Genomic DNA, 53,669 nt, shown 5'->3' with positions numbered 1-53,669 from the left:
CTGTCGCGCACCGTACCGGTCCACAGGCTATGACAGACTATATTGTTGCAAGCGGCCGATGGAAAACCGTTCGTTGAGCATTTGTGGCAGACATCGTTTGCTAGAGCAACATGCCGAACCCAGTCCACTCCATAGGAGAGCTTGTGGCAACACTACTGTTATTCCACATCTGCTTGGATAAGACAAATGGCCCCTCAACGGGGCCATTACTCACTTCTCGGTCTCATCCACAGCAAGAACGGACATGGCCGATCACGCTGCGCGACGAAAGCAGCTGATCACTATGCCGCTGCGGCACCTGCGCGCAGCCTGCGCCTGCGCGACAGCGCCATTCCCGCCAACGAGGCGCCGAGCAGGGACAGCGAAGCAGGCTCCGGAACGGTGAACTCATCCATCGCCCATTGCGTGCCACTGCTGTTGTAGATCAGCAGGGTATCGATGCCCGACCAGTCCAGGCCGATCCACAGCGGCGTGGCGGTATCGATCACATACGACGCGGGACTGGCATACACCAGCACCCCGTCGCGCCACCCCTCGAAGGCAAGTTCCTGCTCCAGCCAGGCAGAAGTGAAAAACGCACCGACGAAGTCGAATCCGCCCGCCCTGGAAATCGCGGCGGTGCCACCGTCGAGGTTGAACGCCGCGTTCGCAAACGATACCGTACCGGCAGCATAGCCGCTGCCGGGATAGGCATCGGCCCGGATCGCGCCCAGCCCGTTCCAGTCGAAGCCCGCATAGCCGTTGGCGATCGGCTCGGTTTCAATGCCAGGCAGGTCATCGAAGCCGATCACGCCGGCAGAGGCGCCCGCCGAGGCAAGCAGCAGCGAAAGGGAAAACACCAAGTTCTTCATGTTCGTATCCTGTAGTCGTCGTTTGATCAGCGGGCGAGGGCATACACTTCGGCGTCGCTCAGGGCCGTGCCATAGATCCGCAGCTCGTCCATGGAACCCTTGTAGGGCGTATCCCACCAGTTCACACCGAGGGCGAAGACGCCGCTCGTGGTGGTGAACACGTTGGGGAAGTTGCTGCCACTGAAGCGCCTGACCCCATCCACGTAGACGTTGACGGCGCCATTGCGCACCGTGAACGCCAGGTGCGACCAGCGGCCCACCGGGATGTTCATGCCCAGTCCCGCGTCATACCAGGCGGTCCCGGACCACAGCATCGAGGCGCCGCCGACGAAGTCATGCCCCTTCGGCAGCAGGCTGACCCAGGACTCGAGCGTCCGTGCGCCGAAGAAGGTGGTCGTGAACGCCGTCAGCTGCGCGGGCTTGAGCCAGAGCGACACCGTGTAGTTGTTGCTCGAGATGAGACCGTTCGGCAGGCGGATGCCGCTGGCGCCGTTGAAGACGGCGGCATTGCCCTTGACGCCCGCCTCAAAAGCGATGCTGCCGCCGGCGCTGTCGATGCGGCTGCCGACCACCGCGCCCGGCCCCGACAGGCCGCTGCTGTCGAGCAGGTTACCGTCGAAGGCGTAATGGGCCAGCAGGCCGCCGGCCTTGCGCACCGTGACGGTGAAGGTCTTGGTGGCGCTGGCCGTGCCCTTGCTGATGCGCGCGCTCAGGGTCAGGGTCACGTCGTTGGCGGCCGGGGTGACAACGCCGGTGTTACTGACGACGGCCGGGTTCGACGAGGTCCAGCTGATGACGGCGCCGCGCGTCGCCGAGGTCGGCAGGTTCAGGTTGGCGCCCACCGCCGCGGTGTTGCCCAGGCTGAGCTCCGCCTGGATCGCGGCGACCACCTGCGCATCGGTGCGCGGGACCAGGCGGCTGCCGAACACCGCCACCCCTTCGCGCGACAGGGCCGAGAAGGTCATGGCATAGCTCTGCGACGTTTCGTTCCACTGGTTCAGGAAGACGCCCTTGTATGGCGACGCGGCGCCCGTCACGAACAGCTCGACGTTGTTGGCCCCGTAGAGCCTCCAGGTCCCGCTCACCGCCCCCGTGATCCTGCCGTCATTGCCCAGCGTGATCGATTGCGACTTCTTGACCGCGGCCGAGATGTCCTTGCCGTGGTTGACGTACAGGTAGTCGCCGACGACGAACTCGCGGCGCACGGCCGCCGCCTTTTCCTTCGCATAGCGGTAGGGCGCGACGACCGGCCAGCCGTCGGCATTCATGAACATCTGGTGCACGCGGATCTCGTGCTGTTCGCCGCGCTCGGGGAAGCGCGTATGGAAGATCAGGAAGTACTGGCCGGTGGCGGCGTCGTAGTAAGCCGAATTGTGGCCGGGGGAGACATAGCCGGTACCGATGCCGGCGCCCGGCTCGCCCAGCTTGCGGTCGAACAGGAAGTTCCCCATCAGCTTGACGCCGTGCGGTGCGATCGAGGCGTCGTCGAACAGCGGCTTGGCCGGATCCGATTTGACCTCGGCCATGTCCTTGCCCTGGGCGTCGAGGTAGGGGCCATCCGGCCTGAGCGAACGCGCCACACGCATGTTGTAGCCACCGCTGGCGTCCAGGCCGCCGAAGGAGGTGAACAGGTAATAGTGGGAGGTGGCCGGGCTGTACATCACGTAGGCGCCTTCGATGCGGCTGTGGTTGCCGCCCATCAGGCGCTTGCCGTAGCCCTGGCCGGGCAGGGGCATGCCATTGCTGGGGTTCATTTGCATGATGAAAATGCCGCCCGAATAGGAGCCGTAGATCATCCACAGGCGTCCGGCATTGTCGGAGAACACGTGCGGGTCGACCGTGTTCGGATGCTTCATCGCATCGTAGACCGTGCCGTCGTGGCTGGCCTGGCCCCACATGCCGGAGCGCAGGATGATGCCCTTGTCGACATAGGGGCCCTCGACGCGGTCGGCCACCGCGATCCCGAGTGCCGAGCGGGGAGAGTCGCCCTTGCAGGCGTTGTAGTACATGTAGAACCTGCCGTCGGCAAGCTGCTTTACGTCTGCCGCCCACAAGGTGTCCGACTGGGCCCAGCTGAAGGTCTCGGCCAGTTCGGTGAGGACGTTCGCCGAGCCGCGCAGGAACAGGGGATTGGTGGCGCTGACGCCGCTGGCGATCTGCTGCCAGTTCATCAGGTCGGCGCTTTTGGCGGCGGCGAGGTGGGAGCCGAACACGTACCAGCCATCGTTCGTCCTGATCACGGAAGGATCATGGACCGAGGCGTTCTTGAAGGTGATCGGGGTGAATCCGGCCTGGGCGGCGGCATCCTGGGATAGCAGGGACGAGGCCATGAGCGCTCCCAGTCCCCATCGTGCGAGGGTGTTTTTCATTGCATGTCTCCGTAGTTGTAATGACCGTGGCGCGGAACATGGTCCGGCTGGCGTATGGACGGCATGCACAGGTTGAAGAGTTTCTTGTGTTTTTTCCAATCACATATAAGTCTCGGCCGATATCGGTAACGGTATCGGCAGGCATCCGGTACTGATGTGCAAAACGATATCGGAATGCCCAAAAAATTGATTGGATTGATCTCGGTCCAGCGCCTACTATCAAGATCAAAAATGTATAAAAGCAAGCACAGGAGACGTATGACAAGCCCCCCATCCGGCCGCGCCTTGGCGCAGCACACCCAAAAACTCTCCACCCTCGAAAAAGCGGGCTTCGGCGCAGGCGACATGGCGCTCAATGTGGTGATCTCGTCGATGATGCTGATCATCACCTTCTTCTACACCGATATCTACGGCATTCACACCGCCGACCTGGCGGCCCTGTTCGTGGCCGTCAAGGTGGTCGGCGCCGTCGCCGACCTGGCGATGGGGCAGGTGACCGACGCCGTCCTGACGCGCTGGGGACGCTACCGGCCCTGGCTGCTGCTGCTCGCCGTGCCCTACGGCCTGAGCGTCTTCCTGGTCTTCACCACGCCCGACTGGGGCTATGACGCCAAGCTGCTCTGGGCCTACTCGACCTATATCCTGATGACCCTGATGACGGCGGGCGTCGGCATCCCCTACATCTCCCTGATCAGCGGCCTGACCTCCGATCCGCAGGAACGCCTGTCGGCCAACGGCTACCGCCTGTTCTTCGCCAAGATCGGCGCCTTCATGGTCACCATCATCGTCCCGCTGCTGGCCAGCTGGTGGGACGCGGGCAATCCGGCCACCGGCTACCAGGCCGCGATGGCGGTGATGGCCGCGATGGGCGTGCTGCTGTTCCTGCTGTGCTTCTTCACCACCACCGAGCGCGTCATCCACAAGGTCGAGAAACAGCCGCTGATGGACCAGGTGCGCGTCCTGATGAAGAACGACCAGTGGCTGATCCTGTGCGCCGTGTGCGTGACCGGCACCATCGGCTACGTGATCCGCGGATCGGTCGCGATCTACTACGCCAAGTATTACCTTGGCGGCGACACCGCCACCGTCTCGGCCTTCCTGTCCACCGGGGTGGCGGCGGCGATCCTGGCGATGGTGGTGTCCACCTGGACCACCAAGTTCTACTGCAAGGTCAAGCTGTTCCGTAATTCGCAGATCCTGGTCGCCGTCATCAGCCTGATGATCTACTTCCTGGTGCAGCCGGGCGACATGGTGCTGGCCTTCGTCCTGTACTTCATCCTGTCCCTGGTGGTGGACCTGCACGCCCCGGTGTTCTGGTCGGCGATCGCCGAAACCATCGACTACGGCCAGGTCAAGACCGGCAAGCGGGTCTCGGGCTTTGCCTTCGGCGGCATTTCGGTCTGCCAGAAGGCCGGCATGGCGATCGCGGGCGGCATGGTCGGCATCCTGCTGGACTACTTCCACTACCAGCCCAACCAGGAGCAATCGGCGCTGGCGCTGCAGGGCATCGCCCTGATGCTGTCGGTGATCCCGGGCTTCTTCCACTTCCTGATGGGCGTCCTGATGTTCAAGTACCGCATCAGCGACACCTATTACGACAGCGTCAAGGCCGACATGGCGACCCGCGGCTACGCCGCCGGATGAGAAGGAACATGATGACGTAGGGTGGACGGCTTCGCCGTCCGCGCGTTCAACCACACCATGAATCATCGAACAAGCATGCAAGAGACCATCCTCCACCCTCTGATCGAGCAACGCGCCGATCCCTACATCCACAAGCACACCGACGGCTACTACTACTTCACGGCCTCGGTGCCGCAATACGACCGCATCGAACTGCGCCGCGCCACGACCATCGCAGGGCTGGCCGGCGCAGAGACCGTCGACGTCTGGACCAAGCCCGACACCGGCCCCTATTGCGAACTGGTGTGGGCGCCCGAGATCCACTTCAACGAGGGCGCCTGGCATATCTACTTCGCCGCCGCCCCGAGCCGCGAGATCAAGGACAAGCTGTTCCAGCACCGCATGTACGCGATCCGCAACCAGAACGCCAATCCCCTCGAAGGGGAATGGGAGTTCATGGGCCAGGTCGATACCGGCATCGACAGCTTCTGCCTCGACGCCACCACCTTCACCCACAAGGGCCGGCTGTACTACCTGTGGGCGCAGAAAGACCGCGACATCGAAGGCAATTCGAACCTCTACATCGCCCCCATGAAGACCCCATGGCAGATCGAGGGCAGGCCGGTCATGCTGAGCAAGCCCGAATTCGACTGGGAGACGCGCGGCTTCTGGGTCAACGAAGGCCCGTCCGTCGTGCGCCGCGACGGCAGGATTTTCATCAGCTATTCGGCCAGCGCCACCGACGAGAACTACGCGATGGGCCTGCTGTGGGCCGACGAGGACGCAGACCTGCTCGACCCGGCCTCGTGGACCAAGTCGCGCGAACCGGTCTTCCGTACCTGCTACGACCACGGCATCTACGGCCCGGGCCACAACAGCTTCACCTATGCCGAAGACGGCGAGACCGTCATGCTGGTGTATCACGCACGCACCTACACCGAGATCGTCGGCGACCCGCTCTGGAATCCCGACCGCCATACCTTCGTCAAGCCCCTGCGCTGGGACGAGCAGGGCATGCCGGTGTTCGGCCGGCCATCCACCCTCTGAGGAACACGGTGCCAAATCCCATCACGCAAGCACCCTTCGGCCTTCTGGAAGACGGCACGCCCATCACCCAGTTCACCTTGCGCAATGCGAACGGCCTGGTGGCGAAGATCATCGACTTCGGCGGCATCATCACCGAGCTCCATGCCCCCGACCGCGAAGGCCGCCTGGCCGACGTGGTGCTGGGCTTCGACACCCTGGACGCCTACGAGGGCGACAGCCCCTATTTCGGCGCCCTGATCGGCCGCTACGGCAACCGCATCGCGGGCAGCCGCTTCACGCTCGACGGCCGGGAATACGTGCTGCCCGCGAACGACGGAGAGAATCACCTGCATGGCGGGGCAGGGGGCTTCCACAAGGTGAAGTGGCAGGCCACGGTGGAAGGCGACAGCCTGGTGCTGGCCTACCGCAGCGCCGACGGCGAACAGGGCTACCCCGGCAACCTCGATGTGGTGGCCAGCTATTCGCTGGGCGACGACAACGCGCTGGTCATGCGCCTGCGCGCCGTCACCGACAAGCCGACGCCGGTCAACCTCACCCAGCACAGCTACTTCAACCTGTGCGGCGAAGGGGACATCCTGGACCACCTGCTCACCATCGACGCCGACACCTTCGTGCCGATCGACGCGGGGTCGATCCCGCTGGGGATGCTGTCGCCGGTGACCGGCACGCCCTTCGACTTCCGCACGCCGCGTCCCATCGGCGAGCGCGTCGGCCAGCCGGACAAGCAGCTGCGCCACGGCCGCGGATACGACCACAACTTCGTGCTCAACAAGCCCGACGGCAAGGCAATGACGCGCGCTGCCCACGTGCTCGATCCCGGCTCCGGGCGGGTGCTCGAGCTGTTCACCGAGGAACCCGGCCTGCAGTTCTACAGCGGGAACTTCCTCGACGGTTCGCTGGCCGGCAAGGGCCGCAGCTATGGCCACCGCAGCGGCTTCTGCCTGGAGCCGCAGCACTTTCCGGATTCGCCGAACCGGCCGCGCTTCCCCAATGTGATCTTGCGCCCCGGCCAGGTCTACGAGACCGAATCGCGCTTCCGCTTCTCGGTGCAGCCGGAGGCGTGAACGGATGATGCAAGCCTTCCTCGACAACCGGCACGAGCTGGGAGAATGCGTGCTGTGGTGCGAGCGCACGGAGCGCCTGCTGTGGACCGATATCCCGGCATGCCAGTTATGGTCGTATTCGCCATCGACCGGCCGCAGCATGTACTGGCCGATGCCGGAGCGGCTTTGTTCCTTCGCGCTGACCACAAGCGACGACTGCCTGCTGCTGGGACTGGCCTCGGGCCTGGCCTTCTTCCATTTTTCGAGCGGTGCGATGGAACGCATCGCCGACGTCGAGCCCGGAATTCCCTCCACGCGGCTCAACGACGGACGCTGCGACCGCCAGGGCCGCTTCGTGTTCGGCATGTTCAACCAGGAAGACGCGCCGAAGCGGTCGCTGGGCGGCTTCTACCGCCTGGACACCGACCTGCGTCTCGAACGCCTGCCCATCGGGAACGCGGCAATCGCCAACAGCATCTGCTTCAGCCCGGACGGGCGGCGCATGTACTATGCCGATTCAAGCACGCGCGCGATCCATTGCTGCGACTATGGCCCGGATGGTCAGCTTGGGGCCTCGCGCGTCTTCGTCGCCGCCGATGCGGCCCCGGGCGAGCCGGACGGCTCCTGCATCGATGCGGAAGGCTATCTGTGGAGCACGCGCTGGGGCGCGGGACAGATCATGCGCTTCGCACCCGACGGCCAGCTAGACCGCGTCCTGGCGCTCGATGCACCGCAACCGAGCTGCCCCGCTTTCGGCGGGACCGGCCTGTCCACTCTGTATGCGACCAGCGCCTTCCTCGGCATGGATACGGGCGACCGCGCTCGCGCGCCCTTGTCGGGGGCGATGTTCCACCACGCCCTGGACGTGCGCGGCCTGCCTGAATCGCGTTTTCCGCTCCCGTGATTCGATAACAAATCCGATATCAATATCGCGAAATAATTGATTGGAAAGTTATCTGACAGCATCTTAGACTGGCCTCATTGCTGAACAACAAAACGCTGCGCGACACACTCGAGAGAAGGCCGATAGCCTTCCGCGGCGGAGCCAACGAGACGAGGAGAATGCATGTCCGAGACGAAAAAAAAGACCACGCTGCGCTCGGCGGCGTGGTTCGGGACCCAGGACAAGAACGGCTTCATGTACCGGAGCTGGATGAAGAACCAGGGCATTCCCGACCATGAATTCCAGGGCAAGCCGATCATCGGCATCTGCAACACCTGGTCCGAACTGACCCCCTGCAATGCCCACTTCCGCAAGCTGGCCGAACACGTCAAGCGCGGCATCCTCGAAGCGGGCGGGTTCCCGGTCGAGTTCCCGGTGTTCTCGAACGGCGAATCGAACCTGCGTCCGACTGCCATGCTGACCCGTAACCTGGCGAGCATGGACGTCGAAGAATCCATCCGCGGCAATCCGATGGACGCCGTCGTGCTGCTGGTGGGCTGCGACAAGACCACGCCGGCCCTCCTGATGGGCGCGGCCAGCGTCGACCTGCCGACCATCGTCGTCACCGGCGGCCCCATGCTCAACGGTAAGCTGAACGGCAAAGACATCGGCTCCGGCACCGCCGTCTGGCAGCTGCACGAGCAGGCCAAGGCAGGCCAGATCACCATGCACGATTTCCTGTCCGCCGAAGCCGGCCATTCGCGCTCCGCCGGCACCTGCAACACCATGGGCACCGCGTCGACCATGGCCTGCATGGCCGAGTCGCTGGGCACCTCGCTGCCGCACAATGCCGCGATTCCGGCGGTGGATGCGCGCCGCTACGTGCTGGCCCACATGTCGGGCATCCGCATCGTCGAGATGGTGCACGAAGACCTGCGTCTCTCGAAGATCCTCACACGCGAGAACTTCGAGAACGCGATCCGCGTGAACGCGGCCATCGGCGGCTCGACCAATGCCGTGATCCACCTGAAGGCAATCGCCGGCCGCGTCGGCGTGCCGCTGGAGCTGGAAGACTGGACCGCCATCGGCAAGGGCACCCCGACCATCGTCGACCTGCTCCCCTCGGGTAAATACCTGATGGAGGAGTTCTACTATGCCGGCGGCCTGCCGGGCGTGATCCGCCGCCTGGGCGAGGGCGGCCTGCTGAAGCACAAGGACGCGCTCACCGTCAACGGCAAGACCCTGTGGGAGAACTGCCAGGACGCGCCGATCTACAACGACGAGGTGATCCGCAAGCTGGACACCCCGCTGATCGAGGACGGCGGCATCCGCATCCTGCGCGGCAACCTGGCGCCGCGCGGCGCCGTGCTCAAGCCGTCGGCCGCTTCCCCGCACCTGATGCAGCACCGCGGCCGCGCCGTCGTGTTCGAGGACTTCGACCACTACAAGCAGCGCATTGTCGACCCCGACCTGGACGTAGACGCGAACTCCATCCTGGTGATGAAGAACTGCGGCCCGAAAGGCTACCCGGGCATGGCGGAAGTGGGCAATATGGGCCTGCCGCCCAAGCTGCTGGCCCAGGGCATCACCGACATGGTGCGTATCTCGGATGCGCGCATGAGCGGCACCGCCTACGGCACCGTCGTGCTGCACGTGGCGCCGGAAGCGATGGCCGGCGGCCCGCTCGGCATCGTGCGGGACGGCGACTGGATCCAGCTGGACTGCGCCGGCGGTGGCCTGAACATCGAACTGTCGGACGAAGAGATCCGCCAGCGCCTGGCGGATCGGGCCGAGAACAACAAGCCGGTTCAGCACAGCGGTTACCAGCGGCTCTACCTCGACCACGTGCTGCAGGCGGACGAGGGCTGCGACTTCGACTTCCTGGTCGGCTGCCGTGGTTCCGCCGTGCCCAAGCATTCTCATTGATCCAACGTGAGTTGAACGACGTAGGGTGGGCGGTCCTCCACCCACGCGTTCAACCGCTGCTCGAATCCTTGCACCGCTATTCGAATATTCATAATTGGGAGACCGGGCCATGCTGCTCGTACAATTCATCACCGAATCCCAGGAACGCCGCATCGGCATCCTGCACGACAACACCATCCGCGTCGTCGGCGGCTACGCCACGACCCTCGCGCTGGCGCGCGCCGCCATCGCTGCCGGAACCAGCCTCGCGCAACTGGCCGACAGCGCCGCGACCAGCGAGCACCACCAGTACGACGAGGTGGCGCGCGCAGGCCGCATCCTGGCGCCGCTCGACCATCCGGACGCCGCCCACTGCTACGTCACCGGCACCGGCCTGACCCACCTCGGCAGCGCCGACACCCGCGACGCCATGCACAAGAAGATCGGCGGCGACGTCGACACGCTGAGCGATTCGATGAAGATGTTCCGCATGGGCGTCGAAGGCGGCAAGCCGGCGCCGGGCACCCCAGGGGTGCAGCCGGAATGGTTCTACAAGGGCGACGGCTCGATCGTGCGCGCCACCGGCCAGGACATCGACATGCCGGACTTCGCGCTCGACGGCGGCGAAGAGCCGGAGATCGCGGGCCTCTACCTGATCGGCGACGACGGCCAGCCTTACCGCCTCGGTTTCGCCATCGGCAACGAGTTCTCCGACCACGTCACCGAACGCCAGAACTACCTCTACCTGGCCCACTCGAAGCTGCGCAACTGCGGCGTGGGCCCCGCGCTGCTGGTGGGCGAGCTGCCGGAGCACGTGTCCGGAGTTTCGCGCATCCTCGACAAGAACGGCCAGGTCCGCTGGGAGAAGGCGTTCGTGAGCGGCGAGCAGAACATGTCGCACACCATCGGCAACCTCGAGTACCACCACTTCAAGTACGGCCTGTTCAACCGTCCGGGCGACGTGCACATCCACTTCTTCGGCACCGCCACCCTGAGCTTCGCCGACAGCATCCAGGTCGCGCCCGGCGAGACCTTCGAGGTGGAGTCGCCGCAGTTCGGCCCGGCCCTGCGCAACCGCCTGGCCGTGCTTGAAACCAGTTTTGCGAAGGTGAAGGCGCTATGAACATCAGCGGCGAAGCCATCATCGGCGGCGCGCACGAGCGCGGCACCGCAGGGTCGTTCAAGGCCTGGGACCCGACGGGGCGCGACTACCTGGAACCCAGCTTCCACATGGTGGACGCGGACCAGATCGACCGCGCCTGCCGGCTGGCGGGCGAGGCCTTCGACGTCTTCCGCGCCACCACCGACGAGCAGCGCGCACGCTTCCTCGATACGGTGGCAGAACAGATCATGCAGCTGGGCGACGCGCTGATCGAACGCGCGATGCTGGAGACCGGCCTGCCGCGCGTGCGCCTGGAAGGCGAGCGCGGACGCACCTGCAAGCAGCTAGCCATGTTCGGCGAACTGCTGCGCGAGGGTTCGTGGCGTGATGCGCGCCTGGACACCCCACTGCCCGAGCGCACGCCGCCGCGTCCCGATCTGCGCTACCACCTGATCGGCGTCGGTCCGGTCGCCGTGTTCGCCGCATCGAACTTCCCGCTGGCCTTCTCGGTGGCGGGCGGCGATACCGCATCCGCCTTTGCGGCCGGCTGCCCGGTGGTGCTGAAAGCGCATTCCTCGCACCCCGGCACCTCGGAGCTGGTGGCGCGCGCCGTCACCCGCGCCGTGCAGCAGTGCGAACTGCCGGCCGGCGTGTTCTCGCTCCTGACCGGCACCGGCAGCCGCATCGGCCAGGCCCTGGTCGGCCACCCGGCGATCCAGGCGGTCGGCTTCACCGGCTCGCGTGGCGGTGGCACGGCCTTGATGGCGGTCGCCGCAGCGCGCAAGCAGCCGATTCCCGTCTATGCCGAGATGAGCAGCATTAACCCGGTATGCCTGATGCCGCACGCGCTGGAGCACCGTGCCGAAGAGATCGGCAAGGGCTTTGCCGCCTCGCTGGTGCTGGGCGTGGGCCAGTTCTGCACCAATCCCGGACTGGTGCTGGCGATCGACGGCCCTGGCCTCGCGACCTTCTGCAAGGCCGCGTCAAGCGCCCTGGGCGCGACCGAGGCGGCCGTGATGCTGAACCAGAACATCGCGGAGAGCTACCGCAAGGGCGTCGACGCCCTGGCCGGCAATGCGGCCGTGGGTACCCTGGCGCGCCTCGGCCATGACGAGGGCAGGGGCGCGGCCGCCCTGTTCCGCGTGAGCGCGGACGAGTTCCTGCAGCGCCACGAACTGCACGAGGAAGTCTTCGGCCCCGCGTCGCTCGTGGTGGTGTGCCGCGACGCCGCCCAGATGCGCGCGGTCGTCGATGCGCTGGAAGGCCAGCTCACCGCGACCCTGCAGATGGATCCGGAAGACTACGCCGAAGCAGGCGCCTTGTTGCCGCTGCTGGAGCGCAAGGTCGGCCGCATCCTGGCCAACGGCTTCCCGACCGGCGTCGAGGTTTCGACCGCGATGGTCCATGGCGGACCGTTCCCGGCCACCGCCGACGGGCGCAGCACCTCGGTGGGCACCGGGGCCATCGCACGCTTCCTGCGGCCGGTGTGCTACCAGAACCTGCCCCAGGAACTGCTGCCCGAGCAGCTTCGCGACGGGAACCCGGGAGGGATCTGGCGGCGCAGGGACGGCGCATTGACCAAAGCGCATTGACCAAAAAATATGCGGGCATCACAATAAGAACGGATGGAGACAAGCATGAAGAAGTTGGCAAGCTACCCCAGCCTGCAGGGCAGGCGGGTATTCGTGACAGGCGGCGGCACCGGCATCGGCGAAGCGATCGTGAAGGCCTTCGTGGAGCAGGGCGCCGTGGTGGCCTTCGTCGACATTGCGAAGGAAGCCAGCGAGACCCTGTGCGCCAAGTTGGCGGACGCCGGACACCGTGCACCGGTGTTCCGCTACTGTGACATCACCGACATCCCCGCGCTGCAGCGTACGATGCTTGAGTTGGCCGAACAGCTGGGCGACTTCGAGGTGCTGGTCAATAACGCGGCCAACGACCAGCGCCATGACATCGAGAAGGTCTCGCTCGACTACTGGAACGAGCGCATCGCCATCAACCAGCGCCCCATGTTCTTCACCGCGCAGGCCGTCCTGCCGGGCATGAAGAAGATGGGCGGCGGCTCCATCATCAATTTCTCTTCCATGTCCTGGCACGCCAAGGGCGCCGGCTATCCGGTCTACGCCACCACCAAGGCGGCGGTCATTGGGCTCACGCGCAGCCTGGCGCGCGACCTCGGCCCCTTCGGCGTGCGCGTCAACACCGTCACCCCGGGTTGGGTCATGACCCAGCGCCAGATCGACCTGTGGGTCGACGAGGCCGCCGAGCTCGAAATCAAGAAGGCCCAGTGCCTGCCCGGCAAGCTGATGCCGGACGATATCGCCGCCATGGTGCTCTTCCTCGGCGCCGACGACAGCAGGATGTGCACGGCGCAGGACTTCGTCGTCGACGCAGGCTGGACGTAAGCAGTAGCGGCCGATCGCCGTCACGTTCACGTCCACCGTTACCCCATGATCCGTCGCCCCGGCGCAGGCCGGGGCCCAAGTTCGCTCAGATCCAAGCCACTTGGGTACCGGCCTGCGCCGGTACGACGGGCTCACTTTCACGCAACTACCCCACAATAATCAGGAGACCCTGTGAAAGCCTTCCGCCCCACCATCCTCGCCCTGAGCATCCTGGCCGCACCGGCCTTCGCCCAGGTGAACGTCAGCATCGACGCCACCAAACCCGGCCCGGTCATCAACAAGAACGTCTACGGCCAGTTCGCCGAGCACCTCGGCACCGGCATCTACGAGGGCCTGTGGGTCGGCCCGGATTCGAAGATCCCGAACACCCGTGGCTGGCGCAAGGACGTGGTCGGCGCGCTGAAGGAGCTGAAGGTGCCGCTGGTGCGCTGGCCGGGCGGCTGCTTCGCCGACGAGTACCACTGGCGCGACGGCATCGGCCCGCGCAACAAGCGACCGGTGAAAGTCAACACCCACTGGGGCGGCGTGGCCGAGGACAATGCGGTCGGCACCCACGAGTTCTTCGACCTGGTCGAGATCCTCGGCACCGAAGCCTACGTCAACGGCAACCTCGGCTCCGGCACCCCGCAGGAGATGGCCGAGTGGCTGGAATACATGACCTCGGACACCAAGTCGACCCTGGCCGAGCAGCGCCGCAAGAACGGCCGCAAGGAGCCGTACAAGGTGGCCTACTTCGGCATCGGCAACGAAGCCTGGGGCTGCGGTGGCAACATGAAGCCGGAATACTACGCCAACCTGTACAACCATTACGCCACCTTCCTCAAGACCCCGCCGAACGCGCGTCCGAAGATGATCGCCAGCGGCGGCAACGACGACGACACCCGCTGGACCGAGGTGCTGAGCAAGGAAGCCGCCCGGGGCACCGACGGCATCAGCTTCCACTTCTACACGCTGCCGACCGGTGTCTGGGAAAAGAAGGGCGCCGCCACCGGCTTCGCGGAAAGCGAATGGTTCTCGACCATGCAGCAGACCCTGCGCATGGACGGCCACATCCGCCGCAACGTCGCCATCCTCGACAAGAACGATCCGGAGAAGAAGATCGGCTTCTATGTGGACGAATGGGGCACCTGGTACGACGTCGAACCGGGCACCAATCCGGGCTTCCTGTTCCAGCGTAACACCCTGCGCGACGCCGTCGTGGCGGCGCTCAACTTCAACATCTTCCATGCCCATGCCGAGCGCGTGCGCATGACGATGATCGCGCAGATGGTCAACGTGCTGCAGGCGATGATCATCACCGACAAGGAGAAGATGCTCTTGACTCCGACCTACCACACCTACAAGATGTACATCCCGTTCCAGGACGCGACCTCGCTGCCGACGGCCGTGAACAACGACGTGGCCTATTCGGTGGACAACAAGAGCGTCCCGGGCATCAGCGCATCGAGCGCGCGCGGCAAGGACGGCAAGATCTACGTGGCCCTGGTGAACACGAATCCGCGCCAGGCCAGCGACGTCAGCATCGACCTGAAGGGCCAGGCCGTGTCGAGCGCGACGGGGCAGGTGCTGACAGCCGAGGCGATGGACGCGCACAACACCTTCGACAAGCCGCAGGCGATCAAGCCGGCGCCGTACAGCGCGAAAGCGGTGAACGGCAAGCTGACCTTGAAGGTGCCGGCCAAGTCGGTGGTCGTCGTCGCAGTCGAAGCATAGTACGTAGGGTGGACGGCTCTGCCGTCCGCGCGTTCAAATCACGGCTCCGGGCCACGCGCATCTTTTGGCCCCGCACACGATAGTTGAACGCGCGGACGGGGGACCCGTCCACCCCACGGGTGACTATTCAGGAGTCCATCATGTCTCTACTCTCCCGCCTCCCCGCCAGCATACTGACCCTCGCCACCGCGCTGCCCGCCTTCGCCGCCCAGGTCGAAGTCCACGACCCCGTGATGGCGAAAGAGGGCAGCAAATACTACCTCTTCAGCACCGGCCCCGGCATCACCTTCTACAGCTCGAGCGACATGAAGTCCTGGAAGCCCGAGGGCCGCGTGTTCGCCGGCCAGCCCACCTGGGCAAAGAAGGCTGCGCCGACCTTCAACGACCACATCTGGGCGCCGGACATCCAGCACCACAAGGGAAAATACTACCTGTACTACTCGGTATCCGGCTTCGGCAAGAACACCTCCGGCATCGGCGTGACCACCAACACCACGCTCGACCCGCGCTCGCCGAACTACAAATGGGAAGACCAGGGCATGGTCCTGCAGTCCATCCCCGGCCGCGACCTGTGGAACGCGATCGACTCGCACGTGATCGACGACGAGCAGGGCACACCGTGGATGTCCTTCGGCTCCTTCTGGTCCGGCCTGAAGCTCGTCAAGCTCGACGCCAGCCGCACCAGGCTGGCCGAGCCGCAGGAGTGGCACACCATCGCACGCCGCGACCGTTCGGCCTTCGAAGCCGACATCGAACCGGGCTCCGGCCATATCGAGGCTCCCTTCATTTTCAGGAAGAACGGCTGGTACTACCTGTTCGCCTCCTGGGACCTGTGCTGCAAGGGCAAGGACAGCACCTACAAGGTGGTGGTGGGCCGCGCGAAGTCCGTGACTGGTCCCTACCTCGACCGCCAGGGCGTGGACATGGCCAAGGGCGGCGGCTCGATCGTAATCCAGGGCGACCGTGACTGGAAAGGCCTCGGCCACAACAGCGCCTACACCTTCGACGGCAAGGATGTCATGGTGCTGCATGCCTACGAAAGCGCCGACCGCTACAAGCAGAAGCTGAAGGTGCTGGAAATGAAGTGGGATGCGGAAGGCTGGCCGGTCCTTGACCAGGCTGACCTTAACCGCTACCAGAGCGTCCAGCTGCCATGAAGCACCAGCTCGCCGCACTTGCGCTGCTACTGACGTCGGCCTGGGCGCAGGCGGCCGAGCTCTTCCCCCTGGCCGACGTGCGCCTGACGCCCGGCCCCTTCCTCGATGCCCAGACCACCGACCTGAACTACATGATGGCGATGGCGCCGGACCGGCTGCTCGCGCCATTCCTGCGCGAAGCCGGCCTGGCGCCGCGCCAGCCGGGCTACGGCAACTGGGAGTCCACGGGACTGGACGGGCACATGGGCGGCCACTACCTGTCGGCGCTGGCGCTGATGTATGCGGCGACCGGCGATGCCGAGGTGCTACGCCGCCTGAACTACTTCGTGGCGGAGCTCAAGCGCGCGCAGGAGGCGAACGGCGACGGCTACCTGGGCGGCATTCCCGGCGGCCGCCAGGCCTGGCGCGACATCGCGGCCGGCAAGCTGGAGGCCGATAACTTCTCGGTCAACGGCAAGTGGGTGCCCTGGTACAACCTGCACAAGGTCTATGCGGGCCTGCGCGATGCCCACCGCTATGCCAGCAACCCTGACGCGCGCGCCATGCTGGTCGCGCTGTCGGATTGGGCGCTGCGCTTGAGTACCCGGTTAAGCGAGGAGCAGATGCAGCAGATGCTGCGCGCCGAGCATGGCGGCATGAACGAAATCTTCGCCGACGTGGCGGAGATGACGGGCGATCGCAAATACCTCGACCTGGCGCTGCGCTTCTCGCACCAGGCGATCCTGCAGCCGCTGGCGCAGGGGCAGGACCACTTGAGCGGCCTGCACGCCAATACCCAGATTCCGAAGGTGATCGGCTTCAAGCGCATCTCCGACATGACCGGGCGGCAGGACCTGAACAAAGCCGCGGAGTTCTTCTGGCAGACCGTGGTCGACCGCCGCTCGGTGGCCATCGGCGGCAACAGCGTCAAGGAGCACTTCCACGACGAAAAAGACTTCGGCCCGATGATCGGCGAGGTCGAGGGGCCGGAGACCTGCAACACCTATAACATGCTCAAGCTGACCCACATGCTGTTCCAGACGGAGCAGAAGGGCAGCTACGGCGACTACTACGAGCGCGCGCTCTACAACCATATCCTGTCCTCGCAGCGCCCAGGCGGCGGCTTCGTCTACTTCACGCCGATGCGGCCGAACCACTACCGGGTGTACTCGCAGGCGGACAAGGGCATGTGGTGCTGCGTCGGCTCCGGCATCGAGAGCCACGCCAAGTATGGGGAATTCATCTACGCGCACGAGGGCGATACGCTGTTCGTGAACCTGTTCATTCCCTCGACGCTGCACTGGCGCGAGAAGGAAGTGCGGATCACCCAGTCCACGCGCTTCCCGGACGAAGGCAGCACGCGGCTGACCGTCGGTGCGCCGGGCGAGTTCACCATGAAGATCCGCTATCCGGCCTGGGTCGCGGCGGGCAAGATGGTGGTGAAGGTCAACGGCAGGGAGGTCAAGCTAGATGCGGCGCCGGGCGGCTACGTGAGCGTGGCGCGCGCGTGGAAGAAGGGCGACCGGGTCGATGTGCAGCTGCCGATGACCACACGCCTGGAGCAGATGCCGGACAAGTCCAACTACTACGCCGTGCTGCACGGCCCGATCGTGCTGGCCGCGAAGACGCGGCTGTTCGGCGACGAGAAGGTGAACTTCCTGGCCGACGAGTCGCGCATGGGGCATATCGCCGGCGGGCCGGTGTGCCCGCTGGAGTCGGCGCCGATGCTGGTGAGCGATTCGCTTGCCTCCCTGCGCCGCTTCAAGCCGGTCAAGGGCAAGCCGCTGACCTTCACGGCGCCTGGGCTGGTCCATGGCGCCGCAGGCAGCGCGACCGAGTTCATTCCCTTCTTCCGCCTGCACGAGTCGCGCTACATGATGTACTGGCAGCATGCGACGTCGGCCAATTTCGAGCGCATGCGGGCAGAGAACGCGGCCCGCGAAGCGGACCGGCTGGCGCTGGACGCCCGCACCATTGACCAGGTGGCGCCGGGGCAGCAGCAGCCGGAATCGGATCACTTCTTCAGGGGTGAGGGGATCGAGGCCGGCGTGAATGGCGGGCGGCACTGGCGCCATGCCACCAAGTGGTTCAGCTATGAGCTGAAGGACCCGAAAGGGAAGGCGAAGCTGCTGCAGCTGACGTTTGCCAGGGCCGACGCCGGGCGACGCTTCGATATCGAGGTCAACGGCGTGCTGGTGGCCGAGGTGGCGCTCACCGGCGATGCCGGCCAGGAGTTCTACACCGTCGACTATCCCCTGCCGGCTACCATCCTGAAGGCAGAGCCGCAAGCGCTGTCGGTCCGCTTCGTGGCCAAACCAGGCTCGATCGCCGGCGGACTATACGGATTACGCCTACTGCGCTGAATCGTGAGAAAAGTGATACCGAATCAGATATCCGATCAGACAGAAATATGATTGGATCAGCATCGCACTTTGTCTTACGATTGCGATACAACAATACCGGAGACAAGGTAATGACTATCACCCGCAGAGCCCTCCTGGGTACCGCCGCCGCTTGTGCAATCGCTGTCGCGATGCCTGCCTTTGCCCAGAAACCCCTCACCATCGGCTTCTCCCAGGTCGGCGCTGAAAGCGAATGGCGCACCGCCAATACCGCCTCGATCAAGAGCGCCGCCAAGGCGGCCGGCGTCAACCTGAAGTTCGCCGACGCCCAGCAGCGTCAGGAAAACCAGGTCAAGGGGATCCGCTCCTTCATCGCCCAGCGCGTCGACGTGATCGCCTTCTCGCCGGTCGTCGAATCCGGCTGGGACACCGTGCTGCGCGAAGCGAAAGCAGCCAAGATCCCGGTCATCCTGACCGACCGTTCCGTCAAGGTCAGCGACCCTTCGCTGTACGTGAGCTTCATCGGTTCCGACTTCGTGGAAGAAGGCCGCCGCGCCGCGCGCTGGCTCGTGGAGCACCAGAAGAAGAACCCGAACCGCAGCTACAACATCGTCGAGCTGCAGGGCACCGTCGGCTCGGCGCCGGCGATCGACCGCAAGGCGGGCTTCGCGGAGGTCATCAAGGACAACCCGAAGCTGAAGATCATCCGCTCCCAGACCGGCGACTTCACCCGCGCCAAAGGCAAGGAAGTGATGGAAGCCTTCCTGAAGTCCGAAGGCAAGAACATCAACGTGCTCTATGCGCACAACGACGACATGGCCATCGGCGCGATCCAGGCCATCGAGGAAGCGGGCCTGAAGCCCGGCAAGGACATCCTGGTTGTGTCGATCGATGGCGTGCGCGGGGCGTTCGAGGCCATGTTGCAGGGTAAGCTCAACGTCACCGTCGAGTGCAACCCGCTGCTCGGTCCGCAGCTGATCCAGACCGCCCAGATGGTCAAGGCGGGCAAGCCGGTGCCGAAGCGTATTACCGTGAACGAGGGTGTGTTCCCAGCTGAAGTCGCGGCCAAGGAATTCCCGAACCGTAAGTACTGAGGCGGCTATGCTTGCCTCGACCACCGTGGCGCCGGTCCTGGAAGTGACCGGCATCCACAAGCAATTCCCGGGCGTGAAGGCGCTGTCGGACGCGGGCCTGCGCCTGTTCCCCGGCGAAGTCCACACGCTGATGGGCCAGAACGGCGCCGGCAAATCGACCCTCATCAAGGTCCTCACCGGCGTCTACCAGCCCGAGCGCGGCAGCATCGTCCTCGACGGGACGGCGATCGCGCCCACTTCCACCCAGGACGCGCAGGAACTCGGCATCAGCACGGTCTACCAGGAGGTGAACCTGTGCCCGAACCTGTCGGTCGCCGAGAACATCTTCATCGGACGCTATCCGCGCCGCTTTGGCATGATCGACTGGCGTGGCATGCGGAGCCAGGCGGCCGAACTGCTCAAGCGCCTGCAGATCGACGTCGACGTCGCCAAGCCCCTGGCAAGCTATCCGCTCGCCATCCAGCAGATGGTGGCGATCGCGCGCGCCCTGAACATCTCGAGCAAGGTCCTGATCCTCGACGAGCCCACCTCCAGCCTGGACGAGAACGAAGTCCAGCTGCTGTTTTCGGTGCTGCGCGGCTTGCGCGAGCAGGGCATGGCGATCCTGTTCGTCACCCACTTCCTCGACCAGACCTATGCGATCTCGGACCGCATCACCGTGATGCGCAACGGCGAGCGCGAAGGCGAGTACCTGTGCAGCGAGCTGTCGCGCCTGGCCCTCGTCAACAAGATGATCGGCGCGCCGGCCGAAGCGCAGGAGGAGCTTGGTGCCGCCTGCGCCGAGGCGGGCACGCACAGCGAAACCTTCCTGCGCACGAAGGCATTGGCGCGCAAGGGCGTCTTGAGTCCGATCGACCTCGAGATTCGCAAGGGCGAGCTGCTCGGCCTGGCTGGCCTGCTCGGTTCCGGCCGCACCGAGACCGCGCGCCTGCTGTTCGGCGCGGATAAAGCCGACAGCGGCGCCATCGAAATCGACGGCCGCAGCCGCGTGTTCTCCACGCCCCGCGATGCCATTCAACAGGGCATCGGCTTCTGCTCGGAAGACCGCAAGCACGAAGGGGCCATCCTGGCGCTGTCGGTGCGCGAGAACCTGATCCTGGCGCTGCAGGCGCGCCAGGGGCTGCTGCGCGCGATCCCGATGCGGCGCCAGCAGGAGCTCGCGGCCCACTATGTCAAACAACTGGGGATCAAGACGGCGAGCATCGAGGCGCCGATCGGCACGCTCTCCGGCGGCAACCAGCAGAAGGTTTTGCTGGCGCGCTGGCTGGCCACCGAGCCGAAGCTGATGATCCTCGACGAACCGACGCGCGGCATCGACGTGCGCGCCAAGCAGGAAATCATGGATTACGTTACCACCCTGTGCCGCAAGGGCATGTCGATCCTGTTCATCTCGTCCGAGCTGCCCGAGGTGCTGCGCGTGAGCGACCGCATCGTCGTCATGCGCGACCGCAAGGCCTGCGGCGAGTACGGCCGCGGTGAGCTGGACGAGAGCACCGTGCTGCACGTGATCGCCGGGGAGGGCTGCGCATGAACGCCGCGGTCAAGGAAACGGTGCTGCAGACCGCCAGGTCGGCCAGGCCCTCGGTCTTCCAGCATCCGCTGTTCCGTCCCCTGGCGGCGCTGAGCCTGCTGCTGCTGATCGACTTCCTCCTGATTCCCGGGTTCTTCCGCCTGGAGATCAAGGACGGCCACCTGTACGGCAGCCTGGTCGACATCGTCAACCGCGCCGCGCCGCTGATGCTGGCGGCGATCGGCATGACCCTCGTCATTGCCACCCGCGGCATCGACATCTCGGTGGGCGCCGTCGTGGCCCTGTCGGGCACGGTGGCCTCCATGCTCATCGGCGGCACCATGGTGATCAACAACGGCGTGCCCGAATACGTGGCGCAGACGCCGATGGGGCTGGCGCTGCTGGCGGCCATCGGCGTCGCCCTGCTGTGCGGGCTGTGGAACGGCGCGCTCGTTGCCGGCCTGGGCCTGCAGCCGATCGTCGCCACCCTGATCCTGATGGTGGCCGGGCGCGGCCTGGCCCAGCTGCTTACCGACGGCCAGATCGTCACCGTCTACTACCAGCCCTTCTTTTTCCTGGGCAGCGGCTATCTCCTCGGCCTGCCGTTCGCGCTGTTCGTGGTGGTGGCGGTGTTCGCCGTGACCAGCCTGCTGCTGCGCCACACGGCGCTCGGCCTGTTCATCCAGGCGGTCGGCATCAATCCGGTGGCGGCACGTTTGGCCGGCATCCGCACCGCGGCCCTGGTCGTCTTCGTCTATGTGTTCAGCGCGGCCTGCGCCGGCATGGCGGGCCTGATGATCAGCTCCAACGTCAAGAGCGCGGACGCCAACAACGCCGGCCTGCTGCTGGAACTGGACGCCATCCTGGCGGTGACGCTGGGCGGCACCTCGCTCGCGGGCGGCAAGTTCTCGCTGGTGGGCAGCATCATCGGGGCGCTGATCATCCAGACGCTCACCTATACCATCTATTCGCTGGGCGTCCCGCCCGAGGTCAATATGGTCGTCAAGTCGGTCGTGGTCTTCCTGGTCTGCATTGCGCAGTCCGACCAGTTCAAGAGCCTGGGGAAGAGGAGGGCGGCATGAAGCACGTCACCAGCGCTCCCTGGTTCACGTCGGCCGCCACGGTGGTCCTGCTGGCGGCCATGCTGCTGGCCGGCGGCGGGGCCTACGACGGCTTCCTGTCGCTGCAGGTGATGCTCAATCTCCTGATCGACAACGCTTTTCTTCTCGTGCTGGCCATCGGCATGGGCATCGTGATCCTCTCGGGAGGCATCGACCTCTCGGTGGGCGCGGTGCTGGCCCTCAGCACCATGGTGGCGGCCTGGCTGCTGCACGCGGCGCAGTGGCCGCCGCTTGCCGTGATCGCGGTGGTGCTGCTGGGCGGCGCGGCCTTCGGCGGCTGCATGGGCGCCATCATCCACTTCTTCCGCCTGCAACCCTTCATCGTCACCCTGGCCGGCATGTTCCTGGCGCGCGGCCTGTGCTACCTGATCAGCATCGAGTCGATCACCATCGAGGATCCGCTGTTCGTCGCCATGTCGCAGACCCAACTGCCCTTCCTGGGCGGCTTCCTGTCGCCGGGAGCGCTGGTCGCGATCGGCATGCTGCTGCTCGCCGTGTGGATGGCGCACTACTCGTCCTTCGGGCGCGCCGTGTACGCCATCGGCGGCAACGAGCAGTCGGCCGCGATGATGGGGCTGGCCGTGGGCCGCACCAAGGTGCTGGTCTATGCCTTCAGCGGCTTCTGCGCGGCGCTGGGCGGCCTGCTGTTCTCGTTCTACATGCTGTCGGGGTATGGCCTGCATGCGCAGGGCACCGAGCTGGATGCCATCGCGGCGGTGGTTATCGGCGGCACGCTGCTCACCGGCGGCTACGGCTACGTGCTGGGGGCGCTGTCGGGCGTGCTGGTGCTCGGCACCATCCAGACCCTGATCGCCTTCGACGGCACCCTGAGTTCGTGGTGGACCAAGATCGTGATCGGCGCGCTGCTGTTCGTGTTCTGCGTGGTACAGCGCCTGATGGGCTTCCGTCAGAAACAAAGCTGATCAATCAACAAGGAGACGTGATGAACAAGAAGTCCGTACTGGTGGCCGGACTGGCCGCTGCATTGGCTGCGCCTTCGGCCCTGGCCAGCAACCCCATCGTGAAGGACATCTTCACGGCCGACCCCGCCGCCCTGGTCGACAAGGGCCGGGTCTATGTCTACGTCGGCAAGGACGAGGCGCCCGTCGGCGGCAAGGAATACGTGATGAACGAGTGGCGCGTGTACTCCAGCTGCGACATGAAGAAGTGGACCGATCATGGCTCGCCGCTGCGCTACAGCACCTTCAAGTGGGCCGGCCGCGACGCCTGGGCCTCCGACGTCGTCAAGCGCAACGGCAAGTACTACTTCTATTCGACCGTGGACCACGCCGCCCTGAAGAGCAAGGCGATCGGCGTGGCCGTATCGGATAGCCCGACCGGACCCTTCGTCGACGCGCGCGGCACGGCGCTGGTCACCAACGACATGACGAAGGAATCCCCGATTCCCTGGGACGACATCGATCCGGCCGTCTTCATCGACGACGACGGCCAGGCCTATCTCTACTGGGGCAACACGGTCATGAAATACGCGAAGCTCAAGCCGAACATGATCGAGATCGACGGTCCGATCCATACCGTGGGCCTGGACAACTTCGTCGAGGCGGCCTACCTGCACAAGCACAAGGGCACCTATTACCTCTCGTACTCGCAGAAATTCCCGGAACAGACCGTGGTGATGAGCGGCCCGACGGCCACCGGCCCCTGGACGTGGGGCGGGGTGATCATGGAGAAGAACAGCAACGTCAACACGATCCACCAGGCCATCGTCGAGTTCAATGGCAAGTCCTACATCTTCTACCACAACGGCAAGCTGCCGACCGGTGGCGAGTACCGCCGCTCGGTCGCCGTCGAGGAGCTGCGCTATGGCCCCGATGGGAAGATCCTGCCGGTCGCGCAAACGGCGGAAGGGCCGGCCGCCAATCCTTCGCCGGGCTGCAAGTGATAGCTACTGAACAGTTTTTTCTATCGAAGTGATATCGATACTGATATTATTTTCTGATGGATACGACAAACCCGAACTGGTTCCTGAAGGCGCGCCTCAAGACGCGCCAGCTGCTCCTCCTGATCGCGCTGGACGACTTCCGCAACATCCACCGGGCGGCGGAGGAACTCCACATGACGCAGCCGGCGGCGTCCAAGCAGATCAAGGATCTCGAAGAGATGCTGGACGTGCGCCTGTTCGAGCGCCTGCCGCGCGGGATGGAGCCGACCATCTACGGCGAGACCATGATCCGCCACGCGCGCATGGCGCTGACCAGCCTGGCGCTGGCGCACGACGACCTGGTGGCGCTCAAGGCCGGGCTGTCCGGGCAGGTCGAGGTGGGCGTCATCATGTCGCCCGCGATGGCGCTGCTGCCGCGCGCGATCGCGCGCATCAAGGAACAGGCCCCGCTGCTGCGCATCGGCGTGCACCTGGAGCCCAGCAACGTCCTGCTCGACAAGCTGCAGCGCGGCACGCTCGACTTCATGATCGGCCGCATCCTGGAAAAGGAAGACTCGAGCGGCCTGGTGTACGAGGAGCTGACCGAGGAACCCGCCTGCGCCGTGGTGCGCCCCGGCCATGCGCTGCTCGAGGCGAAGGACCTGCGCCTGGAGGACATCGCCGACCGGCCCTGGATTTTGCCGCCGCCCGGCAGCATCCTGCGCCACCGCTTCGACATGATGTTCCGCCGCGCCGGCCTGCAGCCGCCCGCGAACGTGGTCGACACCACCGCGCTGCTGCTCATCACGACACTGCTGCAGCAGACCGATTCGCTGCACGTGATGCCGCTGGAGGTGGCGCAGTACTACGCTTCTCTGAACGTGATGCGCGTGCTGCCGATCGAACTGCCCTGTACGATGGATGCCTTCGGCATCATCCGCCAGCAGAAGCACCTGCTGTCGCCGGGCGCCGAGCTGCTGCTGAAGCAGGTGAGGCTGGCGGCTTCCGAGATCTATTAGAACCGGTATCGCTTGCCGCGAAAAAGTGATTGGATCGCCTCTGCCGGGTTTCGTACCATGGGCGATCCAAGCCATCCATGGACCCGTACATGATGAGACCCTTCCGGTTCGCCCTCGCCCTGAGCCTGGCCCTGGCCTTGCCTGCTTCGGCCGCCCCCGGCTTCGCCAACCCGCTCGTGCCGCAGCGCGCCGATCCGCACGTCACCCTGCACACGGACGGTTACTACTACTACACGGCCACCGTTCCCGAGTATGACCGGATCGAGTTGCGCCGCACCCGCCACCTGAACGACCTGGGCAAGGCCGAGGCAAAGGTTGTCTGGCGCAAGCATGCGAGCGGACCGATGAGCAGCCATATCTGGGCGCCGGAACTGCATCACATCGACGGCAAATGGTATCTGTATTTCACGGCCGGCCGTGCCGACGCGCCATTCGACATCCGCCTTTACGTGCTCGAGAATGCAGCAGCCAATCCGCTTGGCGGGCAGTGGATCGAGCGGGGACAGCTCAAGACCGGCTGGGAGTCGTTTGCGCTTGACGCGACCACCTTCACGGTCAACGGGCAGCGCTACCTGTCATGGACCCAGCGCCCGCCGACGGCGGATCGCCACATGACCGCCGTGTACATCGCCCGCATGGACTCGCCGCTCTCGATCACGGGCCCGGCCACCATGCTGACCGCGCCCGACTATCCGTGGGAGAAGAGGGAGCAGCACGTCAACGAGGCGCCCGCTGTCCTGGTCAGGCACGGCCGCGTGTTCCTGACCTATTCCGCGAGCGCCACCGATGCCAACTATTGCCTCGGCATGCTGAGCGCGGCCGCCTCCGCCGACCTGACCGACGCGGCTGCATGGACCAAGTCGCCGCTGCCCGTGTTCCAGAGCAGCGCCGCGACCGGACAGTATGGTCCGGGCCACAATGCGTTCACCACCAGCCCCGACGGCAAGACGGACATCCTGGTGTACCACGCCCGCGGCTACCGCGACATCACGGGGGATCCCCTGCACGATCCGAACCGCCATACGCGGGCACAGGTGATCACGTGGCGGGCCGACGGGACGCCCGACTTCGGGCAGCCGGTTGCGGACGTCAACCGGGGCCGGCAGGGGCGCTGACACGCTGGGCGGCTCCGGCGCGCCCGGCCAGCGTGGCGCCCAGGACGGCGCCGGCGGCCAGGCAACCGGCGATGCACAGGGCTGCGACGGTGAAGGCATGGGCGAGCGCCGCCGGATCGTCGCGTGCGCCGAGGACGCCGTAGAACACGCCGCCGATCACGGCCACGCTGAGCGCGGTGCTCACCTGCAGCGTGGAGCTCGCAACGCCGGCGATCATTCCCGACAGGGCGGGGGAGACACGGCCCGTGATCATGCGCATCAAGGTCGGCAGTCCGAGGCCCTGCCCGAAGCCGATGGCGAACAGCATGGCGGCCAGCGGCGCCGGCGGTGGCGCCAGGCCGGCCGGACCGGCATCGACCAGCCAGGCCAGGCCGAGCAGGCCGGCGCTCTCCAGCGCCATGCCGGTCGGATTGACCCAATCGCCGAGCAGGCGCCTGCAGGCGGGCGTGACGAGTGGTCCCAGTAGGAAGCCCAGGCCGAAGGGCAGGAAGACCAGGCCGGCGTCCAGGGCGCTCGTGTGCAGCGCGTCCTGGATGTTTTCAAACTCCAGGCAAGGCCGGCGCAAGACCCGCCGGCACGGTGAAAGGCGCCATGGTGAGCCGTACACGCTTGTTTAGGAACTGTTGTCCGTGGACATTTGACGAACATTTTTGAACGGTGGAGTGATGGAGTGGAGCGACGTCCGGATATTCCTGGCCGTAATGCGTGGCGGATCGTACGGCGAGGCTGCGCGTACCCTCGGTGTGAGCCACCCGACGGTGGGGCGCCGCATCAAGGCGCTGGAAGACGCCCCGTCCTGGCTGAACTGGCGCGCCGCCATCCGGCCGTCGTGCCGGAGGTCATCGGAAGCTACCGGCTGCTCAACCTGGCGCGCCGCGAGGCCGACGTGGCCTTCCGCCTCGTGCCTTTCACCGAGCCGGACATCGTCCAGCGCCGACTGATGAGCATTTCCTATGGCCTCTATGGTTCCGCCGAGAGCGCGCGGGCGATGGAGGAAGATCCGGCGTCCGTCGGGCTGATCCTCATGAATACGGCGCAGTCCCACTTTCCGGATGTGGCCTGGCTGCTCGACAGGTTCCCGTCGTCGCGCCGTGTCTTCACGAGCACCAGTCGGGCCGTCCAGGCCCAGATGTGCCTGCGCGGCATGGGCATTGCAGTACTGCCGAGGCCATTGGGCGACGCGACGTCGGGATTGCAACGCATCGACATGCCGGACCAGCCTCCGGGGCGGGATATCTGGGTGGGATATCACCACGACCTGCGGCATATGGACCGCCTGCGCGCGATGCTCGACATCGCCGATGCGATGCTGTCGCAGGCCGTCTGAGAAAGGTTCGCCCAGGTGTTCGGGCGGCCGTCGCCCAGGCGACGCGCTCCGCGCTCAGAAGGTGAAGACGGTGTAGCCGTCGGCCGCGATGCGGGCGATGCTGGGCAGGCCCGAGGTGCCCGGCACGCTGTTGTCGGTGATCAGGTCGAAGCCCGCCTTTTCCACTTCCTCGCGCGCCCCGAACACGTCGGCGCAGCCGCAGGACACGCCCACCACCCGGTCTTCGACCGCCTTGTACAGCGCATGGATCGGATGCGCGGCGTTGGCCAGCACCCCCGGCCAGCGGGTGCCGGTGCCCTGGAAGTAGATGCCGACTTCGACATCCTGTTGCTTGAAGTCGTAGGCGGCGGCCAGGCCGTTGAACATGCGGCCCAGGGCTTCTTCGCCGGCTTTTGGATCGGACAGGATGATGATCGCTGCTTTCATGGTTGTTCTCCTCGTGGTTGGCTTGGTCCGCCACCTCGTGCAGCGGATGAGGCCATTCTAGGCATGCCGCCTGGGGAGAAAAACCATGCAGTTTTCAATACATTGTTTCGCTAGCCGGAATAGTCCCGGCAAGATCCACATCGATGGTCCGCCGTTCGCGCCCGCTGCGCAGCGCCAGTTCGATCACCCGCACTACATCGAGCGCGTCTTCCGGCCGCACGGGCACTGGCGCGCCATGGGCGATCGCCTCGTACATGCCGCGATAGAAGGCCACGTAGTCGCCCGGAAGGGTTTCGACGGTGCGGGGGACGCCGTCGGCCGCCGTGACACTCGCCCAGTCTTGCGTCGCATCGCTGCCGAAGCCGGGGTCGCCCGGCCGCATCCCCAGTTTCAGCGCGTTCTCCTGCGGGTCGATGCCGTACTTGACGAAGCTGCCGTGCGTTCCATGGACCTGGTAGCGCGGACCGGGTGCGCGCACCAGCGCGCCGGCATGCAGGAAGGACGTGGTGGCGCCATGATCCAGGACCAGCTCGAAGGCGTCCGCCACCTGGGCGCCATCGCGCTGGACCGACAGGTGGGCGGTGACCGAGCGCGGCATGCCGAACAGCTGCAACGCCTGGTCGATCAGGTGCGGCCCCAGGTCCCACAAGACGCCGGCGCCCGGCTGCGCCTCTTCCTTCCAGCGCGTCTTCACCTGCGGGGAATAGCGGTCGAAGTGGGCGCGGAAGGTGTGGACCGCACCGAGCTCGCCCGATGCCAGCGCGTGGCGCAGGGTGAGGAAATCGCCGTCCCAGCGGCGATTCTGGTAGACGCTGAGCCGCAGGCCCCGCCGGCGCGCCAGGGCCAGCAGTTCTTCGCCTTCGGCGCTGGACAGCACGAAGGGCTTGTCCACCACCACGTGCTTACCGGCCAGCAGCGCAGCCTTGGCCAGGGCGTGATGGCTCGCATTCGGTGTGCAGACGACGACCAGCGCAATCGTGGGGTCGTCCAGCATGGCGTGGGGCGTGTCGTCCAGCCGCACGCCGGGATAGGCGCCGAGTGCTTCGGCCTGCGCGCTGCGGCTGGCGATCCGGGCCAGCCGCAGGCCGGGAACGGCGGCGATCATCGGCGCGTGGAAGATGGAGCCGCCCAGGCCGAAGCCGATGAGTCCTACCGAATACTGTTGCATGCCTTCTCCTGCAGGTGAGTCGTCGAGGCATTCTACGTGGACTTGTCCGCCCCGGCGTGCGCGCGAACGGCTTCCCATTCCGTGCCATGCCGGGGGAGCGGAACGCCCTGCCGTAGAAGGGCCTGCCGGCGTTTCTGCGCGCGAAATGATGAATTGCGGCCTGCATCGTTCCACAAGACCGTCCGATTCCACACAATGCACCTCACGACAACCAGGCACGGCTTGCAGGCCGGCCAGCACACGGGAGAGGGCAGCATGACGACGACATCGGTCTACCATGAAGGCGAACGCAGCGTGCAGCAAGCCGCCGGCGAAGCCGCCACCGCCGACCGCAACGGCGCGGTCATCGCGAACACCATTCTCGGCGGCGCCCGGCCCTTCCTGCAGAAGCAGTCGATGGCGGTGCTGGCCAGCGTCGATGCCGCCGGGGCGCCCTGGGCCACGCTGCTGTTCGGCGAATCCGGCTTCATCCACGCGGATACCGCCGCCGCGATCGCGATCGACGTACCGGAGGAGAGACGCGACCCGCTCGACCCGTTCTGGGCCAACGTCGCCGCCAATCCCGCGCTCGGCATGCTGTTCATCGAGCTGGGATCGCGCCGCCGCTACCGCATCAACGGCAGCCTGACGCGGCTGGACGCCGGGGGCTTCGAGGTGGCGGTGCGAGAAGCCTATCCGAACTGCCCCAGGTACATCCAGCGCCGCCAGCTGCGCGGCATGGACGACGCCACGCTGCCGGCCCTGCTGGACGAAGGCAGTACGCTGGACGGCGAGGTATGCGGCCTCGTGCGCCGCGCCGATACCCTGTTCGTGGCCAGCAACCACGCGCAGACCGGCGCCGACGCCTCTCACCGCGGCGGCAATCCCGGCTTCGTCCAGGTGCTCGGGGACGGCCTGCTGCGCATGCCGGATTACGCCGGCAACAGCCTGTTCAACACCTTCGGCAACCTGGTGCTGGATCCGCGCGTCGGCCTGTGCATTCCCGATTTCGACGGCCAGCGCCTGCTCCAGATCGGCGGCCGGGCCCGCATCCTGCACGGCCAGGACGATCCGCTCGGTCTCACCGGCGGCACCGGGCGCTTCTGGGAAATCGAGGTCGAGCGCTGGCTGCTGCGCCGCACCCCGCGCCGGCTCGCGTGGGAATACCTGGACGCATCGCCCTTCAATCCGGCCACTGCGGAGGCTTGACCATGCGCTACCTGATCGACGCCATCATCCCGCACGGCCCGGCCGTGAAGGAATTCCGCCTGGCCCCGCTGGGCGGCGCCGCGCTGCCGCCCTGGCAGCCGGGCGCCCACGTGGAACTGCGCTTCAAGGCGCGCAGCGGCGCCAGCCACGCCAACGCCTACTCGGTGGTGGGCGAGGCGGACGGCAGGCTGCGCATCGCGGTGCAACGCGAGGAGCGCGGACGCGGCGGCTCGCGCGTGCTGCACGACGAATTCGCGCCCGGCATGGCGCTCGATGTCGGCGCGCCGCTCGACGGCTTCAGGCTGCAGTCCGGCGCCGTCCGCACCGTGCTGATCGCCGGCGGCATCGGCATCACGCCGATCGTTGCAATGGCACGCGCGCTGGACGCCGCCGGGGCCGACTACGCACTGCATTACCTGGCGCACGACCGTGAGCGGCTGGTGCTGGCCGAGGACTGGCAGGCGCTCGGCGAAGGGCGCGTGCGCACCTACGCTACCGGCGTGGATGGCCGTCCCGACCTGGAGGCACTGGTCGGACCCTGGCGGGAAGGCTGCGAACTGCATGCCTGCGGCCCGGTAGCGCTGCTCGAAGCAGTCCGCGCGGCCGCCACGGCGCAGGGCTGGCCGCGGCGGCACATCCGCTTCGAAAGCTTCGGCGCGCGCGCCCAGGCCCAGGACCGGCCGCTGCGCGTGCACCTGCTCCAGAGCGGCATGACCCTCGACGTCGCGCCCGGCGCATCGATCCTGGACGCCATGATCGATGCCGACGTGTTCGTCTCCTACGAATGCAAGCGCGGCGAATGCGGCAACTGCTACGCCGGCGTGGTGTCGGGCGCGCCCGTGCACCGCGACGTCTGCCTGTCCCCCGCCCAGCGCGCGCAGGGGATGACCCCGTGCGTGTCCTGGGCCGCCACATCCGAACTCGCACTCGATTTGTAAACCACCGTTGAAAGAGGTATCCCATGACGTCAGGCCCCGAACTCCGCCCGCCGCTCCCACCCTCCACCCGCGAATCCGCCATCGAGAAGGTGCGCCTCGCCGAAGACGGCTGGAACACCCGCGATGCCGCCAGGGTGGCGCTGGCCTACAGCCTCGACACCCGCTGGCGCAATCGCGCCGAGTTCTGCAACGGCCGCGACGAAGCGCGCGCCTTCCTCGAGCGCAAATGGAAGAAGGAGCTCGAATACCGCCTGATCAAGGAACTGTGGGCCTTCACGGAGAACCGCATCGCCGTGCGCTACGCCTATGAAAGCCGCGACGACTCGGGAAACTGGTACCGCTCCTACGGCAACGAGAACTGGGAGTTCGGCCCCGACGGCCTGATGGTCGAGCGCTACGCCTGCATCAACGACATGCCGATCAGGGAAGAGGAGCGGAAGTTCCGCTGGCCGCTCGGCCGCCGCCCCGACGATCACCCGGGCCTGTCCGACCTTGGGCTGTGAGCGGCAACGGGGACTCAGTTGAGGTGGGGATGTGCCTTGAGTTCCCCGGCCAGCAGGTCGATGAAATTGCGCACCTTGGACGCGCCGAATTTGCTCTCGCGGTGCACCAGGTGCACCGGCCACGGCGCTTCTTCGAAATCGGCCAGCACGATCTTCAGGCGGCCCGCCGCCAGTTCGTCCGCGACCTGGTAGGACAGCAGCCGGCAGATGCCCAGGCCCATCACAACGGCTGCGATGGCGGCGTCGTTGCTGGTCACCGTCAGTCTCGGCCTCAGGCGCACCGTGGTCGGGTCGTCGGCCGCGCCGAACTTCCACTCGACCCGGGGCGTGACGCCGCTTGCCGCGACGATGGTGTGGCGCAGCAGGTCGTCCGGATGCCGCGGCACCCCGTGCTTCGCCAGGTACTCCGGCGAGGCGCACAGCACGCGCCGAACCTGGCCGACGCGCAGCGCCTTCAGGCTGGAATCGGGCAGGTGGCCGATGCGCACCGCCACGTCGATGCCTTCCTCCACCAGGTTGACGACCCGATCGAGGAACAGCGCCGAGACCTCGACCTCCGGGTATGTCTTCAGGTAGCGCACGATGCCGGGCATGACGAAGGTCTTGCCGAACAGGACCGGGGAGGTGACCGACAGATTGCCCTTGGGGGCCGAGTTGACCCCAGCGGCGGCCTCGTTGGCTTCTTCGATGCTGGACAGGATGGCGCGGGAATCGTCCAGGTAGCGGCGGCCGGCCTCGGTCAGGCGTACGTTGCGTGTCGTGCGCAGCAGCAGCTTGACGCCGAGCTTCTCCTCGAGGGCGGCAATGGCGCGCGTCACCGCCGCCGGGGACAGGTCGAGGCGGCGCGCGGCCGCGGCAAAACCCTCTTCCTCGCCAACCGCGACGAATACGCTCATCAAATGAACCTGGTCCATCAATTTCTCCATGCGAAAGAGAAACCGGCGTCACACGCCGGTTCCATCGCTCTGCATTATTTCGGAAAATGGATAGACCAGCAATCCTATGGGCAAGGATCAGGGCTGCGCGATTCTATTGGTGCGGCTGCCCGTTGGAGGCCATCAAGCCGTTATCGACCGGCAGGTTCACACCCGTGACAAGCCGCGCATCCTCGCTCGCCAGGAAGGCCATCGCGGCGGCGACTCCCTCGGGATCCTCGGGCGCGCCGAGCGGCATGCGCTTCCTGAATTCGGCGACCAGCCCGGGATCGCCCAGCATGTCCTCGGTCATCCGGGATGCCGTGAAGCTCGGATTGACCGCGTTCACCCGCACGCCATCCTTCGCCGCATCCATCGCCATCGCGCGCACCATATTGCTGACGGCGCCCTTCGAGGTGTTGTAGGCGAACAGCTCCCAGTCTCCGCCCAGCCCCGACACCGAGGAGGTCATCACGATCGATCCGCGGGCCTTGGCGAGTTCGGGCATCGCCGCCTTGGCCATGTGGAAGTAGCCGGCCACGTTCACTGCCATGACGCGTGCGAAGTCTTCTTCGCTCGTGTGCATGATGTCGCCCTCGGTCGCCATGCCGGCGTTGTTGATGAGGATATCCAGCCCGCCGAACCTGTCGACAGCCGCCTTGACCGCGGCAACGGCGGTTTCCTTGTCGGCGGTATCGCCGACCTGCACGAGCACACGGTCCTGCGGCAGCGCGGCGGCCGCTTTGCGAAGCGTGGCTTCGTCGATATCGAGCACGACGACGCGCGCGCCTTCATCGAGAAAGCGGCGGGCGCTTGCCAGGCCGATGCCGGAAGCTGCGCCGGTGACCAGCACGGTTTTGTCCTTGAAACGGTTCATCCTGGGTCCTCTCCTGATGGTGGCGTGAGCCGGTATGTGAATGAAACCGAACTTATCACAGCCGCACGAATGCGGTTTTTCGATTTCCGCGTGTCCACTCAAGCGTGCTATATTAATTTGGCAACGTTTCCAATTTCCGGTTGCGTGCCAATGAGAGGAGACCTACAACAATGAGCAAACCCGCCCTGATGCTCCGCAGCGCCGTGTTGACGGTACTGCTGGGCGCCATCCACTCCCATGCCGTGGCCGGGGAGGGAGCCGGCGCCGTCCAGGCCTGGCTGACCGCCGGCGACCAGTCCAGGCTGATGGCGCGCGTTCCCGACGCGAGGTTCGGCCGCGCCAAGCCGGCGGCCACCGTCATCGACATCGATCCCGACAGGCGCTTCCAGGAGATGCAGGGCTTCGGCGCCTCGATCACCGATGCCTCGGCCTATCTCATCCAGCAGCGCATGCAGCCGGCGCAGCGCGACACGCTGATGCGCGAGCTGTTCGGCCGCAATCCCGGCGTCGGCATGTCCTTCACCCGCCTGACCATCGGCGCCTCGGATTTCTCGCAGAGCCACTACAGCTTCGACGACATGCCGGCGGGCGAAAGCGATCCCGAGTTGAAGCGCTTCTCGATCGACCCGCATCGCGCCTCCGTGCTGCCGACCGTGAAGCAGGCGCTGGCAGTCAATCCGCAGCTGAAGGTGATGGCCTCGCCCTGGAGCGCGCCGGGCTGGATGAAGAGCAGCGACAGCCTGGTCAAGGGCTCGCTCAAGCCGGAAGCCTATGACGCCTTCGCCCGCTACCTGGGCCGCTACGTGGGCGACATGCAAAAAGAGGGCGTGCCGATCTTCGCGCTGACCTTGCAGAACGAGCCGCACTTCGAACCGCCCGACTATCCCGGCATGCGTGTCGACCCGCCGAGCCGCGCGGCCTTCATCGGCAAGCATCTCGGCCCCTTGCTGGCACGCGAACACCCCGGCACCACGCTGTTCGACTGGGACCATAATTGGGACGAACCGCAGTCGCCCACCGCCGTACTGGCCGACCCGGCCGCCGCAAAATATGTGAGCGGCGTGGCCTGGCACTGCTATGCCGGCAACGTGGCGGTGCAGGCCCAGGTGCATGCCCGGTTCCCCGACAAGGACACCTGGTTCACGGAGTGCTCGGGCGGGCGCTGGGCCATGGACTGGGCCAAGAACCTGATGTTCTTCACCCGCACCCTCGTCATCGATACCACGCGCGGCTGGGCGCGCGGCGTCCTGCTGTGGAACCTGGCGCTGGACGAGAAGGACGGCCCGCACCTGGGCGGCTGCAAGGACTGCCGCGGCGTCGTGACCATCGATTCGCGCACCGGCGAGGTGACGCGCAACGTGGAGTATTACGCGCTTGCCCACGCCAGCCGCTTCGTGCTGCCGGGCGCGCAGCGGGTGCAGTCGAGCGAAGCGGCAGGGGAACTGTCGAACGTCGCCTTCCGCAACCGCGACGGCTCGCTGGCCCTGGTCGTGGCCAATGGCGCATCCAAGGAGCAGACCTTCTCGGTCCGCGTGAAAGGGCAGAGCTTCCGCTACACGCTTCCTGGCATGAGCGTCGCTACCTTCGCCTGGGGCGGCACACGCTGAAACAAAACAGCCGATGTGAATTGCATTGACAGCGTATTCACAGCGGCGCAATAATGAGCCCGGCAGGTTGGAAACGTTTCCAAAAAATTTTCCAATAATTTGGCAACGTTTCCAAAATAAGACACAGAAGAACAACTCAGGAGACCCACATGACTCGATTTCGCAACGCCCGCGGCGCCGATGCGGCCGTCACCCATGCAATCCGCTTGAGCCCGATCGCTGCCGCCTGCGCCCTCTGCCTGTGGAGCGCAGCGGCCCAGGCGCAGTCCCAGTCTCAACCCCAGGAAAGCGCCCCCTCCCAGGTGGTGGTGACCGGCATCCGCGGCAGTATCGAAACGTCGATCGCGATCAAGAAGGAATCCGATTCGATCGTCGAGGCGATCACCGCCGAAGACATCGGCAAGCTGCCCGACCAGTCGATCGCGGAATCGATCGCGCGCCTGCCCGGCCTGACCGCGCAGCGCGTGGCCGGCCGTGCCCAGGTGATTTCCCTGCGCGGCCTGGCGCCGGACTTCGGCGTCACCCTGCTCAACGGCCGCGAACAGACCAGCACCAGCAACGACCGCAGCGCGGAATTCGACCAGTATCCATCCGAGCTGCTCAGCGGCGTCGTGGTCTACAAGACGCCCGACGCGAACATGACGGCGGCGGGACTGTCCGGCACCATCGACCTGCGCACCGTGCGCCCGCTGGACCGCAAGGGCCGCACCATCGCCTTCAACGCACGCGGCGAACACAACAGCAACGGCCAGCTCAATAGCGGCTGGTCGAACAAGGGCAAGCGCGTATCGCTGTCCTACATCGACCAGTACCTGAACAACACCCTGGGCCTGGCCATCGGCTACGCCCACCTCGACACGCCCGGCCAGCAGAAGGAATACAAGTCCTGGTGGTGGGGCGCCGAGAACAATCTCCCGGCAGGGATGGAGGACGTGGTCGCGCTGAAGGGCGCCGAAGTCACCTCGACCTCGCGCAAGCAGGTGCGCGACGGCCTGATGGCGGTCGTCGACTGGAAACCGAACCGCGACCTGCGCTCGACCCTCGACCTGTACTACTCGCAGTTCGACCAGGAAGAGGTCATGCGCGGCATGATGTGGAACTCGCACCAGTGGAGCGCCGTCACCTACCGCGATCCCCGGGTCGAGACCATCGGCGGCGTGCGCCTGCTCACCGGCGGCAGCCTGGTCAACCTGGAACCGATCGTGCGCAACGACTACAACGAGCGCCGCGACGAGATGGGCGCCCTGGGCTGGAACACGAGGCTGCGCCTGGACGACCGCTGGTCGGTCGACGGCGACCTGTCCTGGTCCACGGCGAAGCGCCGCGAAACCACGTCCGAGACCTATGCCGGCCTGGGACCGGCCAATTCCGGCGTCACCGACAACGATTTCAAGTTCCGGATCCCGGTCGGCGCCGGCCTGCCGCAGTTCACCCCGAGCGTCGATTTCACCAACCCCGGCATCATCAGGCTGACCGACGTCGGCGGCTGGGGCCACGACGCCACCATGCACCATCCACGCGTCGAAGACCGCCTGGGCGCGGCCAAGCTGAACGTGCGCGGGGAGCTCGACGGCTTCTTCAGCAACGTGCAGGCGGGCCTGAGCTACTCCAAGCGCGACAAGTCGCACGAAGACGTCTCGCAGACCTTCTGGCTGAAGAACGGCCGCGCCTTGACCACCGTCCCGGCCGACATCATCCAGCCGACCACCTCGCTGGCCTGGGCCGGCATTCCCGGCGTGCTGTCCTTCGACCCGCGCGCCGCGATCGACCGCTTCTACGTCAAGCGCCCGGTCGATACCGACGTGGCCCAGCAGGACTGGGCGGTGAGCGAGAAGCAGGCCATCGGCTACCTGCGTCTCGGCATCGACACCGACCTGGGCAACGTGCCGCTGCGCGGCAACGTCGGCGTGCAGTACGTGCACGTGGACCAGGACGCGCAGGGCAAGGCGGTGAGCAACAACGTGATCACGCCGCTCTCGGCCGGCCACTCCTACCACGACATCCTGCCGAGCGTGAACCTGAACTTCGACTTCGGCCACTACCTGCACGACACCTATATGCGCATGGGCGTGGCCAAGACCTTGGCGCGGCCGCGCATGTCGGACATGCGCGCCGGCGTGTCGGCCGGTGTCGACCAGACCACGCGCATGTGGAACGGCAGCGGCGGCAATCCGCAGCTGGAACCGTGGCGCGCCAACTCCTTCGACCTCTCGCTCGAGCACTACCTGGGCAAGGGCAGCTATGTGTCGGCCGCCTACTTCTTCAAGGACCTCAAGAGCTACATCTACAACCAGCAGCGTCCCTTCGACTTCACCGGCTTCCCGAACTCGAGCGCCGTGGTCCCGCTGACGAATATCGGCACCATCAACCAGCCGGCCAACGGGCAGGGCGGCTACGTGCGCGGCGTGGAACTCAGCGGCTCCCTGCAATTCGGCATGCTGTGGCAGCCGCTGGACGGCTTCGGCGTGCAGGCCAGCGTCTCCGGCACCGAGAGCTCGATCAGCCCGAACGGCCCGGGCACCACGGAAAAGCTGCCGGGCCTGTCGGGCGTGGTGCGCAACATCACGCTGTTCTACGAAAAGGCCGGCTTCTCGGCGCGCGTGGCCCAGCGTTACCGCTCCGCCTTCCGCGGCGAGGTCACGGGCCTGTTCGCCCAGCGCGCCTTCAGCGAGATCATGGCCGAGGACCAGGTCGACATCCAGCTGGGCTACGAGTTCCAGAGCGGCCCGTGGAAGAACCTGTCCTTCATGCTGCAGGTGAATAATCTCGGCAACGAGCCTTACCAGACCAAGCAGGGCAGCCCCTTCGCCAGCGGCGCCTATGCGCCCGAGCGCTACACGACCTACGGCCGCCAGGTGCTGTTCGGCGTGAACTATAAATTGTAAGACGAGGAAAAGGAGACCGAATGACGACCAGACGAAACGCGATGCGCGTGGTGTGCGGAGTGGCCCTGACGATGATGGGAGCTGCGGCGGGTGCGCAGGGGACGGGCGCCGCCTGGCAGGTGGTCACCACGGCGCAGGGAAGCGGCCAGCGTTTCGCGGCGCAGACGCTGGGCGCGCCGCGGCCGGCCGGGCAGCCGATGGAAACCGAGACCGCGGTGTTCGTCGATACGCGCCAGCGCTACCAGGAGGTGTTCGGCTTCGGCGGCGCCGTGACCGATGCGGTGGCCGAGGTGTACGCGAAACTGACTCCAAGCGCGCAGCAGGCCTACCTGAAGGCCTACTTCGACCCGCGCGAGGGTCTCGGCTACAACGTGCTGAGGACGACGATCCACAGCTCGGACTTCAGCAGCGGCAGCTACACCTACGTCAAGGACGGCGACCGCAGCCTGGCGTCGTTCAGCATCGAGCACGACATGCGCCACCGCGTGCCGCTGCTGCGCGCATCCCTGGCCGCCGCCAAGTTGCAGGGGACGGCGATGCGCGTCTTCGCCAGTCCCTGGAGCGCGCCGGCCTGGATGAAGTCGAACAACAATATGCTGCAGGGCGGCAGCCTGCTGCCGGAGAACCGGGACCTGTGGGCGAATTACATCGTCAGGTTCGTCCAGGCCTACGAGAAGGCGGGCATTCCGCTGTGGGGCCTGTCGGTGCAGAACGAACCGATGGCCAAGCAGCGCTGGGAATCGATGATCTACAGCGCCGAGGACGAGACGCGCTTCCTGGGCGACCACCTCGGCCCGGCGCTTGCGCGGGCCGGGATGAAGGACAAGAAGATCATCGTCTGGGACCACAACCGCGACCTGCTGCCGCAGCGCGCCGCCCACATCCTGTCGGACCCGAAGGCGCGGCCCTATGTCTGGGGCATCGGCTTCCACTGGTACGAGACCTGGGCCAAGGGCCAGCCCATGCACCGCAACGTCGCCGCCGTGCACGCCGCCTATCCGGACCTGCCGCTCCTGATGACGGAGGCGACGGTCGAGAAGTTCGACCCGGCGCGCCTGCAGGACTGGGCCAACGGCGAACGCTACGGCAGCGAGATCATGGCCGACCTGAACGCCGGCGCGGCCGGCTGGATCGACTGGAACATGCTGCTCGACAGCCGCGGTGGACCCAACCACGTGGGCAACTATTGTTTCGCGCTGCTGCATGCGAGCGATGACGGGCAGCTGGTATTCACGCCGAGCTATGCCTACATGGGCCACTTCACCCGCTACATCAAGCCCGGGGCGAGGCGCGTGGGCGCCAGCACCAGCCGCAGCACGCTGGACACGGTCGCCTTCCGCAATCCGGACGGCAAGCTGGCGATCGTGGTGATGAACCGGACCGACGCGGCGCAGCGCTATCGCCTGCAGGTCGACGGCGCCGAGGTGGCGGTGGACATTCCGGCCCGCGCCATCCAGACTGTGCTACGTTAACTCCACAACAAGCAGAGGTCGGGGAGGACCGTGGCGACAATCAAGGATGTGGCCCGCATGGCGGGGGTGGGGACCGGGACCGCGTCGCGCGTGGTGCGCGGCAAGGGCTCGGTCTCGCCCGACAAGCTGGAACGGGTCAGGCAGGCCATCGACGCGCTGGGCTACCGGCCCTCGCACACGGCGCGCTCGCTCCTGTACGGGCGCTCGCGCATGGTCGGCGTCTACATCCCGATGCTCTCCGGGACCTTCTATACCGCCATCCTGGCGATCATCGACGCCGAACTGCGCGGCGCCGGCCTGCACATGATGATCGGCTTCGGCACCGGCAAGGGCGAGGCGCGGCGCGAAGCGGTCGACGGCGTGAACCTGCTGCTCGAGCGCGGCTGCGACGGCGTCATCGTGCTCACCAGCCCCCTGCAGGAAGAAGACCTGGCGCTGTTCGGCGAGCGGCGCCGGCGCCTGGTCGCGCTGAACTACGCCGTCAGGAGCATTCCCGAGCAATGCTTCACGGTGGACCACGTGCTGGGCGGACGCCTGGCGGCCCGGGCCCTGCTCGGGCAGGGACACCGCGAGATCGCCGTGCTGGCCGGCCCCTGGGCGGTGCAGGACAACGTCGAGCGCATCGAAGGCTTCATGTGCGAGCTGGAAGCCGCCGGCATCGACACCGCGGCCATGTGGGTGAGCGAGGCCGATTTTTCCTCGAGCGCGGGCTGGTCCGCCGCCCACGAGCTGCTGGCGTCGGGAACCCGGTTCACGGCGCTGTTCTGCGCCAACGACGAGATGGCCCTCGGCGCCATCTCCTGCTTCTACGAGGCGGGCCTGCGCGTGCCGCGCGACGTCTCCGTGATCGGCTACGACGACGCGCCCAGCGCCGCCTATTCGGCGCCACCATTGAGCTCGGTGCGCATTCCCTGGCGCGAGATGACGGCCAGCGCCGTTGCCGAACTGCTCAACCTCTGCGACGGCGGCCGGCGCCCGGTGGTGCGCGAGTTTCCTGTCAGCGTGACGCTGCGCGCTTCGCTCGCTCCGCCTGCTTCGCACGCCAACCCCGCAAGCTGAGCGAGACCGCCGAGACCAGGAAGTAGAAGGCGCCGAAGCCGGCATAGCCGATCACCGTGACGATCGAGGGCATGGCCTGTCCGCCCGCTTGATGGATGAACACGGCGCCGGCCAGCGCCGACTGGGCGCCGCTCAGGATCATCGCCCACTGGGCGCCGCTGTGCTTCCGGCGGCGCAGGGCGGCGCCAAGCTGGAGCAGGCCGGACAGGATCGCCCAGGCGCCGAATACGGCGAGTACCCGATGCATGTCGGGGAGGGCGGCGGCAATCGCCGCGGTCACCACCAGGCTGACCAGCACGTTGATGGCCTGCGGCCGGTTCGACAGGATGCCGCCGCTGCGCTGGCCGTCGGCCAGGTTGGCCAGCGCATCCCAGGCCGGATACAGGATCAGCAGGGCCGCCGCAATGGCCGGAAAGCCCGTGCCGAAGGCGGCCGCCAGGCCGATCCAGGCGATCGAGAACGCCGCCCGGGCATAGTAATAAGGTTGGAGCCAGCCTTCCTGGATGGCGGCGTTGGCGTGCACGGTGGTTTCGTTCTTTATAATGTACCTACTAGTTGGTAGATGGACGGATCGAAAAAGGAGCGATTCGACGGTTCGTGTCGCGGTCGGTCGAGGCGTCCTGCGGAAAAGTTCAGGCGCCCGCGGTGAGGCGCGCCAGTTGCGGGTCCATGATGGTGGCAAACATGCCGGTGTCGCCATAGGCGCGGGCCGAGAGCATGGCGCCGTGGACGGTCGCCATGAGCGTCTCCGCCTCGATGCGAGGGGACTCCTTCAGGACAATGCTCCCCTGCGCCGCGCCGCGCTCGAAAACCGAGGTGAGCCAGCCGGACAGGAAGCGGAAATAGGCGCGGATCTCGAGGGCGACCGGTTCGGGCAGCACCGGAAGTTCGTTGGCCAGCAGGGCGCACACGCAGAAAGGGGCGCTTGCATCCCCGATGCAGGCCTTCCAGTAGCCGATGTAGGCGCGCATCTGCCCGAGCGGATCTGGAATGGCGTGCTCGATGCCGGCGATGCCCGCCTGCGCTTCCTCCCGGTAGCGGCTGACCAGCGTCGTCACCAGTTCCGCCTTGCTGGGAAAGTGGTGGTGGATGCTGGGCTTGCGGATGCCGACCGACTCGGCGATGTCGGCGTAGCTGAAACCATTGTAGCCGCCTGCGACGACCAGGGAGCGGGCGCAGGCCAGGATATCGTCGGCGGTGGTGGAGGTCTTGTTCATGCGAGCATCCTACCTACTGGTAGGTTTGTCGTCAAGCGCTGCTTCTCCGGCTTGCCGATTGCCGTGGCCGGCGAAGTCCGCGATAATCCATGCGCCCTTCGATCGCTGCGATCACGATCGCTTCAACCACCCTGTGAAAAAAGTCCGATGCTGACCTTCAATCCGACCCGCCTCGCCCTCGTGGCGGCGCTGCTTGCAACCCCGGCTGTCCATGCCGCCGAACCCGCCGCACCGGCTTCCGCCGTGCAGATCGGCGTCGCCTCCTTCAACCTGGCCTGGGCCGGCTCGCAGAAGGACTTCGAGCAGCATGCCGCCGTCTGCAATGCGGTGTCCTGGTGCGATACCCGCCCCAAGCGCGGCCCCGGCGGAATGCGCCCGGACGACGCGGCGGTGAAGGCCGCCGCCCAGTGCGTCGCCGACACCGAGCGCCTGGCCGGCGGCCCGGAGCAGGCCGCCATGATGGCGCCGTGTAACGCCTACCTGGGCCGCAACAGCACGACGCCGCCCACCGGCGTCGACTACGCCGCCAAGCTGGCCGGCCTGCAGGCGACCGTCGACAAGCTGATCGAGACCCAGGGCGTGCGCGTGCTCGCCTTCCAGGAAGTGCGTTCGGCCGAGGTGGTCAAGACGCTGCTGGGCCGCTATGCCGACCGCTTCGATGTGTGCGACGCGCCGCACGAGGGTTTCCAGACCGTGGCCTTCGCCTGGGACCGCAGCTTGAGCAAGGAGGCGGGCCGTTGCAGCGTCAACCGCGAACTGGCGGTGGTCGACAATCCCGGTGATCCGAAGGCGCGCAAGGTGCGCCCGGGCCTGGCGCTGGAACTGCAGCTGCCGGGACGGCGCGTGAGCTTCCTGAACGTGCACCTGAAGTCCGGCTGCGCCAACATCGTGCCGACCCCGGTCTACCAGGCGCGCCTGCTGGACGATCCGGCCACTGCCTGCACGGTCCTGAACCGCCAGGTCGCGCCGCTCGAGCGCTGGCTGGACAGCGTGGGCAAGCAGAGCCCCGAGTACGTGCTGCTGGGCGACTTCAACCGCCGCATCGACGAGGAAGCCGCCGCCGCCATCAAGCCGGAGCAGGTGCGCATCGACGGCAGCAATCCGCTCGGCGCGCCGAAGGAGGATGCGACGGGCAAGGTGGCGACGCGCTACCTCTGGCAGGAACTGGCCGACGCGGGCCGCCCGCTGACGCAGGTGCCGCTGCAGGCCGATTCCGCCTGCCGCGGCTTCACGGGGCTCGACCACATCGTGCTGAGCGGCCCGCTGGCGGCGCGCCAGGCGCCGGGACTGGTGTCGCGCAAGACCGCCGTGGTGCAGGTGCCGAACCAGCGCCTCGAGGCGAGCGATCACTGCCCGCGCAGCGTCACGCTGAACTTCTAAGTACGGCGCCGTTCATCGCGGCGCCGGTTTCACTCCCCGTGAAACTCTTCGGAGCTGGCAAACAGGCTCCAGGCCGCGATGAACAGGGCCGCGATCACCGGCCCGATCACGAAGCCGTTCAGGCCGAACAGGGCCATCCCGCCGATCGTCGACAGCAGCACCAGGTAGTCCGGCAGCTTGGTGTCCTTGCCCACCAGGATGGGACGCAGCAGATTGTCGACCAGGCCGATCACCAGCACGCCATACAGGGCCAGCACCGCGCCCTGCCACACCGAGCCCGTGAACAGGAACCAGGCCGCCACCGGCCCCCAGATGATGGCCGCGCCGACCGCGGGCAGCAGGGACAGGAAGGCCATCACCACGCCCCACAGCACCGGTCCCGGCACGTCGAGGAACCAGAAGATCAGGCCGCCCAGGGCGCCTTGCGCCAGCGCGACCAGCACATTGCCCTTCACGGTGGCGCGGATCACGGTCGTGAAATTGTCGAACAGCGGCTTCTTGTAGCGTGAGCTCATCGGCACCGCGCGCTTGATGCGGGCCGCGATGGTGCGGCCGTCGCGGAACAGGAAGAACAGCAGGTAGAGCATCACCGTCATGCTGATCAGGAAGTTGAGCGCGCTCGAGCCGACATTCACCGCATAGCGCGCCGCCAGTTGGCTGGCCTGGGCCACGCCGGCGGCGAGCTTTTCCTGGATCGTCGAGAGGACGGTCGGGTAGTAGCGTTCGTACATCGCACCCGCCCAATCCGGCAGGCCGGTCACGATCCGGCGCAGCATCGCGTTGAAGTCGAGCTGGCCGCCGCTGACCATGGCGTACAGGCCGAGGGCCTGGTCGACCAGGGCGGCGGAAATCAGGGTCACCGGCAGGATCACCATCAGCACGATCAGCATCAGGGAGATCAGCGCCGCCGTGTTGGGCCGGTTGCCGAGCTCGCGCAGGATGCGGTCGTGCATGGGCGCGAACACGATGGCCAGCACCATGCCCCAGAACACGGCGCCGGAGAAGGGCAGCAGGATCCAGAAGAAGGCCAGGGTTACGATCCCCAGCAGGAGCAGGAAGGAGTTTTGCGGAAGGGTGAACTGTTTCATCGCGCGATTTGGAGTTTGTTTCCCGTTGATAATACTCTATCAATACCCGATAATCGCTGTCTTTTCCGATTCGTGTGCACTCCTTCATGCTGAAAACCCTGAGCTCGACCGTCCTGCTGGCACTGTGCGTATCCCCTGGCTGGGCGCAGACCACCCCTCCCGCGGCGGACCAGCCGGCCGAGCCGCCCAAGAGCGGCAGCCGCGAAGTCCAGGGGCGCGCGGAGGAAAACGCGATGCGCCAGGCCGAGGATGCCTTCGGCACCAGCGTCGGGCGCGAGACCATCGGCCTGTACAACTCCTCGAGCGTGCGCGGCTTCTCGCCGATCGCCGCCGGCAATGCGCGCATCGAAGGCCTGTACTTCGACCAGGTCTGGGGCTTGAGCTCGCGCATCCGGCGCTCCACCAATATCCGGGTCGGCATCTCGGCCCAGGGCTATCCCTTCCCGGCGCCTACCGGCATCGTCGACTACAGCTTCCGCAAACCGGGCGACGCGGCGCGCCTGGCGCTGGTGACGGGCGGCGACAGCTACGGCGCGGCTTACGCCGAGCTGGATGGCGAAGCGCCGCTGTCGCGTGGCCTGAGCCTGGGCTATGGCGGCGCGCTCGGGACCAACGAATATGCGAACGGGACCGATTCGCGCTACCGCAACGCGGCGCTCAGCCTGCGCTGGCGGCCGGTCGCGGCGCTGGAACTGGTCCCGTTCTGGCACCGCTCCGAGACCTACGACGACGAGAAGGCGCCGAGCTACCTGCCGCGCGGCAGCGCGCTGCCGCCGCGCATCGAGCGGCGCCGCTTCAACGGGCCGGAATGGGCCGACTACCGCACCACCGCGATGAACGGCGGCCTGCTCGCCACGCTGGGTGCGGGGCAGGGCTGGATGGTACGCGGCGGGATCTTCCGCTCGACCTATGCGGACCACCGCGCCTTCACCCACCTGCTGACCGACGTGACGCCGGACCGCACCGGCAACCGGCGCCTGATCGTCGATCCGCCGGCGGAAAACAGTTCCACCAGCGGCGAGCTGCGCGCCACCCGCACCATGGCCGAAGGCCCGCGCCTGCACAACGTCCACCTCAGCGTGCGTGCGCGCGACCGCCAGCGCCGCTATGACGGCTCGCAATCCTTCGACCTCGGACGCACCCCGATCGACGCGCGCTACGATGCGCCGCAGCCGCACTTCGCCTTCGGCGAGCAGACCCGCGACCGCACGCGCCAGTGGACCGGCGGCGTGGCCTACGACGGGCGCTGGAGGAATGTCGGCGAGATCGGCTTCAGCCTGCAGAAGACCGACTACCGCAAGCGCCTGCAGAAGCCCGGCCTGCCGCTCGCCACCGCCGAGGGCAAGCCCTGGCTGTACAACGCGACGGCGGCCGCCCATCTGGGCCGGGACCTGGTCGCCTTCGGCAGCTTTACGCGGGGACTGGAAGAGAGCGGTGTCGCGCCCAGCAATGCGCTGAACCGCAACGAGCTGCTGCCGGCGATCCGCACCACCCAGGGCGACCTCGGCCTGCGCTACGCCTTGTGGCCCGACATGAAGCTGGTGGCCACCGTCTTCGACCTGCGCAAGCCTTACTTCAACTTCGACGCGGGCAACCGTTATGCCCAGCTGGGCGACGTGCAGAACCGGGGCCTGGAAGTGTCGCTGGCCGGGCGTCTTGGACCGCGCCTGAACATGGTGGCGGGCGCCGTGCTGTCGCGGCCGCGCGCGACCGGCGAGGGCGTGCGCCTGGGCCGGGTGGGCGAGCGCCCGGTCGGCATGAGCCGGCGCAGCGCCGAACTCAATCTCGACTGGCGCACGCCCTGGCTGGACGGGCTGTCGCTGGACATGACGGCCTCGCATTCGGGCGCCATCACGGCGACCGTCGACAACCGGGTCGCGCTGCCGGCGCGCACCCTGGTTTCGCTCGCGGGCCGCTACCGCTTTACCTTGCTCGAGCGACCCGCATCGCTGCGGGTCGCGGTCAGCAACCTGTTCGACACCTACGGCCTGGAACTGCGCGGGGCGGGGGCCTACGACGTCATCAACGGCCGGATCGCCTCGACCTATCTGTCGGTCGATCTGTAGGGTCTGACGCTGATACCGTTGCACGAAATTTCCTGTAGCGTGGGCGGTCCTCCGCCCACGCGTTCAACTCACGGATACAAGGACGTGACGCCCCTGGTAGTTGAACGCGTGGGCAAAGGATTGCCCACCCTACCAAAGCTACGAATGCGTCAGTCACGTAGTCCCTGACGTCCGGCCATCGGGATCAGGCTGCGAAGCCGCCGTCGATCAGCAGGTCGGCCCCGGTGACGAAGGCGGCCTCCTCGCTCGCGAGGTAGGCGACCATGCCGGCGATTTCCTCGGGGCGGCCGTGGCGCGGCAGGGCCATCAGGCCGTGCAGGCCGGCGGCGAAGTCGCTGTCGGCGGGGTTCATGTCGGTGTCGACCGGACCGGGATTGACGTTGTTGACCGTGATGCCGCGTCCGCCCAGGTCGCGCGCCAGCCCTTTGGCCAGGCCGGTCAGGGCCGATTTGCTCATCGCGTAGACGGCGCCGCCGGCGAAAGGCATGCGCCCGGCATTCGTGCTGCCGATGTTGATGATGCGCCCACCGTCGCGCATATGGACCGCCGCCGCTTGCGCCGCGACGAACACGGCGCGGACGTTGACGGCGACGGTCCGGTCGAAGTCTTCCAGGGTAAAGCTGTCGACCGGATTCAGGACCAGCACGCCCGCGCTGTTGACCAGGATGTCGAGGCGGCCGAAACGCTCTGCCGTGCCGTCGATCGCGCGCCGCAAGGCCGTGGCGTCCGAGGCGTCCGCATGGACGGCATGCGCCTTGCCGCCTTGTGCTTCGATGTCGGCGGCGAGGGCCTGGGCGGCGGCGGCCGAGCTTGCGTAGCCGATGACGACGGTCGCGCCTTCCTGTGCAAGGCGGCGCGCAGTCGCGGCGCCGATGCCGCGCGAACCGCCGTTGACGAAGGCGACTTTTCCATTGAGGCTGGTGTTCATGGTGCTTCCTTTCAGAGTGGAGGAGGGGTGAAGGCAGTATCCCTCCGCGCACTTGGTCGCACTAGTCACAGATAAGTGCCATCAGTTTCAACCAGTGGTATAAACTGGGTTGGACATCCTCCACGTGAACATGCACACCGACCTCGCCATCCACCTCGACGCCTTCGTGGCCGCCGCCGACGGCGCCAGCTTCTCCGCCGCCGCCAGGCGCCTTGGCCTGACCCCCGCCGCGGTCAGCAAGAGCGTGGCGCGGCTCGAGGCGGGCCTGGGCGTGCGCCTGTTCCAGCGCAGCACCCGCAGCCTGAGCCTGACGGAGGAAGGCGAGCGCCTCTACAGGCAGGTTCGCCTGCCCTGGGCGGAGATCGGCGATGCGCTGGCGGAGTCGCGCGGGGGCGCGGGCAAGCCGGCCGGCGCGCTCAAGATCTCCCTGGCGCCGACGGTCGGCCGCAACTACATCGTGCCGCTGCTGGACGACTTCCTGCGGCGCTACCCGGACATCCAGCCCGACCTGCGCTTCGATAACCGCCAGGTCGACCTGGTGCGCGAAGGTTTCGATGTCGCCGTCGGCGGCGGCATGGAACTGACCGAAGGACTGGTCGCAAGGGAGCTGGCGCGGGTGCGGATCGTGCCGGTCGCCGCGCCGGGCTACCTGGCCCGCCATCCGGCCCCTGCCGAACCGGCGCAGCTGGCCCAGCATGCCGGCCTGCTGCGCCGGCACATCATGTCGGGCCGCCTGACGCCCTGGGTGCTCGGGAACGGCGCAGGGGACGAAGTGGTCGCCACCGTGCGCCCGGTGGCCGTGTTCGACGACCCGGAAGCGCTGGCCCACGCGGCCGCCTGCGGGCTCGGCGTCGCCATGCTGCCGATGCCGCATGCGCTGCCGCTGCTGGAGTCGGGAGCGCTGGTGCGCCTGCTGCCAGGCTGGTACGCGGCGGCGAAGCCGCTGTGCATCTACTACGCCAGCCGCAAGCTCCTGCCGGCGAAGGTCCGCGTGTTCGTGGACCACGTCGTCGCCGAGGCCGAAGCGCGCGGGTATGCCCGCCGCTTCCAGGAGGCGTAGCCGCGGCGGATCAGGGAATCTTGATCCGGATCGGCATCGGGACCGGCGCGCGGCGGTCCGGCATCGGCGCCCGGTCGGGCGGCGTGAGGCCGGTGACCAGGTCGGCGATGCGCACCGTCTGGCCGGTCTCGAAACATTTGTTGGCCGCAATGCCGACCAGGGCCGACCAGGCGCCGGCGCGCTCGTCCGAAGCGCGCTTGTACTTGTCGCCCGGATCCACGCCGAAGATCTCGTTCAGCATCACGTCGTCGCCGCCGCCATGGCTGCCCTTGCCGATGATCGGTTCGATGTCGCGCGGCTGGCCGCGCATCGGGATCACGCGGATCGACACGCTTTCGCTGCCGCTTTGCACCTTGGCCGCGCCGGCCGCGCCGCCGGATTCGACGATGCGGTGCTCGATGCGGCCCTTGGTGCCGTTGAAGGCGATGTGGTAGCCCTCCCACGCGTCATAGGCCGACAGCGCGTAGTTCAGGTGGGCGCCGTTGTCGTAGCGGACCATCACGTTCATGGTGTCCTCGATGTCGATGCCCGGGCGCCACACGCACCCGTCGCGGAAGTAGCCGTCGTATTGTTCGTTCTCGAGGTAGAGGGCTTTCAGGCCGGGGTCGGCGGCCAGGTCGAAATAGAAGCTGCACTTCTGCTTTTCCGGGCAGGTCAGGCAGCGCACGTGCGGGCCCGACAGACCCATGCGGCGCGCGGTTTCCGGCGTGTAGAACTGGCGCGAACCGAAGGCGTGCACGGTTTCCGGCTGGGCGCCGAGCCACCAGTTGACCAGGTCGAAGTGGTGGGTCGACTTATGTACCATCAGGCCGCCCGAGTTGGCCTTGTTCGCGTGCCAGCGGCGGAAGTAGTCGGCCCCGTGCACGGTATTGAGCAGCCAGGTGAAATCGACCGAGATGACGTCGCCGATCTCGCCCGACATCAGGAGCTCCTTGATCTGGGTGCGCGGCGGCGAGTAGCGGTAGTTGAAGGTGACGCGGACCTGTCGGCCGCTGCGCTTGACGGCATCGATGATGCGCTGCGCCTTCTCGGCGGTGGTGGTCATCGGCTTCTCGGTGATCACGTCGCAGCCGGCATCGAGCGCGCGCACGATGTAGTCGTCGTGGCTGGCGTCGGTGGTGGTCACGATCACGAACTGCGGCTTCGTTTCGCGCAGCATGCGGTCGAAGTCCGCCGCGGCGTAGGCGCGTGGCTGACTGGCGCCAGTGTCGGCAATCGTCTTCACGGCGCGCGCCAGGCGTCCCGCATTGCGGTCGCACACCCCGACGATCTCGGAGGTGTCGCGGAACTTGCCCGTCATCGCATTGGTGAACATGCGCGCACGCGAACCCACGCCGACGACCGCATAGCGCTTGCGCGGCGCGGCCGCCCAGGCGCCGCTCGCCGCCAGGAGGCCGGCCGCGCCGGCCGTCTTCAGTACCGTACGTCGATCGATTCCCCCAACGTTCTTTTCACTCATGTCCGTCTCCAAACTTGTTGTAATGGGCCGAACCCGAGAGTCCGGTCAGCCTATGTTGGCGTGAACCTGGAAAATTGGCAAGACCAATTATGGATTGGCTGGACTGCCGCAAACACCGCTCCGCGCTCGCGCATGCCAGCCGAGGGGACGTTTGCGATGACGCGCCTGCAGGGCGCCACACCGGCTCAGCGAAGTCGAATCTCGGGGTGCAATCGTTTGCGTGATGTATCGAAGGAACATTTCAACATTTTTTTTCAAAAAGTGGACAGACCAGTTTATGATGTGGTCATATCAATTCTTCAGATGCCTTCGTAGAAAGGTCGGGAGTTGAGGTCGAGGTCGGCGGCAGTGGCCTGACCAGATAGAGGTGTGGTCATATCAATTCTTACAAAAATATCAAGGAGACTGAATGAAGCCGTACTTTGTACCCACCCCACGCCGCGCCACGCTCGCCACCGCGGTCAGCCTTGCGCTGTTCCAGCTGGCAGGGCAGGCGCAAGCCCAGACTTCCGAGCCGCCCGCCGACACCCCCGTCGCACAGGCGGTGGTCGTGACCGGTTCGCTGATCCGCCGCGTCGCCGACGAAGGCACCAACCCGGTCGTCACCGTCAAGGCGCAGGAACTCGAAGCGCGCGGTCACACCGAGCTGAAGGACTTCGTGCTCGAGCAGCCGCAGTCGCTCTCGCTCGGCACCAACTCCGGCGCGGCCGGTCCCGTCACCAACCTGCGCGGCCTCGGCCCGATGCGCACCCTGTCCCTGCTGAACGGCCGCCGGCTGGCGAACGAGCCGCTGCAGGACCAGTACATCTCGGTCAACGTGATCCCGCGGATGGCGCTCGACCGCGTCGAGACCCTCAATGGCGGCGGCGCCTCGATCTACGGCGCGGACGCCATCGGCGGCGTGCAGAACTACTGGACCAAGCGCGGCTACCAGGGCGCGTCGATCAAGGCCGAGTACGCGCGCCCCGAGATGAGCGGCGGCGGCGCCACCAGGAGCATCGGCGCCATCGCCGGCTGGGGCAACCTGGGCCAGGACGGCTTCAATGCCTACATCGCCGTCGACCACCAGAAGAAGGATGCGCTGTTCCAGGGCGACCGCCCGGACCAGCACGACCCGGCCGTGCTGCGCACGCTCGGCCTGGGCATCACTCCTGACGGCCGCAATCCGAACCCGCTGGCCAACTTCGGCTTCGCGCGCAATGCGAACTCGAACTACAACCCGGCCTTCGCCACCGGCTGCTCCTCGCCCTGGTCGCTGCCGACCCTCGGCAACCTGAGCACCGCCGCGACGCCGACCTATGCGCCGGGATGCATCCGCAATCCGCTGTACTGGACCGCCGTCACCGACGGCAGCGAGATCACCACCGTCAGCGCGCGCGCCAGCTGGAACCTGGCCGGCGGCCACAAGATCGACCTCGACCTGCTGCACTCCGAATTCACCGTGCAGAAGTACCGCGGCATGCAGGTGGCGGGCTCGAACCAGCCCTTCACCACCTATTCGATGTCGCCGACCAACCGATTCTACCCAGGCAACGGCATCACGCCGCTGCCGCAGGTCGTGGGCAGCAACACCGGCGCCAACACCCCGGCCATGTACATCGACGGTTCCAGGACCCCGGGCGCGGTCAGCAACCTCAACATGAACAACCGGACCATCTACTTCCAGTGGGGACCGGGCGAACTGGGACCGGCCTACCGCAACGACGAGCAGGGCAACGACCGCATCGTGCTGTCGGCCGAGGGCGAAGTCATGGGATGGGACTACCGCGCAGGCCTGAATTACGGCCGCTCCAAGCGCGACACCCGCGTGGGCGAAGGCTACATCCTGTACTCGAAGGCCCAGGAAGGCTTCGACAAGGGCATCCTGAACCCCTTCGGCCCGCAGGACGCCGCCGGCGCCGAATACCTGCGCAGCATCCAGGCCGAGGACTACACCTACCGCCTGAACAAGGCCTTCAACAAGAGCGTCGACCTGACCGTCACGAAGCCGGTGTGGGAACTGGGCGGCGGCGACCTGATCCTGGCGCTCTCCGGCGAACTGCGCGAAGACTCGGCGCGCACCTTCAACGCGCCGCTCGACTATGTGCTCAAGAACGCGAACGGAAGCTACAACATCGACGCCTCCGGCAACGTGCGCCAGACCGACCTGGTGGGCGAAGTGCCGCAGGGCGTGGCCAAGAAGCTCAAGCGCAAGATCTCTTCGCTGGTGCTGGAGGCCGACGCCCCGATCACCCAGACCTTCACCGTCAACGGCTCGGTGCGCGCCGACCACTACGACGACCTGAAGCAGACCACCGTGAACCCGGCGCTGGCGACGCGCTGGACCCCGAGCGACAAGCTCTTGGTGCGCGCTTCGGTCTCGAGCGGCTTCCGTGCGCCGTCGATCATGGACATCCAGAACCCGACGCCGGAAGTGCGCACCCAGGTGATGGACGACCCGGTGCTGTGCCGCAGCTCGCAGCCGCTGGTGGCCGGCACCGGCACGCCGTCGCCAGGCTATACGGCCGACCAGGTCTGCAACGTGCAGACCACCTACTGGACCAAGTCGCCGAACAACAGCTTCCTGAAGCCGGAAAAGTCGCGCGGCTTCAATATCGGCTTCGGCCTGGAGCCGGTCAAGGACCTGTCGATCACCGTCGACTACTGGGGCCTCAAGCTGAAGGACGTGCTGGGCGCGGTGTCGATCGCCGAGATCCAGCAGAACCCGGGCAAGTACGAGACCTTCATCAACCGCAAGGCCGACGGCACCATCGACTACATCGTGGCCAGCCAGGCCAACCGCGGCCAGACCCGCATCCGCGGCGCGGACATCTCGACCACCTACCGCTTCCCGAAAACCAGCTTCGGCACCTTCGACGCCAAGCTCGATGCGACCTGGTACCACAAGTACGAGTTCCAGAGCGAGCGCGGCGGCCCGTGGCTGAGCAACGTCGGCATCATCACCAACGACGGCCGCTTCGGCAGCGCGGGCCCGAACGCCGGTCTGGCCGGCATGCCGCAGGTGAATCCGCGCTGGAAGTACACCGCGGCCGTCACCTGGGGCTACGGCGACTGGAAGACCACGCTGTCGCAGCGCTTCAATACGGGCCTCACCGACCTGACGCCGCGCGCCGGCTCGACCCTGACGGAAGTCGACAAGTACAGCCAGTTCAACCTGAACGTGCGCTACACGGGCATCAAGAACACCACCGTGCAGCTCGGCGTCAACAACATCACGGAAGAGTGGCCGCCGATCACGGCCAACACCATCTACAGCGGCGGCTATCTCACCAGCCTCGCCGACATGATGGGCCGTGTCTACCGCGTCTCGGTGGAGTACAAGTTCTAAGCGGGTATCCTGCCGTCTCCTGAAGGGCGGCGCAGCGCGCCGCCCGTTGCCGGGTCCCCGTCCGCGGTCTGCCAGGCGACGACGCTGTCGACCATGACGATGCCCCCGACACGCGCGCGGCCGAAGGCCCGCACCAGGGCGCCAGGACCGTCGGCCGGTGGCGCGAAACCTCCCTGCGCGACTTTGCCGTGCGATGGGGCAGGGCGCGCGAGCAGGCGCCGTCATCGCCGATCACAGAGGCAGCGCCGTCTCGTACTTCACCTCCCTGAGCGCCACGCTGGTATTGAGCTGCGACACCCCCGGCAGCTTGAGCAGCACGTTGTGCAGCAGGTCGTGGTAAGCGTCCATATCCTTCACCATCACCTTGACGATGTAGTCCGAGGTGCCCGTCACCTCGTAGCATTCCATCACCTCCGAACACGCCTTCATCTGCGCCTCGAAGGTGTCGACCACGCCCGCTTCGTGCCGGGTCAGGGACACGTGCAGCACGCACACTAGTCCCAGCTCGAGCTTGCGGCGGTCGAGCAGGGCGGCGTAGCGGCGGATGAAACCGTTCTCCTCCAGTTCCTTCTGGCGCCGCCAGCAGGGGGAGGCCGACATGCCGACCCGCTCGGCCAGT

The 53,669-nt window shown here is 66.5% G+C and carries 42 protein-coding genes and 1 pseudogene (1 of these 43 only partly in view); 30 read left to right on the top strand and 13 right to left on the bottom strand.

Translation table 11 applies throughout. The features are described 5' to 3' along the window. Window positions 1-281: 281 nt before the first annotated feature. The gene (locus ACQ7JA_RS16875; RefSeq protein ID WP_430899780.1) at window positions 282-851 is read right to left on the bottom strand and encodes a PEP-CTERM sorting domain-containing protein; all 570 of its coding nucleotides are present in this window, start codon (window positions 849-851) and stop codon (window positions 282-284) included. Window positions 852-877: 26 nt separating this feature from the next. Then, complete coding sequence (locus tag ACQ7JA_RS16870) at window positions 878-3,220, bottom strand: LamG-like jellyroll fold domain-containing protein (RefSeq protein WP_430899778.1); 2,343 nt, start codon at window positions 3,218-3,220, stop codon at window positions 878-880. A gap of 258 nt (window positions 3,221-3,478) precedes the next feature. Between ACQ7JA_RS16870 and ACQ7JA_RS16865 the strand changes: the two genes are divergently transcribed. From ACQ7JA_RS16865 to ACQ7JA_RS16780, 18 genes are all read left to right on the top strand, one after another. Continuing rightward, window positions 3,479-4,864, top strand: a complete 1,386-nt coding sequence (locus ACQ7JA_RS16865) for an MFS transporter (protein ID WP_430899776.1) — start codon at window positions 3,479-3,481, stop codon at window positions 4,862-4,864. A 75-nt stretch (window positions 4,865-4,939) separates the two neighbouring features. After that, on the top strand, window positions 4,940-5,890 hold the full coding sequence (locus ACQ7JA_RS16860) for a glycoside hydrolase family 43 protein (RefSeq protein WP_430899774.1): 951 nt from the start codon (window positions 4,940-4,942) through the stop codon (window positions 5,888-5,890). A gap of 8 nt (window positions 5,891-5,898) precedes the next feature. Next, window positions 5,899-6,954 carry an aldose epimerase family protein gene (locus ACQ7JA_RS16855; RefSeq protein WP_430899772.1) on the top strand — a complete coding sequence of 352 codons (1,056 nt, stop codon included), beginning with the start codon at window positions 5,899-5,901 and terminating at the stop codon, window positions 6,952-6,954. Between the two features lie 4 nt (window positions 6,955-6,958). Beyond that, window positions 6,959-7,837, top strand: coding sequence for an SMP-30/gluconolactonase/LRE family protein (locus tag ACQ7JA_RS16850; RefSeq protein ID WP_430899770.1), 879 nt, complete (start codon window positions 6,959-6,961; stop codon window positions 7,835-7,837). Between the two features lie 162 nt (window positions 7,838-7,999). Then, entirely contained in the window at window positions 8,000-9,742 is a 1,743-nt protein-coding gene (locus ACQ7JA_RS16845; RefSeq protein WP_430899768.1) for an IlvD/Edd family dehydratase, read from the top strand. A 109-nt stretch (window positions 9,743-9,851) separates the two neighbouring features. Next, window positions 9,852-10,844 carry an AraD1 family protein gene (gene araD1, locus ACQ7JA_RS16840; protein ID WP_430899766.1) on the top strand — a complete coding sequence of 331 codons (993 nt, stop codon included), beginning with the start codon at window positions 9,852-9,854 and terminating at the stop codon, window positions 10,842-10,844. Next, the gene (locus ACQ7JA_RS16835; RefSeq protein ID WP_430899764.1) at window positions 10,841-12,415 is read left to right on the top strand and encodes an aldehyde dehydrogenase (NADP(+)); all 1,575 of its coding nucleotides are present in this window, start codon (window positions 10,841-10,843) and stop codon (window positions 12,413-12,415) included. The genes araD1 and ACQ7JA_RS16835 overlap by 4 nt, the downstream gene beginning before the upstream one ends. A gap of 45 nt (window positions 12,416-12,460) precedes the next feature. Next, entirely contained in the window at window positions 12,461-13,228 is a 768-nt protein-coding gene (locus ACQ7JA_RS16830) for an SDR family NAD(P)-dependent oxidoreductase (protein ID WP_430899762.1), read from the top strand. A gap of 171 nt (window positions 13,229-13,399) precedes the next feature. Then, window positions 13,400-14,941 carry an alpha-N-arabinofuranosidase gene (locus ACQ7JA_RS16825; RefSeq protein WP_430899760.1) on the top strand — a complete coding sequence of 514 codons (1,542 nt, stop codon included), beginning with the start codon at window positions 13,400-13,402 and terminating at the stop codon, window positions 14,939-14,941. Window positions 14,942-15,081: 140 nt separating this feature from the next. Further along, entirely contained in the window at window positions 15,082-16,098 is a 1,017-nt protein-coding gene (locus ACQ7JA_RS16820; protein ID WP_430899758.1) for an arabinan endo-1,5-alpha-L-arabinosidase, read from the top strand. After that, on the top strand, window positions 16,095-18,440 hold the full coding sequence (locus ACQ7JA_RS16815) for a beta-L-arabinofuranosidase domain-containing protein (RefSeq protein ID WP_430899756.1): 2,346 nt from the start codon (window positions 16,095-16,097) through the stop codon (window positions 18,438-18,440). The genes ACQ7JA_RS16820 and ACQ7JA_RS16815 overlap by 4 nt, the downstream gene beginning before the upstream one ends. A gap of 110 nt (window positions 18,441-18,550) precedes the next feature. Beyond that, window positions 18,551-19,513: an ABC transporter substrate-binding protein gene (locus ACQ7JA_RS16810; RefSeq protein WP_430899754.1), complete on the top strand. Its 963-nt coding sequence runs from the start codon at window positions 18,551-18,553 to the stop codon at window positions 19,511-19,513. Between the two features lie 7 nt (window positions 19,514-19,520). After that, entirely contained in the window at window positions 19,521-21,044 is a 1,524-nt protein-coding gene (locus ACQ7JA_RS16805; RefSeq protein ID WP_430899752.1) for a sugar ABC transporter ATP-binding protein, read from the top strand. Next, window positions 21,041-22,105, top strand: a complete 1,065-nt coding sequence (locus ACQ7JA_RS16800; RefSeq protein WP_430899750.1) for an ABC transporter permease — start codon at window positions 21,041-21,043, stop codon at window positions 22,103-22,105. The genes ACQ7JA_RS16805 and ACQ7JA_RS16800 overlap by 4 nt, the downstream gene beginning before the upstream one ends. Then, window positions 22,102-23,067 (top strand): galactofuranose ABC transporter, permease protein YjfF, encoded by a 966-nt coding sequence (gene yjfF, locus ACQ7JA_RS16795; RefSeq protein ID WP_430899748.1) that lies wholly within the window; start codon window positions 22,102-22,104, stop codon window positions 23,065-23,067. The genes ACQ7JA_RS16800 and yjfF overlap by 4 nt, the downstream gene beginning before the upstream one ends. 20 nt (window positions 23,068-23,087) lie before the next feature. Then, window positions 23,088-24,047: a glycoside hydrolase family 43 protein gene (locus ACQ7JA_RS16790; protein WP_430899746.1), complete on the top strand. Its 960-nt coding sequence runs from the start codon at window positions 23,088-23,090 to the stop codon at window positions 24,045-24,047. Window positions 24,048-24,103: 56 nt separating this feature from the next. Next, entirely contained in the window at window positions 24,104-25,045 is a 942-nt protein-coding gene (locus tag ACQ7JA_RS16785; protein WP_430899744.1) for a LysR family transcriptional regulator, read from the top strand. 89 nt (window positions 25,046-25,134) lie between these two features. After that, window positions 25,135-26,160, top strand: coding sequence for a glycoside hydrolase family 43 protein (locus ACQ7JA_RS16780; protein WP_430899742.1), 1,026 nt, complete (start codon window positions 25,135-25,137; stop codon window positions 26,158-26,160). Here the strand turns inward: ACQ7JA_RS16780 and ACQ7JA_RS16775 are convergent. Then, on the bottom strand, window positions 26,135-26,725 hold the full coding sequence (locus ACQ7JA_RS16775) for a hypothetical protein (RefSeq protein ID WP_430899740.1): 591 nt from the start codon (window positions 26,723-26,725) through the stop codon (window positions 26,135-26,137). The genes ACQ7JA_RS16780 and ACQ7JA_RS16775 overlap by 26 nt on opposite strands. 100 nt (window positions 26,726-26,825) lie before the next feature. Between ACQ7JA_RS16775 and ACQ7JA_RS16770 the strand changes: the two are divergent. Further along, window positions 26,826-27,487, top strand: a pseudogene (locus ACQ7JA_RS16770) (LysR family transcriptional regulator). A 54-nt stretch (window positions 27,488-27,541) separates the two neighbouring features. Here the strand turns inward: ACQ7JA_RS16770 and ACQ7JA_RS16765 are convergent. Further along, a complete protein-coding gene (locus tag ACQ7JA_RS16765; protein ID WP_430899738.1) occupies window positions 27,542-27,913 on the bottom strand; it encodes a DsrE family protein in 372 nt (123 codons plus the stop codon). Window positions 27,914-28,007: 94 nt separating this feature from the next. Next, window positions 28,008-29,081, bottom strand: a complete 1,074-nt coding sequence (locus ACQ7JA_RS16760; protein WP_430899736.1) for an oxidoreductase — start codon at window positions 29,079-29,081, stop codon at window positions 28,008-28,010. Window positions 29,082-29,336: 255 nt separating this feature from the next. On the opposite strand from ACQ7JA_RS16760, the gene ACQ7JA_RS16755 reads away from it, so the two are divergent. From ACQ7JA_RS16755 to ACQ7JA_RS16745, 3 genes are read left to right on the top strand one after another with little or no spacing between them, the layout of a single operon-like run. Next, the gene (locus ACQ7JA_RS16755) at window positions 29,337-30,269 is read left to right on the top strand and encodes a pyridoxamine 5'-phosphate oxidase family protein (protein ID WP_430899734.1); all 933 of its coding nucleotides are present in this window, start codon (window positions 29,337-29,339) and stop codon (window positions 30,267-30,269) included. 2 nt (window positions 30,270-30,271) lie between these two features. Then, entirely contained in the window at window positions 30,272-31,207 is a 936-nt protein-coding gene (locus ACQ7JA_RS16750) for a PDR/VanB family oxidoreductase (protein WP_430899732.1), read from the top strand. Window positions 31,208-31,230: 23 nt separating this feature from the next. After that, entirely contained in the window at window positions 31,231-31,710 is a 480-nt protein-coding gene (locus tag ACQ7JA_RS16745) for a DUF1348 family protein (RefSeq protein ID WP_430899730.1), read from the top strand. Window positions 31,711-31,724: 14 nt separating this feature from the next. Here the strand turns inward: ACQ7JA_RS16745 and ACQ7JA_RS16740 are convergent, their stop codons facing one another. After that, window positions 31,725-32,624, bottom strand: a complete 900-nt coding sequence (locus ACQ7JA_RS16740) for a LysR family transcriptional regulator (protein WP_430899728.1) — start codon at window positions 32,622-32,624, stop codon at window positions 31,725-31,727. A 115-nt stretch (window positions 32,625-32,739) separates the two neighbouring features. Next, the gene (locus tag ACQ7JA_RS16735) at window positions 32,740-33,501 is read right to left on the bottom strand and encodes an SDR family NAD(P)-dependent oxidoreductase (protein ID WP_430899726.1); all 762 of its coding nucleotides are present in this window, start codon (window positions 33,499-33,501) and stop codon (window positions 32,740-32,742) included. 170 nt (window positions 33,502-33,671) lie between these two features. Between ACQ7JA_RS16735 and ACQ7JA_RS16730 the strand changes: the two genes are divergently transcribed. The 4 genes from ACQ7JA_RS16730 to ACQ7JA_RS16715 all read left to right on the top strand — a co-directional run bounded on the left by ACQ7JA_RS16730 (window position 33,672) and on the right by ACQ7JA_RS16715 (window position 40,524). Beyond that, a complete protein-coding gene (locus ACQ7JA_RS16730; protein ID WP_430899724.1) occupies window positions 33,672-35,108 on the top strand; it encodes a glycoside hydrolase family 30 protein in 1,437 nt (478 codons plus the stop codon). 149 nt (window positions 35,109-35,257) lie between these two features. Further along, entirely contained in the window at window positions 35,258-37,993 is a 2,736-nt protein-coding gene (locus tag ACQ7JA_RS16725; RefSeq protein ID WP_430899722.1) for a TonB-dependent receptor, read from the top strand. Window positions 37,994-38,013: 20 nt separating this feature from the next. Then, window positions 38,014-39,465 carry a glycoside hydrolase family 30 protein gene (locus ACQ7JA_RS16720; protein WP_430899720.1) on the top strand — a complete coding sequence of 484 codons (1,452 nt, stop codon included), beginning with the start codon at window positions 38,014-38,016 and terminating at the stop codon, window positions 39,463-39,465. Between the two features lie 30 nt (window positions 39,466-39,495). Then, window positions 39,496-40,524 (top strand): LacI family DNA-binding transcriptional regulator, encoded by a 1,029-nt coding sequence (locus tag ACQ7JA_RS16715; RefSeq protein WP_430899718.1) that lies wholly within the window; start codon window positions 39,496-39,498, stop codon window positions 40,522-40,524. Here the strand turns inward: ACQ7JA_RS16715 and ACQ7JA_RS16710 are convergent. Next, a complete protein-coding gene (locus tag ACQ7JA_RS16710; RefSeq protein ID WP_430899716.1) occupies window positions 40,463-41,047 on the bottom strand; it encodes a DUF308 domain-containing protein in 585 nt (194 codons plus the stop codon). The two genes, ACQ7JA_RS16715 and ACQ7JA_RS16710, sit on opposite strands and share 62 nt — an antisense overlap. Window positions 41,048-41,156: 109 nt before the next feature. Then, a complete protein-coding gene (locus tag ACQ7JA_RS16705) occupies window positions 41,157-41,741 on the bottom strand; it encodes a TetR/AcrR family transcriptional regulator (protein WP_430899714.1) in 585 nt (194 codons plus the stop codon). A 147-nt stretch (window positions 41,742-41,888) separates the two neighbouring features. On the opposite strand from ACQ7JA_RS16705, the gene ACQ7JA_RS16700 reads away from it, so the two are divergent. After that, window positions 41,889-43,121, top strand: a complete 1,233-nt coding sequence (locus ACQ7JA_RS16700) for a hypothetical protein (RefSeq protein WP_430899712.1) — start codon at window positions 41,889-41,891, stop codon at window positions 43,119-43,121. A 29-nt stretch (window positions 43,122-43,150) separates the two neighbouring features. Here the strand turns inward: ACQ7JA_RS16700 and ACQ7JA_RS16695 are convergent, their stop codons facing one another. Further along, window positions 43,151-44,209 (bottom strand): AI-2E family transporter, encoded by a 1,059-nt coding sequence (locus ACQ7JA_RS16695; protein ID WP_430899710.1) that lies wholly within the window; start codon window positions 44,207-44,209, stop codon window positions 43,151-43,153. An 86-nt stretch (window positions 44,210-44,295) separates the two neighbouring features. Here ACQ7JA_RS16695 and ACQ7JA_RS16690 point away from each other — a divergent pair, with 86 nt between their 5' ends. Further along, window positions 44,296-46,275 (top strand): hypothetical protein, encoded by a 1,980-nt coding sequence (locus ACQ7JA_RS16690; protein WP_430899708.1) that lies wholly within the window; start codon window positions 44,296-44,298, stop codon window positions 46,273-46,275. 184 nt (window positions 46,276-46,459) lie between these two features. Here the strand turns inward: ACQ7JA_RS16690 and ACQ7JA_RS16685 are convergent, their stop codons facing one another. Beyond that, on the bottom strand, window positions 46,460-47,203 hold the full coding sequence (locus tag ACQ7JA_RS16685) for an SDR family oxidoreductase (RefSeq protein ID WP_430899706.1): 744 nt from the start codon (window positions 47,201-47,203) through the stop codon (window positions 46,460-46,462). 130 nt (window positions 47,204-47,333) lie between these two features. Between ACQ7JA_RS16685 and ACQ7JA_RS16680 the strand changes: the two genes are divergently transcribed. Continuing rightward, window positions 47,334-48,263, top strand: coding sequence for a LysR substrate-binding domain-containing protein (locus tag ACQ7JA_RS16680; protein WP_430899794.1), 930 nt, complete (start codon window positions 47,334-47,336; stop codon window positions 48,261-48,263). A gap of 10 nt (window positions 48,264-48,273) precedes the next feature. Here ACQ7JA_RS16680 and ACQ7JA_RS16675 read toward each other — a convergent pair whose 3' ends face one another. Beyond that, window positions 48,274-49,722, bottom strand: coding sequence for a Gfo/Idh/MocA family protein (locus ACQ7JA_RS16675; RefSeq protein ID WP_430899704.1), 1,449 nt, complete (start codon window positions 49,720-49,722; stop codon window positions 48,274-48,276). Between the two features lie 409 nt (window positions 49,723-50,131). On the opposite strand from ACQ7JA_RS16675, the gene ACQ7JA_RS16670 reads away from it, so the two are divergent. Beyond that, entirely contained in the window at window positions 50,132-53,050 is a 2,919-nt protein-coding gene (locus ACQ7JA_RS16670; RefSeq protein WP_430899702.1) for a TonB-dependent receptor domain-containing protein, read from the top strand. A gap of 231 nt (window positions 53,051-53,281) precedes the next feature. On the opposite strand, the gene ACQ7JA_RS16665 is transcribed toward ACQ7JA_RS16670, so the two are convergent. Further along, on the bottom strand, window positions 53,282-53,669 hold the 3' portion of the coding sequence (locus ACQ7JA_RS16665; RefSeq protein ID WP_430899700.1) for an Lrp/AsnC family transcriptional regulator. Its footprint extends 80 nt past the window's final position; only the last 388 of its 468 coding nucleotides appear in the window; its start codon lies off the right edge, out of view; the stop codon is at window positions 53,282-53,284.

This window comes from Massilia sp. BKSP1R2A-1, assembly GCF_050586525.1.
Classification (GTDB): Bacteria; Pseudomonadota; Gammaproteobacteria; order Burkholderiales; family Burkholderiaceae_D; genus Telluria.
This window is presented reverse-complemented; position numbering and strand designations above follow the sequence as displayed.

What these genes read in the sequence shown, in the direction of transcription:
- ACQ7JA_RS16875 (WP_430899780.1), bottom strand. Translation starts at nt 851, where the DNA reads ATGAAGAACTTGGTGTTTTCCCTTTCGCTGCTGCTTGCCTCGGCGGGC.
- ACQ7JA_RS16870 (WP_430899778.1), bottom strand. Translation starts at nt 3,220, where the DNA reads ATGAAAAACACCCTCGCACGATGGGGACTGGGAGCGCTCATGGCCTCG.
- ACQ7JA_RS16865 (WP_430899776.1), top strand. Translation starts at nt 3,479, where the DNA reads ATGACAAGCCCCCCATCCGGCCGCGCCTTGGCGCAGCACACCCAAAAA.
- ACQ7JA_RS16860 (WP_430899774.1), top strand. Translation starts at nt 4,940, where the DNA reads ATGCAAGAGACCATCCTCCACCCTCTGATCGAGCAACGCGCCGATCCC.
- ACQ7JA_RS16850 (WP_430899770.1), top strand. Translation starts at nt 6,959, where the DNA reads ATGATGCAAGCCTTCCTCGACAACCGGCACGAGCTGGGAGAATGCGTG.
- ACQ7JA_RS16845 (WP_430899768.1), top strand. Translation starts at nt 8,000, where the DNA reads ATGTCCGAGACGAAAAAAAAGACCACGCTGCGCTCGGCGGCGTGGTTC.
- araD1 (WP_430899766.1), top strand. Translation starts at nt 9,852, where the DNA reads ATGCTGCTCGTACAATTCATCACCGAATCCCAGGAACGCCGCATCGGC.
- ACQ7JA_RS16835 (WP_430899764.1), top strand. Translation starts at nt 10,841, where the DNA reads ATGAACATCAGCGGCGAAGCCATCATCGGCGGCGCGCACGAGCGCGGC.
- ACQ7JA_RS16830 (WP_430899762.1), top strand. Translation starts at nt 12,461, where the DNA reads ATGAAGAAGTTGGCAAGCTACCCCAGCCTGCAGGGCAGGCGGGTATTC.
- ACQ7JA_RS16820 (WP_430899758.1), top strand. Translation starts at nt 15,082, where the DNA reads ATGTCTCTACTCTCCCGCCTCCCCGCCAGCATACTGACCCTCGCCACC.
- ACQ7JA_RS16815 (WP_430899756.1), top strand. Translation starts at nt 16,095, where the DNA reads ATGAAGCACCAGCTCGCCGCACTTGCGCTGCTACTGACGTCGGCCTGG.
- ACQ7JA_RS16810 (WP_430899754.1), top strand. Translation starts at nt 18,551, where the DNA reads ATGACTATCACCCGCAGAGCCCTCCTGGGTACCGCCGCCGCTTGTGCA.
- ACQ7JA_RS16805 (WP_430899752.1), top strand. Translation starts at nt 19,521, where the DNA reads ATGCTTGCCTCGACCACCGTGGCGCCGGTCCTGGAAGTGACCGGCATC.
- ACQ7JA_RS16800 (WP_430899750.1), top strand. Translation starts at nt 21,041, where the DNA reads ATGAACGCCGCGGTCAAGGAAACGGTGCTGCAGACCGCCAGGTCGGCC.
- yjfF (WP_430899748.1), top strand. Translation starts at nt 22,102, where the DNA reads ATGAAGCACGTCACCAGCGCTCCCTGGTTCACGTCGGCCGCCACGGTG.
- ACQ7JA_RS16790 (WP_430899746.1), top strand. Translation starts at nt 23,088, where the DNA reads ATGAACAAGAAGTCCGTACTGGTGGCCGGACTGGCCGCTGCATTGGCT.
- ACQ7JA_RS16785 (WP_430899744.1), top strand. Translation starts at nt 24,104, where the DNA reads ATGGATACGACAAACCCGAACTGGTTCCTGAAGGCGCGCCTCAAGACG.
- ACQ7JA_RS16780 (WP_430899742.1), top strand. Translation starts at nt 25,135, where the DNA reads ATGATGAGACCCTTCCGGTTCGCCCTCGCCCTGAGCCTGGCCCTGGCC.
- ACQ7JA_RS16765 (WP_430899738.1), bottom strand. Translation starts at nt 27,913, where the DNA reads ATGAAAGCAGCGATCATCATCCTGTCCGATCCAAAAGCCGGCGAAGAA.
- ACQ7JA_RS16760 (WP_430899736.1), bottom strand. Translation starts at nt 29,081, where the DNA reads ATGCAACAGTATTCGGTAGGACTCATCGGCTTCGGCCTGGGCGGCTCC.
- ACQ7JA_RS16755 (WP_430899734.1), top strand. Translation starts at nt 29,337, where the DNA reads ATGACGACGACATCGGTCTACCATGAAGGCGAACGCAGCGTGCAGCAA.
- ACQ7JA_RS16750 (WP_430899732.1), top strand. Translation starts at nt 30,272, where the DNA reads ATGCGCTACCTGATCGACGCCATCATCCCGCACGGCCCGGCCGTGAAG.
- ACQ7JA_RS16745 (WP_430899730.1), top strand. Translation starts at nt 31,231, where the DNA reads ATGACGTCAGGCCCCGAACTCCGCCCGCCGCTCCCACCCTCCACCCGC.
- ACQ7JA_RS16740 (WP_430899728.1), bottom strand. Translation starts at nt 32,624, where the DNA reads ATGGACCAGGTTCATTTGATGAGCGTATTCGTCGCGGTTGGCGAGGAA.
- ACQ7JA_RS16735 (WP_430899726.1), bottom strand. Translation starts at nt 33,501, where the DNA reads ATGAACCGTTTCAAGGACAAAACCGTGCTGGTCACCGGCGCAGCTTCC.
- ACQ7JA_RS16730 (WP_430899724.1), top strand. Translation starts at nt 33,672, where the DNA reads ATGAGCAAACCCGCCCTGATGCTCCGCAGCGCCGTGTTGACGGTACTG.
- ACQ7JA_RS16725 (WP_430899722.1), top strand. Translation starts at nt 35,258, where the DNA reads ATGACTCGATTTCGCAACGCCCGCGGCGCCGATGCGGCCGTCACCCAT.
- ACQ7JA_RS16720 (WP_430899720.1), top strand. Translation starts at nt 38,014, where the DNA reads ATGACGACCAGACGAAACGCGATGCGCGTGGTGTGCGGAGTGGCCCTG.
- ACQ7JA_RS16705 (WP_430899714.1), bottom strand. Translation starts at nt 41,741, where the DNA reads ATGAACAAGACCTCCACCACCGCCGACGATATCCTGGCCTGCGCCCGC.
- ACQ7JA_RS16700 (WP_430899712.1), top strand. Translation starts at nt 41,889, where the DNA reads ATGCTGACCTTCAATCCGACCCGCCTCGCCCTCGTGGCGGCGCTGCTT.
- ACQ7JA_RS16695 (WP_430899710.1), bottom strand. Translation starts at nt 44,209, where the DNA reads ATGAAACAGTTCACCCTTCCGCAAAACTCCTTCCTGCTCCTGCTGGGG.
- ACQ7JA_RS16690 (WP_430899708.1), top strand. Translation starts at nt 44,296, where the DNA reads ATGCTGAAAACCCTGAGCTCGACCGTCCTGCTGGCACTGTGCGTATCC.
- ACQ7JA_RS16685 (WP_430899706.1), bottom strand. Translation starts at nt 47,203, where the DNA reads ATGAACACCAGCCTCAATGGAAAAGTCGCCTTCGTCAACGGCGGTTCG.
- ACQ7JA_RS16680 (WP_430899794.1), top strand. Translation starts at nt 47,334, where the DNA reads ATGCACACCGACCTCGCCATCCACCTCGACGCCTTCGTGGCCGCCGCC.
- ACQ7JA_RS16675 (WP_430899704.1), bottom strand. Translation starts at nt 49,722, where the DNA reads ATGAGTGAAAAGAACGTTGGGGGAATCGATCGACGTACGGTACTGAAG.
- ACQ7JA_RS16670 (WP_430899702.1), top strand. Translation starts at nt 50,132, where the DNA reads ATGAAGCCGTACTTTGTACCCACCCCACGCCGCGCCACGCTCGCCACC.